We start from the raw sequence: 47,856 nt of genomic DNA on the forward strand, positions 1-47,856 counted from the left end.
TGGTGAGGAGATTCCGGACGCGGGTTGGGTGTCAGGCGGCGCGGTAGGCGGGGTTCCAGGCGAGGCAGGCGCGCTCGAGCCGGCGGGTGGCGAGGTCGGCGACCTTGCCGAGCAGCGCGTAGATCAGGATCGCCAGCACCACGACGTCGACCAGCATGAACTCGCGCGCCTGCATCGCCATGTAGCCGAGCCCGGAGGAGGCCGAGATCGTCTCGGCGACGATGAGCGTCAGCCACATGATGCCGAGCGCGTAGCGCAGGCCCACGAAGACCGACGGCAGGGCGCCGGGCAGCACCACGCGCCAGAAGAGCTCGGGCCGCGACATGCCGTAGATCCGTCCCATCTCGACCAGCTGCGGATCGACCGAGCGGATGCCGTGCAGGGTGTTGGCGTAGATTGGGAAGAACACGCCGAGCGCCACCAGGAAGAGCTTGGCCTCCTCGCCGATGCCGAACCACAGGATGACGAGCGGGATCAGCGACAGGTGTGGGATGTTGCGGATCATCTGCACGGTGGTGTCGGTGAGGCTGTCGGAGAGGCGCGACAGCCCGTTGGCGAGACCGAGGGCAAAGCCGATGCCGCCGCCGATGAGGAAGCCGCTCGCCGCCCGCAGGAAGCTGACGCCGAGATTGGTCCAGAGCTCGCCGGTCTCGGCCAGCCGCCAGCCGGCCGCCGCCACGTCGAGGGGAGCCGGCATCAGCCGGGTCGAGACCAGCCCGGCCGAGCCTGCGGCCTGCCAGCCGACGAGGATCAGGGCCGGGAGCAGCCAGGGGGCGAGGCGGCGCGCCGCGGCCGCGGGGGAGGGGAGGGCGGGAGCAGGCATGACGGGTCAGCCGTTCTGGGGGACGGGGGCACGCAGCGCGTCGGCGATCCGGATCGGCCGCGGGATCAGGCCGAGGGCGTGGAAGCGGTCGGCGACGCGCTGCTGCTCGGCGATGGCGCTCGGGGTCATCGGGCCGATGACGTAATCGGTGCGGTCCACCGCCCGGCGGGTCGCGGCGAGCGGCACGCCGGTACCCTTGGACAGGAGGGCGGCCACCTCGCCGCGGTTGGCCTCGCACCAGCGTGCCACGCCGGACAGCGCCTCGAGCGCCGCGTCGAGCACCGGGGCGCGCTCGGTCGCGACGGTCCTGTGGGCGAGGAAGAAGTTGTTGGGCTTGGCGATGTCGGTGGCGAGCGCCAGCACCCGGGTCGTCGGCTGCATCTCCGCGATGGCGAAGTACGGGTCCCAGATCGTCCAGGCATCGACGCTGCCGCGGGCGAAGGCGGCGGCCGCATCGGCCGGGGCGAGCGTCACCGGCTCGATGTCGCGGTAGGTCAGCCCCGCCTTCTCCAGCGCCGCGATGGTGAGGTTGTGGGAGCTCGACGCCTTGGCGAAGGCGACGCGCCTGCCCCTCAGGTCCGCCAGGGTGCGGAGGGGCGAATCCTTCTGCACCAGCACCGCCGCGCCCGAGCCCGCGGCCTCCTGGGCCGCCACGTAGACGAGGGGCGACCCGGCGGCCTGCGCGAAGACCGGCGGCGCGTCCCCGGTCTGGCCGAGGTCGATGGCCCCGAGGCTGATCGCCTCGAGGAGCGGCGGGCCGAACGAGAACTCGACCCAGGTCACCCCGACGCCGAGGGGCTTCAGCCGCGCCTCGATCGCCCCCTGCTGCTTGGCGACGACCAGGATGCCGTTCTTCTGGTAGCCGATGCGCAGGGTGTCGGCGCCGGCGGCCGAGGCCGGCGAGGGAGCCGGCAGGGCGACGCCGGCGAGCGCCGCCGCCAGCAGCGTGCGACGGTCGATCACCGGGCGCCTCCGGCGACGCGGGCGAGGGGGGCGGCCTCGGCGGCGCGGGCGCCGACGAGCGCCGCGAGCTGGCCGCCGGCCTCCGCCACCCGCTGGCGGATCACCAGGGAGTCGAGGCCGCCGTCGCGAAAGTCGGGATCGGAGGCGTAGACCGCCGTCGGGACGGTCAGCGCGGTGAAGAAGCCGAAGAGCGGGCGCAGGGAATGCTCGACCACCAGCGCGTGGCGCGGCCCGCCGCCGGTGGCGGCGAGGGCCACCGGCTTGCCGGCGAGCGCCTCGGGCGGGACGAGGTCGAACAGGTGCTTGAACAGGCCCGTATAGGCGCCCTTGTAGACGGGGGTGCCGACCACGAGGGCGTCGGCCTCCTCCACTGCCTCGACGATGCGCCGGGCCGGCAGCGAGAGCTGGTCGCGGGAGAAGGCTCCCCCGAGGCCCGGGCCGGCATCGACGAGGTCGAAGATCCGCACGTCGACCGGCACCCGCACGGCGGCCTCGGCGGCGATCGCCTCGACCAGGGTGCGGGTCTTCGAGGGCCGCTGGATGTTGGCGGAGAAGCCGACGAGGCGCAGGCGCGTCATGGAGGTCCATCCGATGCTCGAGGAGGGCGGCACGGCCGGGGCGTCCAGCCCCCGTGCAGATGCCGCTACGATGCCGCCGATCCCAAGATCAGTCAACGAAATGGAATTTCAAATGAATGTATTGATGGAGTGATTATTGCCACGGCGACGAGATGATGGAGAAGATACGGTTTTTCGGGGCTCGAAATCTGGAACGATGCCGCCGGGCAACGGGCCCGGCCGGCCCCATCGACCGGACGGGGGCGCCGGGCCGGGCGGATCCCGAGCGGCGTTCGCGTCCATGAGGTCGGGTCCTTTGGACTCGCCGGGACCGCGTGCCGGAGCCGGCCCGGCCGTCACGCATCGATCGTCGCATCGGGATTAAATCCGAACTGTGAACGTGCAGGCCAGTCGAGAGCCGCTATATGGGAGTGTCAGCCGGCAAAAAGAATACCGGAGGATGCAAAAATACTCCATCACGACACGGGGCGCGATGATCGACATCGGCGCGTCATTGGGGTAATCGACCGCCTGCGCTGACAGATCGTTTCAGCACTTGCCAGATCACCTTGCCAGGGGCCCCCGACGATGTTCAACATGTTCAAGTCGCAGACCTCGCTCGACCTCACGCCGCGGACCTGCCTCGCGGTGTCGCTGATCTACTGCATGGGCTCGGACGGCGAGATCGACCCGGAGGAGGTCGGCCACCTGATGTCCGTGCTCGGCCGCCACACGACGCGCCAGCACCTCGAATCCGCCGTCCGCTACGCCCGCGCCACCCAGCCGGCGCAGTTCCTGGCCGACGCGACGCCCCGCCTGCGCCCGGACCAGCGGCTCTGCATCGTCCTCAACATGATCGACAGCGCCATGGCGGACGGCGAAGCCGAGCCGGGCGAGCAGCGCCTCATCATGCAGTTCGCCGAGGCCTTCGGCCTGTCGGAGCAGGAGCTGACCCCGTACTTCAAGGCCTTGGTGGCGAAGAACGACCGGGCGGTGCTGGACCGGTAGCGAAGCCGGAGCGGGGGTGAGGGGGTCTTGCCGGGCGAGACTTTTACCTGAAACACCCCCTCACCCCGTGGGCTCGCCGTGTCCCTAACGAGGAGAACACGGCCCTCTCCCCGCCCGCGGCAGGTCTGTCCGGGAAAAAGAATGGCGCGTCTCCCCTCTCCCGTGTGGGAGAGGGGCCGGGGGTGAGGGTGACACGCTGCCGAGTAAAGCGCTGACCGTTCCGCTGCCAGCACGACACTCAGCGTTTCATACTGAAGCGTGTCACCCTCGCGCGATCTTCGATCGCCCCTACCCCTCTCCCACACGGGAGAGGGGATCCCGCGCTTGATTTCAAAAGGTATTTTTCCCCCGGATAGCCCTGCCGCCCGCGAGGAGAAGAGGGACACGTACGCCCTGCCGGGCCAGTCCGAGTCGGGGACGAAAGCCTGCCGCCGCGCATTCCTCACACCACCGGGTTCACCAGCTCCTCCCCCCGCCGCAGCCGCCCGAGATTCTCGATGAGCAGGCCGATCACCCGGCCCTCGTAGAGGCTCGTCTCCCCGGCGCTGTGGGGCGTGACGATCACGTTCGGCATCCGCCAGAACGGCGCGTCGGCCGGCAGCGGCTCATCGTGAAAACAGTCGAGGCCGGCGCCGGCGATCCGGCGCTCGGTCAGTGCGCGGGCGAGCGCGTCCTGGTCGACCACCCGGCCGCGAGCGACGTTAATGAGCAGCGCGCCCGGCTTCATCGCCGCCAGCGCCGCCGCGTCGATGAGGTTCTCGGTCTCCGGCGTCAGCGGGCAGGCGAGCGCCACCACGTCGGCCTCCTTCAAAGCCTCGTGCAGCCGGTCCGGAGAAAAGACCGCCTCGACCGGGTCGCCGGCCTCCCGCGGGCGCCGGCGTAGGCCGATCACCCGCATGTCGAAGGCCCGGCCCAGCCGGGCGATGTGGGTGCCGATGCGCCCGAGCCCGATCACCAGCAGCGTCCGGCCGCCGAGCTCCTGCTCGCGCCGGGCCGGATCGGCGATCATCGGCCGCCAAGTCGCGGCGGCCTGGTTGCGCAGGGCTTCCGGCAGGCGGCGGGTGAGGCCCAGCATCAGCGCGAGCGCGTGCTCGGCCACCGCGCGCTCGTTGCCGCCCTGCGCGCTGGCGAGGCGGATGCCGCGCTCACGCAGGGCGTCCTTCGGGAACTGGTCGGTGCCGGCGCTGACCGACTGGATGAAGCGCAAGCGCGGCGCCCGCTCCAGGAGGCCGTGCCGCCACAGGCCCGAGACCACCAGTACCTCGGCCCGCGCCACCGCCTCTTCCAGCGCGGCGACGTCGCGCACCTCGACGAAGGGCCCGGGCGCGCCCGCCGCCCGGTAGGCATCGCCGAGGCGATAGGCGGCATGGGCGAGGACGATCGGGCTGGCGGGGACGGTCATCGGCGGGCGGCTCGCGATCTCGCTGGGAAGGCCCGGAGTTCACACCGGGGCCGGATCCGAGGCAAGGCATGACGCCACGCATGAAAAAGGCCCGCCCCCGCTTGCGCGGGGACGGGCCTCACGGCTCGCGAGAGTGGACTCCCGAACGGGGCGGAACGGGAGCCCGGCTCGATCAGCGGCCGTAGACGTACGGGGCGGCCGGGGCGTAGCCCGGGGGCACCTCGCGAACGAGCACGCCGCGATCGTCGCGCGGGTAGACGACGACGCTGCCGGTGCTGTCGACGGACGGGACGCCGCCCGGGGCACCGTAGGCACGCTCGATACCGCCGAGCGGGCCGCCGGCCTGCGAGCCAGAACGGTTGTAGGGCGAGCCGCCCTGGGCGAAGGCGGGGGCGGCGGCGACGGTCAGCAGGGCAGCCGCGAGGGCAAGGCGGGTCTTCATCTCAGTACCTGTCAGTCGAAGGGGACCGCTAAGCGGTTTCGCAGCGTCAACCATCGTGCCGGCAAAAGGTTCGCTGCGACATGTGCGCTGCCGCACGCGGCCGCATCTGGGCGGTCCGGCCACCCGGATTAGTTTGGAGCCCGTCTAGCCTGGAGGCCGACGCATGAGCTTCGACATCGTCCTGACGGTGAACGGCACGCGGCGCACGATCCCGATCCCCGACCCGCGCGTCACCCTGCTCGACCTGCTGCGCGAGGGCCTGCATCTCACTGGCGCCAAGAAGGGCTGCGACCGCGGCCAGTGCGGCGCCTGCACGGTGCTGGTCGACGGCCGGCGGATCAATTCCTGCCTGGCGCTGGCGGTCAGCCTCGACGGGGCCGACATCCTGACCATCGAGGGACTGGCCGAGGGCGACCGCCTGCACCCGGTGCAGGAGGCCTTCATCGCCCATGACGGGTTCCAGTGCGGCTTCTGCACCCCGGGCCAGATCATGAGCGCGGTCGGGCTGATCCGCGAGGCCCAGGCCGGCGACGACCCCGAGCGGGTGCGCGAGGCGATGAGCGGCAACCTGTGCCGCTGCGGCGCCTATGCGGGCATCACCGAGGCGGTGCTGGAGGCCCAGCAGGCCCTGAGCCAGAACGCCCCCACCACCCGGCAGGGAGAGGCGGCATGATCCCGTTCGAGTACGTCCGCGCCACCGACGTGGCCGGGGCGGTCGCGGCCGGGGCCGCGCCCGGTGCGGCCTATCTCGCCGCCGGCACCAACCTCCTCGACCTGATGAAGGGCGGCGTTGCCCGTCCGACCCGCCTCGTCGACATCACCCGGCTGCCCGGCCTCGCCGCCGTGGAGCGGCGGGACGACGGCGGCTTGCGCATCGGCGCGCTCGCCCGCAACAGCGACCTCGCGCACGATCCCGCCTTCGCCGAGGCCTATCCCGCGGTGGCCGAGGCCCTGCTCTCCGGCGCCTCGGCGCAGCTGCGCAACGCCGCGACGGCAGCCGGCAACGTGATGCAGCGCACCCGCTGCGCCTACTTCACCGACCCGGGCAGCGCCTGCAACAAGCGCCGGCCCGGCAGCGGCTGCGACGCCATCGGCGGCGAGACCCGGCTCCACGCGGTCCTCGGCTGGAGCGAGGCCTGCATCGCCACCCACCCGTCGGATTTCTGCGTGCCCCTCGTCGCCCTCGACGCGGGCGTCGAGATCGCCGGGCCCGCCGGCACCCGCCTGGTGCCGCTCGAATCCTTCCACCGCCTGCCCGGCACCACGCCGGAGCGCGAGACGGTGCTGGAGCCCGGCGAGCTGATCACCGCGCTCGTCCTGCCGCCGGAGGCCGCCGCCTTCGCCGGCCACAGCCGCTACCTCAAGGTCCGCGACCGCACCTCCTACGCCTTCGCGGTGGTCTCGGCGGCGGCGGCCCTGCGGCTCGAGGACGGCCGCATCGCCGAGGCGCGGCTGGCCCTCGGCGGCGTCGCCCTCAAGCCCTGGCGGTCCAGGGACGCGGAAGGCCTGCTTACCGGCCGCGCGCCCGACGCGGCCGCCTTCCGGGAGGCGGCGGACGCCGCGCTGGCCGGGGCAAGACCCTCCGGCGACAACGCCTTCAAGATCGAACTCGCCCGCCGCCTCGCGGTGCGGGCGCTGACCGCCGCCGCCGCCGGCACGCCCGCGCGCCTGCCCGCGCTGCCGGGTTCCGTCCTCGCCCCCGCCCCGGAGGCCGCGCATGTCTGAGACCGCTCTTCGCCCGATCCGCCACGGCTCGAATCTCGGCCAGCCCCTCACCCGCCGGGACGGCATCCTGAAGGTGACGGGCGCGGCTCCCTACGCCGCCGACCGCCACCCGCCCGGGATGCTCCACGCCGTGATGGCGGTGAGCCGCATCGCCCGCGGCCGGGTCACCCGCCTCGACGTCGCGGCGGCGCAGGGCCATCCCGGCGTCGTCGCCGTGATGACGCCGCAGAACAAGCCGGCGCTGGCCCAGCACCCCGACGAGAAGCACGACGGCTTCACCTTCCGGCTCGACCTCCTCCAGGACGACCGGGTGCGCTATGCCAACCAGCCGGTCGCGGTGGTGATCGCCGAGACCCTGGAGGCCGCCACCGAGGGCGCCGCCCTGCTCGATCCGGCCTACGAGGTCGAGACGCCCGCGGTCGGCCTCGACGGGGCGGAGCCCTACACGCCGGAGGCGATCGGCGTCGGCGACCCGGCCGACATGGAGACCGGCGACGTCGCGGCCGGCCTTGTCGCGGCGGCGCGCACCGTCGCGGCGACCTACGAGACGCCCGCCCAGTACCACAACGCGATGGAGCCCCACGCCGTCGTCGCCACCTGGGACGGCGACCGGCTCGACCTCGACATGCCCTCGCAGGGGCTGGCGATGGCGCAAGCGCGCATCGCCGGCCTGTTCGGCATCCCGCCCGCGAACATCCACATCCGCAGCCCGTTCCTCGGCGGCGGCTTCGGCTCGAAGGGGATGATCGCCGGCCCCCAGGTGCTCGGCATCATGGCGGCCCGCCTCGTCGGCCGGCCGGTGAAGCTCGTGATGAGCCGCCCCCAGATGTTCGGCCCGGTCGGCCACCGCGCCCCGACCCGCCAGACCCTGCGCCTCGGCGCGGCGGAGGATGGGGCACTGACCGCCCTCGATCACGAGACACTCACGGCGACGAGCACCTTCGACGACTTCGTCGAGCCGAGCGGCGGCGTCTCGCACACGCTCTACGCCGCCCCGGCGCTCGCCACCCGCCACCGGGCCGTGCGGCTCGATACCGGCACGCCGCTCTTCATGCGCGCGCCCGGCGAGGCTTCGGGCAGCGCGGCGCTGGAGGCCGCGATCGACGAGATGGCCGAGGCCTGCGGCATGGACCCGCTGGACTTCCGCCTGCGCAACTACGCCGAGACCGAGCCGGCCTCCGGCAAGCCCTTTTCCTCGAAGGCGCTGCGGGCGTGCTACGCCCAGGGCGCGGCGGCGTTCGGATGGAGCGAGCGCCCGCTGGCGCCGCGGCAGATGCGCAATGCCGACGGGCTGCTGGTCGGCTGGGGGGTGGGTACCGCCACCTTCCCGGCGCTGATGTTCCAGGCCGAGGCGCGGGCGGTGCTAAGGGCCACCGGCGCGGCCTCGGTGGCGATCGGCGCCATCGACATGGGGCAGGGGGCCTGGACCGCGCTCGCCCAGATCGCCGCGGAAGAGCTCGGCCTTCCCATCGACGCGATCGACTTCCGCATCGGCTCCTCGGACCTCCCGAACGGCGGCATCGCCGGCGGCTCGGCCCACACCGCCACCGCCGGTACGGCGATCAAGGCGGCGGCAACGGATGCGATCGCGCAGCTGACGGCGCTCGCGACGCAGGACCAGCGCTCGCCCCTCTACGGCGCCGGCAATGCCGGGGTGATCGCCCGCGCCGGCCGCCTGGTGCGGCGCGACGACGAGACCCGGTCCGAGAGCTTCGCCGACATCCTGACCCGGGCCGGCAAGGACGCCGTGGAAGGCAAGGGCGCGGCCGGGCCCGACGCGGCGCGGGAGCACTACGCCATGCACGCCCACGGCGCGGTCTTCGCCGAGGTGACGGTCGACCCCGATCTCGGCCAGATCCGGGCGACGCGCCTCGTCGGCGCCTTCGCGGCCGGGCGGATCATCAACCCGCGGCTGGTGCGCAGCCAGTATTACGGCGGGATGATCTGGGGCGTCTCCTTCGCCCTGCACGAGCAGGCGGTGATGGACCCCCGCACCGGCCGGCCGATGAACGCCAACTTCGCCGAGTACCACGTGCCGGTGAACGCCGACGTGCCCTCGCTCGAGGCGATCCTGGTCGAGGAGGAGGATCCCCACGTCAACCCGCTCGGCATCAAGGGGGTGGGCGAGATCGGCGTGACGGGGAGTGCCGGGGCGATCGTCAACGCGATCTGGCACGCGACCGGCAAGCGGGTGAGGACGCTGCCGGTGACGCTGGACAAGCTGCTGTAGGGCCTCGTTCGGCGGAGCGGGGTCCGGTTCGTCGAAAGAAGACGCGATCGGGCGCCGCTCCGGGGAACCGGCGGCGTCCGGCTGCGGCGGCGTTTACGCGCTGGCGGCCAGCACCCGCTCGGCCGCCGCTCCCAGCACCCGCACGCCGAGCGCCAGGTCCTCCTCCCGGGTGTCCTCGCTCCAGTGATGGCTGATGCCGCCGATCGAGGGCACGAACAGCATCGCGGCGGGCATCACCTTGGCGACGTTCTGGGCGTCGTGGCCGGCCCCCGAAGGCATCGCCTGCCAGCCCCCCGGGCACAGGACCTCGGCCGCGTCCGAGAGCGCGTCCATCAGTCCGGGATCGCACAGGGCCGGGCTGTTGCGGGAGATCTCCTCCAGGGTCGCCGTGCAGCGCTCGCGCCGGTTGCTCTTGCGGATCAGCGCCCGCAGCGTCGCCTCCATCCGTTCCAGCACCGGCACGGACACGTCGCGGAACTGGAAGAGAATCTCGGCCCGGCCCGGGATGATGCTCGGGGCGCCGGGATCGAGGGTGATGCGCCCGGTGGTCCAGGTGCTGCGCTCGCCGCAGATCCGTGGAAACGCCTCGTCGATGGCCGAGAGCAGGCGCACGGCGGTGAGCCCCGCGTCGCGCCGCTCCGCCATCGTGGTGCCGCCGGCATGGTCCTGCGCGCCCTCGATCACGATCCGGAACTGCCAGATCGCCACGATGCCGGTGACGACGCCGAGGCGCTGGCCCGCCGCTTCGAGCTGGGTGCCCTGCTCGATGTGCATCTCGAGGAAGCCGCGGTAGCGCCCGGCCTCCAGCTGCATCCGCGGCAACCCGGCGAGGCCGGCCGCCTGCAGCGCCTCGCGCAGGGGCGTGCCGTCGGTGCTGTTGCGGCTTTCGTCGATCGCCGCCTCGGTGACCTCGCCGATGGCGGAGCGGCTGCCGAGGAAGCCGATGTCGAAATGCCCCTCCTCGTCGGCGAAGGCGCAGACGTCGACCGGCAGCCCGGCCCGGGCGAGCGCGATCCCCGCCACGACGCCGAGCGCCCCGTCGAGCCAGCCGGCCTCGTTCTGGCTCTCGATGTGGCTGCCGACGAGGAGATGCGGCCCCGCGCCGGGATGGCGCCCGAGCACGGTGCCGACCCCGTCGATGGTGGGGGCGAGCCCGCATTCCTCCAGCCGTCGCATCAGCCAGCGCCGGGATTCCATGTCCTGCGGCGAGTAGGTCGGACGGTGCACGCCGGTGCGGAAGCGGCCGATCGCCCGCAAAGCGTGGAGGTCCTCGAGAAAGGCCCGGGTGTCGATCTCCGCCATGGTCCTCGTCGTCCTCGCCGGGGCTCGCGCCGCGCCGAAGGGAACGACGCGGCGCGGGATGGGGCACGATCCGTACCACGGGAGTGTTCAAGATATAACAAACTGGGATCTGACCTGCCCGCCTCGCGTGCCTGCAGGCTGGATGAACGGGCCGGAGCGGTGCGGTTCAGCCGCCCGCCGCCACGACCGGGGCGGGGCGATCATTCGGGGTACGCACAGGAAGGTACTTTCAGGATGAGCAAGCCATTCGGTCTGGCGGCGGCCGCCCTCGTGCTCGCCGCCCTCTCGATCGCACCGGCCTCGGCGCACGGCCGTCACCACGACCGCCATCATGGCCGTCACCCTCATGGCTATCACCCTCATGGGCATCATCATGGGCACGAGGACCGGCATGGGCGTCACGGCTGGGGCGGATGGCACGGGGATCGATACGGGGGCGGTCCGCGGATCTACGTCGACCGGCGTCCCGTCGTCGTGCGGGGTGGGGGCCGGCCCGTCTTCGTCGACCGGCGCCCGATCTATGATCGGCGCCCGATCCTGGTCGACAGCGGGCCGCGCCGCGTCGTGGCGGCGGGAGGCTACCCGGTCTACGTGCCCCGCCCCGGCGACGGCTGCTCGACCCGGCAGCGGGTCGGCCTGACGGAGTGGGGGATGCGCAAGGTCGTGACTACCCGGACCTGCATCGTTCCGTAAAAGTCCCGCCGCATGAATCGAGGCGGAACCAAGGCTCGACCGCACGGACCTTGGTACCGGGCCCTGATCCGGAACCGCGCGACCGCGGACCGGATTTATCCCCGGCAACGCGGCGGCGACGCCACCGCGCGGCTCTCGCCCTCCCGGGCGTTTCCTCCCTGGACTTCGGGCCGCCCGACGAGGGCGGCCTTTTTTCGTCGGCGAGGATCGCTCGGGCGCCGCCCTCAGGCCGTCGCCCACTCGTCCTTGGCCTCGGCGGTGGTGCGGTTGAGGCGCACCTGCCCATCCTCGACGCTGGCGATGGAATCGACGTGGATGAAGTGGTGGTGGCCGCCGGCCTCCGGATCGGTCTTCGTCAGCTTGATCCGCTGCCCGTCGAGATGATCGATCGTGCCGACATGGCCGCCGTCGGAGCCGACGACGGGCATGTGCTCCTTGATGCCGCTGGTCTCGATCATCGCGTGCTCCCGTGCTGGTGCGGCGATCAACGAGGATACAGGGGGTGAGTTCCAAGCGCTCCGGGAGGCCCTGCGGACCCCCGAAGCGGGGTGGGATCAGGCCCCCGGCGCCACGACCTTGCCGTCCTCGCGGCGCCACAGCTTGAGCGGGTTGCCGGTGCGCAGGGCCGCCGGCAACAGGGCCTCGGGCATGTCCTGGTAGCTCACCGGGCGCAGGAAGCGGTGGATCGCCAGGCTGCCGACCGAGGTGGTGCGCCCGTCCGAGGTCGCCGGATACGGCCCGCCATGCACCATGGCGTGGCCGACCTCGACGCCGGTGCCGAAGCCGTTGACCAGGATGCGCCCGACCCGGCGCTCCAGCACCGGCAGGAGCGCGCGAGCCGCCTCGAAGTCGGCCTCGTCGAGATGCACGGCAGCGGTCAGCTGGCCCTCCAGCCGCTCCAGCACCGCGCGGATCGTCGCGAGGTCGGGGCAGTGCACGACGAGCGAGGCGGCGCCGAAGACCTCCTCGGCGAGGTTGTGGTCGGCGAGGAAGGCTTGCGCGGTCGTGGCGAAGAGCGCCGCCTGGCCCTGGTTCGTGCCGCCGGCGAGCCCGCGCGCCAGGGTGGTGACGGCGGGGTTGGCCTCGAGCGCCGCGACGCCGGCGCAATAGGCCTTGTGGATGCCGGGCGTCAGCATCGTGGCGGCCTGGATCTCGGCCAGGGCGGCGGAGGCCGCGTCCAGGAAGCCGTCGAGGCCCGGGCCCTCGACCGCCAGGATCAGGCCCGGATTGGTGCAGAACTGGCCCGAGCCGAGGGTGAGCGAGCCGGCGAAGGCGCGGCCGATGTCGCGGCCGCGGGCCTCCAGCGCTGCCGGCAGCAGGACGACCGGGTTGATGCTGCTCATCTCGGCATAGACCGGGATCGGGACGGGGCGGGCGGCGGCAGCTTGCATCAGCGCCAGGCCGCCGCGGCGCGAGCCGGTGAAGCCCACCGCCGCGATGCGCGGATCGGCCACCAGCGCCTGGCCGACCGAGATGCCGGCATCGAGCAGCAGCGAGAACACGCCCTCGGGCAGGCCGCATTGCTTCACCGCCGCCTGCACGGCGCGGCCGACGAGTTCGGAGGTCCCGGGATGGGCCGGGTGGGCCTTGGCCACCACCGGGCAGCCGGCGGCGAGCGCGGACGCCGTGTCGCCGCCCGCCACCGAGAAGGCGAGGGGGAAGTTCGAGGCGCCGAACACCGCGACCGGGCCGACGGCGATCTGGCGCAGGCGCAGGTCGGGGCGCGGCAAGGGCTTGCGCTCGGGTTGCGCCGGGTCGACCCGGGCCTCCAGGAAGCCGCCGTCGCGCACGACCCCGGCGAACATCTTGAGCTGGCCGACGGTGCGGCCGCGCTCGCCCTCCAGCCGGGCGCGGGGCAGGCCGCTCTCGGCCATGCAGCGCACGATCAGCTCGTCGCCGAGGGCGAGGATCGCCTCGGCCACCGCTTCCAGGAAGCGGGCACGGTCCTCCAGCGCGGTCTCGCGGTAGGGGTCGAAGGCCTCGGCCGCGAGGGCGCAGGCCCGGTCCACGTCGGCCGGCGTCGCCGCCGCGAAGGCCGGCTCCAGGCTGTTTCCGGTGGCGGCCTCGACCGCCCGGAAGGTCTCGCCCTCGCCGCGGCGGGTGGCGCCGCCGATCAGGTTCTCTCCGGTGATCCGCATGGGGTCGCGTCCTCTCCTGTGATGCGCGACCGCCCGGGCGGTCGGCCCGGGCGGTCGGCATCGTGTCGTTGGTGGGGCTTATGCCCCGGGGCGTGGGGAGGATCCACCGGGGCGGGGCGCGAAAGTCCGGGCCGTCCCCGCTGCGACCGTCTGTCCGGGGCGCTTGCCGTGACGCCCCGCGGACCGATCTGCCCACGACCGGCGTCAGGTCCGAGGCCGGGACGAAGGACCCGATGCAGATTCATCTCGACGCCGTCGGGGGCGTGGCCGGCGACATGGTCGCGGCGGCGCTCCTCGACGCCTTTCCGGAGCACGAGGCGGGCGTGCGCGAGAGCGTGGCGCGGGCGAGCCGCGGCCGCACCGCCTGCACGCTCCTCGCCCATGGCGACGGCGTGCTCCAGGGCCGCCGCTTCGCCGTCACCGGCCCCGAGGGCGAGGCGCCCGACCGCCCGGCGGACGACCGCGGCCATCACCACCACGATCACCATCATCACGGCGACCACGCCGCCCATCACCACCACGATCATGACCGTCACCACCATCACGGCGGCGGCCACGCGCACCGGCACTGGTCCGCGATCCGCCGCGACCTGGAGGCGAGCGGGCTGCCGCCCGCGATGCTCGCCCACACGCTGGCGATCTTCGGGCATCTCGCCGAGGCCGAGGCGCGGGTGCACGGCATCCCGGTCGCGGACGTGGCGTTCCACGAGGTCGGCGCCTGGGATTCGATCGCCGACATCGTGGCGGCGGCGCACCTGATCGATGCGATCGGTGCCACCCGCTGGTCGGTCTCGGCCCTGCCCCTCGGCTCGGGGCGGGTGATGACCCAGCACGGGCCGCTGCCGGTCCCGGCGCCCGCGACCGCCTTGCTGCTCGAAGGCTTCCTCACCCTCGACGACGGCGTGCCGGGCGAGCGGGTGACGCCGACCGGCGCGGCGATCCTGCGCCATCTCTGCGGCGACCAGCCCAAGAAGAGCGGGCCGCGCCGGCTCCTGCGCAGCGGCCTCGGCTTCGGCACCAGGGTGATGCCGGGCCTGAGCAACGTGCTGCGGGTGCTGGCCTTCGAGGAGCAGGGCGAGACCGGCTCTCCCGGTCACCGTGAGCTCGGCATCATCGAGTTCGAGGTCGACGACCAGTCGGCCGAGGACCTCGCCATGGGGCTCGACCGGCTGCGGGCGCACGACAAGATCTTCGACGTCGTGCAGATGCCGGTCTTCGGCAAGAAGGGCCGGATGATGACCCATGTCCGGGCGCTCGCCCGGGCCGACGCGATCGAGGAGGCGATCGAGGCCTGCTTTCGCGAGACCACCACGATCGGGCTGCGCCACCACACCGTCTCGGGGGCGGCGCTGACGCGGCGCCTCGACACCGTCGAGGTCGCCGGCCGGCCGGTCCGGGTGAAGAGCGTCGCACGGCCGGGCGGGCGGACCGCCAAGGCGGAATCCGACGACGCCCTGGCGACCGAGGGCCACGCCGCCCGCCAGGCCCTGCGCCGCGAGGCCGAGCGCCTGGCCCTCGCACTGCCGGAGGAGCAGCGATGAGCGCCCCCCTCGACTCCGTCCTCGCCGGGCTCGGGCCGGTCGCCGTCGCGGTGAGCGGCGGGGTCGACAGCCTGACGCTGGCGACGATCGCGCATCGCACCAGCCTTGAGCCGCCCTTGATGGTGCACGCCGTCTCCCCGGCCGTGCCCGGCGAGGCGACCGCGCGGGTGCGGGCGGAGGCCGCCCGCGAGGGCTGGAACTTGCGGGTGATCGAGGCCGGCGAGTTCGCCGATCCGGCCTACCGCGAGAATCCGGTCAACCGCTGCTTCTTCTGCAAGACCAACCTCTACGGGGCGATCCGGCAGGTGACCGGGCGCCAGATCGTGTCCGGCGCCAATCTCGACGACCTCGGCGAGTACCGCCCGGGCCTCGACGCCGCCCGCGAGCACGGGGTGCGCCACCCCTTCGTCGAGGCGGGGTTCAGCAAGGCGATGGTGCGGGGGCTCGCCCGCGACCTGGGCCTCGGCGCGGTGGCGGAACTGCCCTCGGCGCCCTGCCTGTCGAGCCGGGTGGAGACCGGCATCCGGATCGAGCCCGAGACCCTGGCTTTCATCCACGCCGTCGAGCGGCTGGTCGGCGAGGATTTGACGGCGACGGGTGCCCAGAGCGGTCCCAGGAGCGCGGTGCGCTGCCGGGTGCGGGCCGCCGGTATCGTGGTCGAGCTCGATCCCCACAGCCTCGCCGGCCTGCCGGATACGAGGCGGGTCGATCTCGGCCGCCGCATCGCGGCGTGCGCGCCGGCCCGGCTCGCCGACGCGCCGGTCTCCTTCGCGCCCTACCGCACCGGCAGCGCCTTCTTGACGGGGGGGGCGGCCCAATGAGCCTGTCCGACGAATTCACCCTCGACTTCGCCCGACCCGAGCGCATCGGCCTCGAGGAGGCGGTGTTCGCCGCCGGCAAGTCGCCGGCGCAGATCGACGCCATCCTGGCGGCGGCCGACGAGCGGGGCGCGCGCTTCCTCGTCACCCGCCTCGACCCGGAGCGCTTCGCGGCCCTCCGGTACAGGGACCGGCTCGATTACTGCGCGGTCTCGCGCACGGCGTTCTTCGGCGCGGCGCGTCCGGTCGAGGGGCCCGCCCGCATCGCCATCGTGGCGGCCGGCACCTCGGACGTGCCGGTGGCCCGCGAGGCCGAGCGGACGCTGGCCTATCAGGGCCACGCCACCACGCTGATCGCCGATGTCGGCGTCGCCGGCCTGTGGCGGCTGACCCGGCGGGTCGAGGAGATCCGGGCCCATCCGATCGTCATCTGCGCCGCCGGCATGGATGCGGCGCTCCCCAGCGTGCTCGGCGGCCTCGTCGCCGGCGCGGTGATCGCGGTGCCGACCTCGGTCGGCTACGGCGTCGCGCAGGGCGGGCGCGCCGCCCTCGACGCGGTGCTGGCGAGCTGCGCGCCCGGCATCGCGGTCGTCAACATCGACAACGGCTACGGCGCGGCCTGCGCGGCGCTCCGCCTGCTCCACGCGGCAAACCGCCTGACGGAGTCGTCCCGATGAATCCCGCTCAAGGAGAATCGCCATGGAACGTCGCAGCTTCCTGCAGGGTGCGGCCCTCGGAGCCGGTCTCGCGGTCTCCGGCTCCGCGGGGGCGGCCGTGAACGCCCCGCCCGCCCCGCTGCCCAACACGCGGCCCAACGACCCCGCCGACCTGCCGTTCGTCACCGATCCCGGCGAGCGCCGGGGCGAGATGCTCTACCGGCCCTTCGGCCGCACGGGCGAGAAGATCTCGGCGATCGGCATGGGCGGCTTCCACCTCGGCAAGTCCGCGGTGACCGATGCCGAGGCGACGCGGCTGATCCACGAGGGTGTCGACCGCGGCATCACCTTCATGGACAATTGCTGGGACTACAACGAGGGCCGCTCGGAGGAGCGGATGGGCATCGCCCTCGAGCAGGACGGCTATCGCAACAAGGTCTTCCTGATGTCCAAGATGGACGGGCGGACCAAGCAGGAGGCCATGAAGCAGATCGACCAGTCGCTGCGCCGCCTGCGCACCGACCGGATCGACCTCGTCCAGCACCACGAGATCCTGCGCTACGACGATCCCGACCGGGTCTTCGCCGAAGGCGGCGCCATGGAGGCGTTCCAGGAAGCCAAGAAGGCCGGCAAGCTGCGCTATATCGGCTTCACCGGCCACAAGGACCCGCGCATCCACCTGCAGATGCTCGAAGTGGCGGCCGAGCGCGGCTTCCACTTCGATTCGGTGCAGATGCCGCTCAACGTGATGGACGCGCATTTCCGCAGCTTCGGCCACCTCGTGCTGCCCTACCTCGTCCAGAACGGCATCGCGGCGCTCGCCATGAAGACCTTCGGCGACGGGGTGATCCTGAAGAGCGACGCGCCGATCAAGCCGATCGAGTACCTGCACTTCTCGCTCAACCTGCAGACTTCGGTGGTCATCACCGGCATCCAGAACCAGCGCGACCTCGACCAGGCCTTCGAGGCGGTGAAGACCTTCACGCCGATGGACAAGGCGACGGTGGCGGAACTGCTCACCCGCAGCCGCCCCTACGCGCTGGAGGGCAAGTACGAGCTGTTCAAGACGAGCGCCACTTTCGACGGCACCGCCAAGAACGCCGCCTGGCTCGGCGAGGACGTGCCGGGGGTGAAGAAGCTGGCGCCCACCATGGAGTGAGGGCGGCGTTTTAAGACACAACCATGACGGCTGCCGGCGCGTTGACCCTACGTCTTCCCGCCGGCACGACCCAGTCGTCAAGGATGGCCGCCCCCATGAACGAACCGTCGACCCCGCACCGCAACCCGTCCGCCGAACTCCACACGATGAACGAGCGGCTGGCCGCCTGGGCCGCCTGCGCCACCGAGGACAGCCCGGCGCTGATCGAGCGCTTCGAGGCGATGGGCTACGCGGTGCGCGGCAAGACCCGCGAGGAGGTGGAGGCGGTGTTGCGCTGCCCGCCGGAGCGGGCGGTACGGGGGTGAACGAGGATTGTCTTCGCGCTCGCCGCGTGACTACGTGACCGTCTGCCGTCCTGCATCGCACTGCGTAAAGACAGCGCCGCGTCGCCTGCCAGGTGGACGGGCCCTGCCTCGGCCACGGCGGCGGAGCGCTCTGCGCGATCGGCCGCCTTCGCGACGCAGGGCGGGAGGTTCACGAGGGATGCGGAGGCGACCAGCCCTGCACTAACCATCCGGGCGAGGATCGGCGTCATCGGGCCTCCGGGAAGCTCACGCCGGTGAGGCGCTCGGACATCTCCCACAGCCGCGCGGCCGCCGCCTCGTCCAGCGCCTGGGCGGGGATCCGCGCGGGGCCGGGCGCGCCGCGGGTCTCGCCGAGGCGGATCGGGCCGTAATACCCACCCGCTTTCGCCGCCGGCGCGGCCGCGGCGTAGAGGGTCGGCAGCGCGCCCTGCGCGACGGGCTGGAACAGGAACCACAGGAGGCTCCGCGCCAGCCCGCCGACGCTGCGGGCGCCGGCGCCGTTCGGCAGCAGATCGGTGCGGGCGATGCCCGGATGGGCGGCGAGGCTGGCAAGGCCCCATCCCCCGGCATCGCTGCGGCGCTGGAGCTCGAGGGCGAACATCAGGCAGGCGAGCTTCGACTGGCTGTAGACCGCCATCGGCCGGTAGGCGCGCTCCGCCTGGATGTCGTCGAAGGCGATGCGCCCGCTGCGGGCCGCGACGCTCGACAGCGAGACGACCCGCGGGGCGCCGGCCCGGCTCAGCAGCGGCAGCAGGCGCGCGGCGAGGGCGAAGTGGCCGAGATGGTTGGTGGCGAATTGCAGCTCGTGGCCGTCGGCGGAGACCTGCCGCGTCGGCGGGGCCATCACGGCGGCGTTGTTGATCAGGAGGTCGATCCGGTCGCGGCTTCCCGCCATCCGCTCGGCGAAGGCGGCGACCGAGGCGAGGCTCGCGAGGTCGAGGGCCTCGAACGCGACCCGCGCCTCCGGCACCGCCTGCCGGATGCGGGCGAGCGCCGCCGCGCCCTTGTCCGGGTTGCGCCCGGCGACGATCACCTCCGCCCCGGCGCCGGCGAGGGCCAGGGCGTCCTCGAGGCCGAGGCCCCCGGTCCCGGTGACGATCGCGGTGCGTCCCGCCTGGGACGGCAGATCGGCCAGCGTCCAGCCCGACATGGTCGCGACTCCCTTTCACCGAGTGCATGATCGCACTCAGTGCAAATTTATTACTGCACCGGGTGCAACTTCTCAAGGGGGAAGCGCCGTGCGAGAAGGCCGCATGGAGAGCGAGTCTGGACAGCCCGTGAGCCTGCGCGCGCGCAAGCGCCAGGAGACGCTGCGGCGGATCGCCGAGACCGGCCTGCGGCTGTTCGGCGAGCGCGGCTACGAGGCGACGACGCTCGACGCCATCGCGGAGGCCTCCGGCATCTCGCGTCGGACGTTCTTCTCCTACTTCCGGTCGAAGGAAGAGATCCTGCTGGACTGGCAGATGCGGGGTTTCGGCGCGCAGCTGCGCGAGGCGGTGCTGGCCCAGCCCGACGCGGCGCCGGTCGACGTCGTCCGGGGCGCCATGCTGCACCTCGTGGCGGGCATCCGAACCCAGGAATTCATCAGCATCGACCGGGTGCTGCGCGCGAACGAGACCTTGCAGGCGCGCAAGCAGGCGACCTACGGCCTGCACGAGCGGGCCTTGCACGAGGCTCTCGTCGAGCGCTGGCCGGACCCCGCCCGCAGCCAGGCCTTGCGCCTCGTCGCGATGGTCTCCCTCGGCGCGATGCGGCTGGCGATCGAGGCCTGGATCCAGGCCGGCGGCGACCGGAGCGCCGCCCCGTTCCTGGAGGAGGCCTTCGCGCAGATCAGGATAGAGGTCTGCGGACACTCCGGAACGAGCAGACAGCTATCCGCATCGTGATGCTCTGGCCTTCAGTTCACCCCACCCGCAACCCCGCGGCGATCTCCCGGATCGCGTCCCACGCCGTCATCACGTCCGCCCGCGTCGTATTGGTCTGGCCGACCTGGAAGCGGAGGACGAAGCGATCCCCGTGCCGGGTCTGGGTCAGGTAGGTGCGACCGTCGTCGTTGATCCGTTCCAGAAGGCGGGCGTTCAGCGCGTCGAGGTCGTCCGCACCGTCACCGGTGCCCGCACCGGCACCGGTGCTCGCACCGGCACCGGTGCTTGCACCGGCAGGGGCGTAGCGGAAGCTGAACAGCGAGAGGACCGGCGCCGAGGTCAGCTCGAAATCCGGGTCGGCGTCGATGATCCCGGCGAGCTCCCGCGCCCAGGCGACGTGGGCGCGGATCATCTCCCGCAGCGTCTCGACGCCGTAGGAGCGGATCACGAACCACAGCTTCAGGGCCCGGAAGCGGCGCCCCAGCGGGATCGACCACTCGTTGTAGTCGACGACGCCGTCGCGCCCGAGCGTGCGCAGGTAGGCGGGGCGCAGGCCCAGCGTGTCGGTCAGCGCCTTCGGGTCGCGGACGAAATGGGCCGAGCAGTCGAAATGGGTGAACAGCCACTTGTGCGGGTTGAACACCAGGCTGTCGGCGAGCTCGGCGCCGCGCATCAGGTCGCGGAACTCGGGACAGATCATCGCGCTGCCGGCCCAGGCGGCATCGACGTGGAGGAACACCCCGTGCCGCTGTGCCACCGCGGCGACCGCCTCGATCGGGTCGCAGGCGCCGATGCCGGTGCCGCCCAGGCACGCGACGATGGCGGCCGGCACCCGCCCGGCCTCCCGGTCGGCCCGGATCGCCGCGTCGAGGGCGTCCGGGTCCATGCCGTGGAGCGGGCCGGTCACGGGGATCCGCACCAGGTTGGCGTCGCCGATGCCGGCGATGCGCACCGCCTTGTCGACGGAGGAATGGACCTGCTGCGAGGCGTAGACCCGCAGGGTCGGCCCGCCCGCGAGGCCGGTCGCGTTGCCGGTGAAGCCGAGCGCCCGCTCGCGCGCGGTGAGGAGGGCGGCGAGCGTCGCGCCCGAGGCCGAATCCTGGATCACGCCGGAAAAGTCCTGGGGCAGGCCGATCATCTGGCGCAGCCAGTCCATCACCCGGGTCTCGAGCTCGGTCGCGGCCGGCGAGGTCTGCCAGAGCATACATTGCGCGGCGAGCGCCGCGGTGACGAACTCCGCCACCAGGGAGGGCGGGCTGGCATTGGCCGGGAAATAGGCGAAGAAGCGCGGGTGCTGCCAATGGGTCATGCCCGGCATCACCACCCGGTCGAGATCGGAAAAGATCCGCTCCATCGGCTCGCCCGCGGCGGGCGGGGTCTCGGGCAGCTGACGGAGGATCTCGCCGGGGGCCACCTGCGCCCGCACCGGCCGCTCGCCGACGCCTTCGAGGTAATCCACCGACCAGTCGGCAGCCCGGTGCGCCCAGGCCCGAAACGTCTCGTCGTCCATCGCGTCCGCGCTCCTCCCGACGGCCCGGTCTTCCGGTGCCCGGACGGGGGTCTAGCAGGTTTCGAGGAGCGCGCCTCCCCGCGCCGGGGTCGGGGCCGGCAATCGAGGCCGGGCGCGCGCCAGCAGGCTTTTCCCGGCGAACAGTCCATCGCGCGGGCGATCCACTTGAGCGCCCCACCGAAACATGCCACGCTCAATCAAGCGGGACATATTTGCGGTTTCTTAACCAATTTTAGGTTGTAATGATCGAGTATCGAATCATTTCAGCGTGGCGTTACAGGACGAAAGCACCAATTTGTCGAGGACGGATTGGATTGTCGCCATCTGTTTCGGGACTTCTTAACACGTCGTGTTAGTTCATGGGGCGGGAACGAGAGGAGCGGGATGTTCGGCAGACCCACACAGGCGAGACCATCCGGCACGCTGACCCAGCGCCATGCCCGCATGAACCGCGACGGGGCGGACCAGGACACCTGCCTGATCTCTCTCGGCGATCAGCCGGTCTCGCTGCTGGTGCGCCTCGAGCCCGTCACCGCCGCGCCGGAGCACTGCCACAAGTGGCGCGTGGCCGAGACCTACGGGCCCTGCCGGGGCTTCACCCGCGCGCCGCTCTTCGATACCCCGGACGCGGTGATCGACTGGATCGCCCACCGCCTGCCCGACCCGACCCCGCGGCCCTGGCTGGACGCGCACCTGCTGCCCTGAGGCCCGCCCGCCCGGCCGCGGACGCATCGCCGGGCGCCGTCATCCCGCCGCCATGGTCCGCCGGGTAAGCTCCCGGGTCGCATGACAGGGAGCGCCGAGGGGACCCGATGACGCAGCCGTCGCTGAACCGTTCGCAGCAGGCCGAGGCGGCCGAGGATGCCGGCTCCAACCCGAGCCCGAACCCGACCCTCGGCGAGGTCGTGGCCCGGCGCTTCGACCGGCGCGAGATCCTGCGCGGGGGCCTGGCCGCGAGCCTAGCCGTCTCGGCGATCTCGGCGACGCTCGCGCCACGGGCCGTCGCGGCGGCGGGCCCCGAAACCTTCCCGTTCCGCGAGCTGCCGGCCGGCGCCGACGAGCGCCACCATGTGGCGGAGGGCCACGACGCCGAGGTGCTGATCCGCTGGGGCGATCCGGTCCTGCCGGGCGCTCCGGCCTTCGACCCGCACAGGCAGAGCGCCGCCGCGCAGGCGCAGCAATTCGGCTACAACAACGACTTCCTGGGCTTCTTCCCGCTGCCCGGCGCGAGCGACCCGGCCGGCCACGGCCTCCTCGTCGTCAACCACGAATACACCAACGAGGAGCTGATGTTCCCCGGCCTCGGCCGCCAGGACGGCAAGGTCGCCTTCGCGGGCATGAACCGCGACCTCGTCGACATTGAGATGGCGGCCCATGGCGGCTCGGTGATCGAGGTCATACGCGAGGACGGGCGCTGGCGGGTGGTGCCGGAATCCCGTTACGCCCGCCGCATCACCGCGATGACCCCGATGCGGATCGCCGGCCCGGCCGCCGGCTCGGCCCGCCTGCGCACGGGCGCCGACCCGGACGGCACCCAAGTGCTGGGCATGCTCAACAACTGCGCCGGCGGCGTGACCCCGTGGGGCACCTGGCTGACCTGCGAGGAGAACGTCAACTACTACTTCCAGGGCCGCCTGGCCGAGGGTTCGCCGGAAGCCCGCAACCACAAGCGCCTCGGCATGCCGGGCAACCTCTACGGCTGGGCCCGCTTCCACGAGCGCTTCGACTTGGGGAAAGAGCCCAACGAGCCGAACCGCTTCGGCTGGGTGGTCGAGATCGACCCGTTCGATCCGACGAGCGTGCCGGTGAAGCGCACCGCCATGGGCCGCTTCAAGCACGAGGGCGCGGCGGGCGCGATGGCGCGCGACGGCCGCTACGTCGTGTTCCAGGGCGACGACGAGCGCTTCGACTACGTCTACCGCTTCGTCACGAAGGACCCGGTCAACACCGCCGACCGGGCGGCCAACCGCGACATCCTCGACCACGGCACGCTGTCGGTCGCCCGCTTCGACGCCGATGGCCGCGGGACCTGGCTGCCGATCGTGTTCGGGCAGGGACCGCTGACGCCGGAGAACGGGTTTCGCGACCAGGCCGACGTGCTGGTCGAGACCCGCCGGGCCGCCGACCTCTTGGGCGCCACCAAGATGGACCGGCCGGAGGACGTCGAGGCCAACGCCAGGACCGGCAAGGTCTACGTGATGCTGACCAACAACACGCGTCGCAAGGCCGACCAGGTCGATGCGGCGAACCCGCGGCCCGACAACCGCTTCGGCCACATCGTCGAGCTCTCGCCCGAGGGCGGCGACTTCGCGGCCGGCGCCTTCGCCTGGGAGGTGCTGGTGCGCTGCGGCGACCCGTCGGTCGCGGCGGTCGGCGCCACCTTCTCGTCGGCGACGACGAAGGACGGCTGGTTCGGCATGCCGGACAATTGCGCGGTCGACGGAGCGGGCCGCCTCTGGGTCGCCACGGACGGCAACTCGCCGTCGAAGACCGGCCGGGCCGACGGCATCTGGGCGATGGAGACGGAAGGGGCCCGCCGCGGCACCGCCAAGCACTTCTTCCAGGTGCCGATGGGGGCCGAGATGTGCGGCCCCTACTTCACCCCCGACGACACCACCTTCTTCGTCGCCGTGCAGCATCCCGGCGAGGCCGACGAGGAGGACCCCAGCGCCGTGCCCGCCACCTTCGAGAACCCGGCGACCCGCTGGCCGGACTTCGACCCCGCCCTGCCACCGCGCCCGGCGGTGGTGGCGATCACGAAGCGGGGCGGGGGGAAGGTGGGGGCGTAGACGCCCCTCGGGCCCGCTCCACGCGAGACGAAGGGCGGCGGCCTGGGGCATAAGGTGGCGATGACCACCGTCCACGACTTCGTCCCCGCCGCCCCGGACGGCACGCCCCACCCGCTGGCGCAGTACCGCGGGAAGGTGCTGCTCGTCGCCAACACCGCGTCGGCCTGCGGCTTCACCCCGCATTATGCCGGGCTGGAGGCGCTGTGGCGGCGCCACCGCGATGCCGGCCTCGTGGTGCTGGGCTTTCCCTGCAACCAGTTCGGCGCCCAGGAGCCGGGCGATGCGGCGGAGATCGCCCGGTTCTGCACGACGACCTACGACGTGACCTTCCCGCTCTTTGCCAAGGTCGCGGTGAACGGGCCCGGGGCCGAGCCGCTCTTCGCCCACCTGAAGCAGGAGAAGCCCGGGCTTCTCGGCACCCGGGCGATCAAGTGGAACTTCACCAAGTTCCTGGTCGGGCGCGACGGCCGGGTGATCGCCCGCTTCGCCCCCCGGGTGACGCCGCAGGCCCTGGAGGCGGCCGTGGTGGAAGCGCTGGCGGCGCGGGCGTGAGGCCATCATCCGGCCAAAATGGCCGAGCTAGACCTTCGGGGGTAACGACAGCCCGTCGCGTGCCGGACCCGGGCTCCCGAGGCCCGCCCAGGATCCCCCGAGGACTCCCATGCCGCTTTCCCGCCGTACCCTGATCGCCGCCTCCCTGGCGGCGCTCCCCGCCCTCGCCCCGGAGGCGCGGGCGCAGGCCGACGGCCAGTGGCGCGCAATCACCGGCGACAACGGCCAGCCGCTGCCCAACACCCGCCTGCCGGGCGAGCTCGTCTCCGAGATCGGGCGGCTGCGCGGCGTGACCTGGATCGGGCCGCGCGAGGCCTCGGTCACCCTCTTCGAGTTCTTCGACTACAACTGCCCCTGGTGCCGGGCGGCGGCGCGCGACCTCGACGACCTCGTCAGGGCCAATCCGGACCTGCGCATCGGGCTGATCAACAACCCGATCCTGTCGGTGCAGTCGGCCCAGGCCGCCAAGGTGGCGCTGGCCGTGCAGCGGGCCGGCGGCTCGGCGGCGACCGCGGGGCTCTACGCCGCGCTCCTCGGGCCCGGCACCGCCGGGCGGATCGACGGGACGCGGGCGCTCGAGGCGGCGGCCCGCCTCGGCCACGACCGGGCGGCGATCGAGCAGGCGGCGGATTCCGACGAGGTGCGCGAGGCCCTGAAGAGCCAGATGCGGCTCGCCGCGAATCTCGGCCTGCACGCCACCCCGTCCTACGTCGTCGGCACCGCGGCCTTGCTCGGCTATCCGGGACCGAAGAGCCTCGCCCGGATGCTCGCGGCGGTGGCCGAGTGCGACGAGATCGCCTGCGGGAGCTGACTCCCGGACCGGCGCGGCCCGAAATTTTTCGGAAACCATCACGAAACCTTGCCCGTCCGCCCCGGTGCCGGCGCGACCTCGCACGACGCGGCACCGGCGGGTTTTCGCGCGCGCCATCCGACCAACGTCGAAGGCGCGCCCCGGGTGATGCCCGCGATGACGCGCGGAAGGGCCCCGGACCGGATTAAATCCAGGGCCCGCCTCGCGATTGGCGCACGCCCGCGCTCGCCTTGCGCCCCCCGAAAACCCATGCTAGGCCGGCGCCGCGCCGGGGGAGGGGGCAGTCTTCTCGCGCCGGAGCCTTTCCCATCATCGACGGGCCGCGCGCCGCCGCCGCTCCTTTTCAGGCCGGCGCGATGCGGCCGGACCCGTCGGGCCAGGACATGAAGAGAGAGCGCTGGTGGCTCAGAACGCATCGGAATCGGGTTCTCCCCTGGCGGGCGCCGCCGGGCGGTACGCCTCGGCGTTGTTCGAGCTCGCCCGCGACGAGCGGGCCGTCGACGCGGTGGCGGAGGGGCTCGACCGGTTCGACGCCCTGCTGACCGAGAGTGCCGACCTGCGGCGCCTGGTGCGCAGCCCGGCCTTCTCGGCCGAGGACCAGGTCAAGGCGATCGAGGCGGTGGTGGCCAAGGCCGGCATCCAGGGGCTGGCCGCCAACTTCATCCGCCTGTCGGCCGCCAACCGCCGGCTCTTCGCCCTCCCCGACATGATCCGCGCCTACCGTGAGCTGGTGCGCGAGTCGAAGGGCATCGTCCGTGCCGAGGTGCGGCTGGCCGAGCAGCCCTCCGACGCGGTGCTCCAGGACATCAAGGCGTCCCTGAAGGACGTCGCGAAGGCCGAGGTCGACCTCGACCTGCGCATCGACCCGAGCCTGATCGGCGGCATCGTCGTCAAGCTCGGCTCGCGCATGGTCGACGCCTCCCTGCGCACCAAGCTCAACAGCATTCGCCTGGCGATGCAGGGCGCCCGCTAAGGGCCCCGCCGCACCCGCCGACTTAAGAACAACGCCCGATACGAACGAACGAGGGAAGGTCCAGATGGACATCCGTGCCGCCGAGATCTCCGCCATCCTGAAGGAGCAGATCAAGAACTTCGGCCAGGAGGCCGAGGTCACCGAGGTCGGTCAGGTCCTGTCGGTCGGCGACGGCATCGCCCGCGTCTACGGCCTCGACAACGTCCAGGCCGGCGAGATGGTCGAGTTCGAGTCGGGCGTGCGCGGCATGGCCCTGAACCTCGAGCAGGACAACGTCGGCGTCGTGATCTTCGGCTCCGACCGCGAGATCAAGGAAGGCCAGACCGTCAAGCGCACCGGCGCCATCGTGGACGTGCCGGTCGGCAAGGGCCTGCTCGGCCGCGTCGTCGACGCGCTCGGCAACCCGATCGACGGCAAGGGCCCGATCGTCGCCGAGAAGCGCAGCCGGGTCGACGTGAAGGCCCCGGGCATCATTCCGCGCAAGTCGGTGCACGAGCCGATGGCGACCGGCCTCAAGGCGATCGACGCCCTGATTCCGATCGGCCGCGGCCAGCGCGAACTGATCATCGGCGACCGCCAGACCGGCAAGACCGCCGTCGCGCTCGACACCATCCTGAACCAGAAGCCGGCTCATGCCGGCACCGACGAGAAGGCCAAGCTGTACTGCGTCTACGTCGCGGTCGGCCAGAAGCGCTCCACCGTCGCGCAGTTCGTGAAGGTGCTCGAGGATAACGGCGCGATGGAATACTCCATCGTCATCGCCGCCACCGCCTCGGACGCCGCCCCGATGCAGTTCCTGGCGCCCTTCGCCGGCTGCGCCATGGGCGAGTACTTCCGCGACAACGGCATGCACGCCGTGATCGTGTACGACGACCTGTCGAAGCAGGCCGTGGCCTACCGCCAGATGTCGCTGCTGCTGCGCCGCCCGCCGGGCCGCGAGGCGTACCCGGGCGACGTGTTCTATCTGCACTCCCGCCTGCTCGAGCGCGCCGCCAAGATGGGCGACGCCGCCGGCAACGGCTCGCTGACCGCGCTCCCGGTCATCGAGACCCAGGCCAACGACGTCTCGGCCTACATCCCGACCAACGTGATCTCGATCACCGACGGCCAGATCTTCCTCGAGACCGACCTGTTCTACCAGGGCGTGCGCCCGGCGGTGAACGTCGGCCTCTCGGTGTCGCGCGTCGGCTCCGCCGCCCAGACCAAGGCGATGAAGTCGGTCGCCGGCAAGATCAAGGGCGAGCTGGCGCAGTACCGCGAGATGGCGGCCTTCGCCCAGTTCGGCTCGGACCTCGACGCCTCGACCCAGAAGCTGCTCAACCGCGGCGCCCGCCTGACCGAGCTCCTGAAGCAGCCGCAATTCTCGCCGCTGAAGATGGAAGAGCAGGTCGCGGTGATCTACGCCGGCGTCAACGGCTACCTCGACACGATCCCGGTCAACCGGGTCCGCGCCTTCGAGGACGGCCTGCTCTCGACCCTGCGCACCCGCCATGCCGACCTGCTCGACACGATCCGCTCCTCCAAGGAGCTGTCGGCCGACAGCGGCGCCAAGCTCAAGGGCGTGGTCGAGTCCTTCGCCAAGTCCTTCCAGTAAGCCCCCGGCTCGACACCAAAGGACCCTCCGATGGCGAGTCTGAAGGACCTGCGCAATCGCATCACCTCGGTGAAGGCGACCCAGAAGATCACCAAGGCGATGCAGATGGTCGCCGCCGCCAAGCTGCGCCGCGCGCAGATGGCGGCGGAGAGCGCGCGGCCCTACGCCGAGCGCATGGCGCAGGTGCTCGGCAACCTCGCCTCCAACCTGACCCCCGGGGCGGAGACGCCCCGGCTGCTCTCCGGCACCGGCCAGGACCGCACCCACCTGCTCCTCGTCTGCACGGCGGAGCGGGGCCTGTGCGGCGCGTTCAACTCCTCGATCTCGCGGCTCGCCCGTGACCATGCCCGGCGCCTGATGGCGCAGGGCAAGACGGTCAAGATCATCTGCGTCGGTAAGAAGGGCTACGACGTCCTGCGTCGCGAGTTCCGCGACCAGATCGTCGAGCTGATCGAGCTGCGCGGCGTGCGCCAGCTCGGCTTCGAGAACGCCGAAGGCATCGCCCGCAACCTGCTCGGCCGCTACGACGCGGGCGAGTTCGACGTCGCGACCCTGTTCTACTCGCGCTTTCGCTCGGTGATCGCCCAGATCCCGACGGCGCAGCAGATCATCCCGGCCGACATCGCCCCGACGGACGCCGCTCCCGCGGTCTCCTCCGACGCGGTCTACGAGTACGAGCCCGGCGAGGGCGAGATCCTCGCCGCCCTTCTCCCGAAGAACCTCACCGTTCAGATCCTTCGGGCGCTCCTGGAAAACGCCGCCTCCGAGCAGGGCGCGCGCATGGGCGCCATGGACAGCGCCACGCGCAACGCCGGCGAGATGATCAAGAAGCAGACCTTGATCTACAACCGGACGCGCCAGGCGATGATCACCAAGGAGCTGATCGAGATCATCTCGGGCGCCGAGGCGCTCTGACCGCACGCAATCAGGGATTAGCATCATGGCGAACACTGCCACCCCCGTCGCCGGCTCGACCAACACCGGCCGCATCACCCAGGTCATCGGCGCCGTCGTCGACGTGCAGTTTCAGGGTCACCTGCCCGAGATCCTGAACGCCCTCGAGACCAAGAACAACGGCAACCGCCTCGTCCTCGAGGTCGCCATGCAGCTCGGCGAGAACACCGTGCGCTGCATCGCCATGGACACCTCCGAGGGCCTGGTCCGCGGCCAGGAGGTCACCGACACCGGCTCGCCGATCCGCGTGCCCGTCGGCGCCAACACGCTCGGCCGCATCATGAACGTCATCGGCGAGCCGATCGACGAGGCCGGCGAGATCAAGACCGAGTCGCTCCGCGCCATCCACCAGCCGGCCCCGTCCTACGCCGAGCAGTCGACCGAGGCCCAGATCCTCGTCACCGGCATCAAGGTGGTGGACCTGCTCGCCCCCTACGCCAAGGGCGGCAAGATCGGCCTGTTCGGCGGCGCCGGCGTCGGCAAGACCGTGCTCATCATGGAGCTCATCAACAACATCGCGAAGGCCCACTCGGGCTACTCGGTGTTCGCGGGCGTCGGCGAGCGGACCCGCGAGGGCAACGACCTCTACCACGAGATGATCGAGTCCAAGGTGAACATGGACCCCAAGGAGCACGGCTCCGCGGAAGGCTCCAAGTGCGCCCTGGTCTACGGCCAGATGAACGAGCCCCCGGGCGCCCGCGCCCGCGTCGCGCTGACCGGCCTCACCGTCGCCGAGCACTTCCGCGACGAGGGCCAGGACGTGCTGTTCTTCGTCGACAACATCTTCCGCTTCACTCAGGCGGGCTCCGAGGTGTCGGCGCTGCTCGGCCGCATCCCGTCGGCGGTGGGCTACCAGCCGACGCTCGCCACCGACATGGGCGCCCTGCAGGAGCGCATCACCACCACCACCAAGGGCTCGATCACCTCGGTGCAGGCGATCTACGTGCCGGCCGACGACCTGACCGACCCGGCGCCCGCCGCCTCGTTCGCCCACCTCGACGCCACGACCGTGCTGTCGCGCTCGATCGCCGAGAAGGGCATCTACCCGGCGGTGGACCCGCTCGACTCGACCTCGCGCATGCTGTCGCCGGCGATCCTCGGCGAGGAGCACTACACCGTCGCCCGCCGCGTCCAGCAGGTGCTGCAGCGCTACAAGGCGCTCCAGGACATCATCGCGATCCTGGGCATGGACGAGCTGTCCGAGGAGGACAAGCTCACGGTGGCCCGCGCCCGCAAGATCGAGCGCTTCCTGAGCCAGCCGTTCCACGTCGCCGAGATCTTCACCGGTTCGCCGGGCAAGCTCGTGGCGCTCGAGGACACCATCAAGGGCTTCAAGGGCCTGGTGGACGGCGAGTACGACAACCTCCCCGAGGCCGCCTTCTACATGGTCGGCTCGATCGAGGAGGCCAAGGAGAAGGCCCAGCGCCTCGCCGCCGCGGCCTGATTAGGCAGCGACAAGACGGGCCCGGCTAAACGCCGGGCCCTTTCGCGTGCGTCTGACGAAACCGGAAACGACCTGACCCCATGGCCACCTTCCAGTTCGACCTCGTCGGCCCCGAGCGGATCCTGTATTCCGGCGCGGTCGATGCCGTGCAGCTTCCGGGTTCCGAGGGCGAGATGACGGTGCTGCCCGGGCATGCGCCCGTGCTCACCACCCTCAAGACCGGCATGCTGGTGATCACCGAGAGCCCGCAGAAGGGCAAGCGGGTGCTGGTGCGCGGGGGCTTCGCCGAGATCAACGCGACCTCGCTCACCGTGATCGCCGAGCGCGCCACCCCGCTCGAGGAGCTGACGCCGGCGATCATCGACGCCGACATCGCGGCGGCCGAGCTCCTCTACGACGCCACCGACGATTACGACCGCAAGATCGAGATCGAAGGCCAGATCGCGCAGCTGCGCGAGGCCAAGGTGGCGCTGAGCTTCTGATCCTCGCGCGACCCGGCGACGAGCGACCGTTCCCCGGAGGGCGGCGGAGCCTCACGGCTCCGCCGCCCTTATCGCGTTCAGGGCTTGGCCGCGGCGAGGCCCGTGGCGGCGACCGGGATCGGCGACAGGTGGATCCACGGCACCCGGCCGGGCGCGAAGGCGTCGCGGGCGCTCCTGCGCCACAGCGGCGGGGCGTGGTCGCCGACGAGCAGGATCTCGGTCCCGGGATGGGCCACCGTCAGGCGGGCGACCGCCTCGAACACGTCCTGCCACACCTCCACCATGGCGCAGACCTCCCGGTCGGAAAACCGGCTCTCCGGCGTGCCGCAATGCTGGCGCGGCGTGCCCGTGCCGGGCGCCACCGGCACGTGCGAGGACAGGGTAAGCCAGTAGACGAAGGCGGGGCCCGGGGCCGCCATCTCGGCCGCCACCGCCTGCGCCACGTCGGTGTCGCAGGCGCCCGGGAAGGGGCCGCCGCAGGGATGGGGAAAGCGGGGCTCCAGCGCCTCGGCGAAGAGGCTGCGCTGGAAGCCGGCCTGCGGGTACCAGCGTGCCCGGTGGTAGAAGCCGGCATGGAAGCCGTGCAGCGAGACCGTGCGGTAGTCGCGGGCCGTGAACCGCTCGGGCAGGCAGGCCGGGGCGTCGCGCAGGAAGGCCTCGTCGTAGGTGCGGTAGGTGCCGCACAATTCCCGCATCTCGCCCGACGCGGTCGCGCCGAAGAAGGCCGTGGTGCCGGTCGCGACGGTGTAGAGCCGGCGCAGGTCCGGAGCCTCGAACGGCGCGGCGAGGATCGCCCGCTGGGCCGGGTCGCGCAGGAGGCCCAGGCTCTCGACCACCACCATCAGGACGCGGCGGGGTGGGTGCGCCTGATCGGGCAGGGCGTCGAAGCCGGAGGCGAGGCTCGCCGATTCGAACGGATGGCCGAGGCTCGCCAGCGCGCCGAAATCGTAGGCCGTGGTGCCGTTGGCGAGCCCGTCGCCGATCATCAGCGCGGCTGCCGCCGCGGCGAAGACCGCGCGGCTGCCCCGGCGCATCGCCGGCCCCGCCCGCACCAGGAACGCCAGGTAGGCGAGGGTGACGGAGGCCGCGGTCACCGCGCCGGCCGCGTAGGCCGGGGTCGCGAGGAGCGAAGCCAGGACGTCCGGGTCGAGCGCCCGCCAGGTCGCCTCGAAGCCGAGGAAGAACATCCGGCCGACGACCTCGACGACGTCGAACAGGACCGTCGCGAGGCCGAGCAGCGCCAGGATCCAGCCGCGCATCCGCCCGCCCAGCAGGGCGATCGCCGCGTAGAGCGCGATGGCGCTGGTCCGTGCCGGCACCCCGGCGACGGTGCTGGCGGCCAGGGCCAGGATGTTCGGGAGCAGAAGACCGCCGGCGAGCAGCAGCAGATCCGATCGGCCCAGCCGCAACCTCTTCGGGAGTCTTCGGACGAACGGGAGCATGGCCAACCACGGCAAGAGGTCGTTGTCGCGAGGACACGACCATCCCTAGCCCGGACTTGGTTAAGCTCGTCCTCAGAACCGGCGGGATTTCACGATTGACCGAAGGTTATCCGCAGTGATCCGGGGCGGGTCGGCCCGGATCTTTGGATCGTCTGCTAATGATTGGCGCACGATCGATTCGTTGCGGCACCCGCCCTGGGACACTGCGACGGGGTCACGCCTCGTCGCGCAGCACCCGGCGGATGATCTTGCCGGTGGTGGTGAGCGGCAGGCTCGCCCGGAAGGCGATCTCGCGGGGGTATTCGTGCGCGGACAGGCGGGTGCGCACGAAGGACTGGATCTCGGCCGCCAGCGCGTCCGACGCGGCGTGGCCGGGGCGCAGCACCACGAAGGCCTTGACGATCTCGGTGCGCACCGGATCGGGCTTGCCGACCGCCGCGGCGAGCGCCACCGCCGGGTGGCGCAGGAGGCAATCCTCGACCTCGCCGGGGCCGATCCGGTAGCCCGACGAGGTGATGACGTCGTCGTCGCGCCCGACGAAGTGGAGGTAGCCGTCCGCATCCATCCGGCCCTGGTCGCCGGTGGTCATCCAGTCCCCGAGGAACTTGCGCTCCGTCGCCTCCGGGTCGTTCCAGTAGCGCAGGAACATCACCGGGTCGGGCCGGGCGACGGCGATCTGGCCGATCTCGTCGACCGCCGCCGGCCGTCCGTCCGGGCGGATCACCGCGACCCGGTGGCCCGGCACCGGCCGGCCTGTGGAGCCCGCCCGCGCCACGCCGAGGCCCGAGCAGGAGGCCAGCACCAGGTTGCACTCGGTCTGGCCGTAGGCCTCGTTGATGGTGATCCCGAGCGACCGCTCCGCCCAATGGAAGGTCTCCGGTCCCAGCATCTCGCCGGCCGAGGCCAGGGTGCGAAGGGCGCGCAGGTCGAAGCGCCGGCGCGGCTCCTCGACGATGCGCAGCATCCGGAGTGCGGTGGGCGGCACGAAGGCGTTGGCGACCGCGAGGTCGGCCATCAGCCGAAAAGCCTCCTCGGGATCGAATTTTTCCGCCTTGCGCGCCACCACGGCGACGCCGTGATGCAGGCTCGGCAGGAGCGCGTTGAGCAGCCCGCCGGCCCAGGCCCAGTCGGCCGGGGTCCACATCCGGTCGCCGGGCTTCGGCATGAAGTCGTGCATCATCGAGAAGCCCGGCAGGTGGCCGAGCAGCACCCGGTGGCCGTGCAGCGCGCCCTTCGGCGGGCCGGTGGTGCCGGAGGTGTAGATCATCAGGGCCGGGTCGTCGGCCCGGGTGTCGACGGGCGCGAAATCGGGCGAGGCTGCCGCCAGCAGATCGGCGTAGCCGAGCGCCCCGTCGCCGGCCCCGTCGGTCGAGATCACCAGGGCGAGGCCGGGCAGGGCGTCGCGCAGGGTCGCCAGCTTGGCGAGCCCGCCCGCATGGGTCACCGCCGCGGTCGCGCCGGCATCCGACAGGCGGTGCAGCAGACCCTCCGGCCCGAACACCACGGCGAGCGGCAGCGCGACGGCGCCGAGCTTGTAGATCGCCAGGTGCGCCACCACCACGGCGGGGGATTGCGGCAGCAGCACCGCCACCCGGTCGCCGGCCCGGACGCCGTGGGCCCGCAAGCCGTTGGCCAGGCGGTTCGAGGCCTCGGCGAGGGCGGCGTAGCTCCAGGTCTCGACCCGGCCGGCCGGGTCGACGTCGAGGATCGCCGTGCGCGCCGGGTCGGCGGCGGCCCAGCGGTCGCAGACGTCGACCGCGATGTTGTAGCGCTCCGGGATCCGCCAGCGGAACCCGGAGACGAAACCCTCGTACGAGGTGGGGCTCACGCCTCGCGCGGCGGGAACCCGCCCTCGAAGACGAAGTCGGCGAGGGGGTGGCGGCCGTTCGGGGTCTCGCGGGCGCGGGTCTCCTCCGGCAGGGTCGCCGGATCCGCCTTGCGGCCGACCGCGAAGGCGGCCTCGACCCGGTGGTGCGGCGGCAGGTTCAGCGCGGCCGGCGCCCGCTCGTGGTCGAAGCCGGTCATGCCGTGGGCGTGCCAGCCCATCGTCACCGCCTGGAGCTGGAACAGCGCCGAGGCCGTGCCGGCATCGAAGGAGGCGCTGTAGGAGGGCTTGAGGCCGTCCGGGGTGTTCATCATCCCGTTCGAGGCCAGGAACACCAGCGCACCGGCATTCTTCACCCAGCCCTGGTTGAACGGCACCAGGAGCCCGAACAGCGTCTCCCAGGCCGGGGTGTCGCGAAGCGCGTAGGCGAAGCGCCAGGGCTGCGAGTTGTAGCCCGAGGGAGCCCAGCGCGCCGCCTCGATCATCGTCATCAGGTCGGCCCGGGGCACGGCCTCGCCGGTGAAGGCGCGGGGCGACCAGCGCTCGAGGAAGAGCGCGTCGATCGGGTGATCGGCGGTACGGGAATTGGCGGATGTGGTCACGGGCGGAAGGATCTCCGTGGAACTCGCGCCGTCCTGCCAGCAAGCGCGACGGTTGTCACGGCCCGCCGCCCCGGACTTCCGGGGGACCCGACCCGCGGAAACCTCATACCTCCGGCGGTGTTGTCCCCCACATGCCGGATCGGCCGCGACAGGAGACTTCCATGGACAAGACGGATCGGGCGCGGCCCAGCTTGCGCGACTTCGACCCCTATACCGACCGCAACGGCCAGGACATGGGGCAGGACTCCCCCCTCGACGTCGGCGTGCCGCCGCGCACGCAAGCCGACATGGCCCACGACCCGATGGGCCAGGCCCGGGACGCCCGCGTCGCCTCCGACTTCAACCGCCTCGACGCGATCGGCGCGACCGACGGCAGCCAGGCGACCGAGGACGAGACCCCGCCCGAGAACCTGCGCCGGATCAGCGACCCCTCGACCGGCGGGGCTGCCGCCCAGAGTCCCGCCGCGAAGGAAGCCATCGACCGGGCGACCGCCGCGGTCGGCAAGGACGAGGGGGAGTGAGGCGATGACGCGAAAGCCCGACGACGTGGTGGGCAGCCGGGGCGAACCCGCCGTCGGCGGTGGCCACCAGACCCCCGAGCAGGCGGCGATCACCCGGCAGGGCGGGGCCGGCCGCGACGAGGCCGAACTGAAGAAGGACTGGTCCTCCGCCGGCACCCCCGGCCGGCCGCCGGTCTCGGTCGGCGGCAGCTCCGGCGGCCATTCCGACCAGATCGCCGCGCAGGGGCCCCACGAAGGCCAGAAGGTGGCGGACGGCGGGTCCCGGACCGAGAGGACCGGCGGCAAGACCGATGGGTGAGGAGAGCGAGATGGCCGAGCGAAAGGACGAATCGACCGATCGGGACAAGGCGCGCCGGGACAAGATCACGGCCGACGACCTGAAGGGCGTCGCGGCGGTGCCGCAGGACGGCGACGGAGAGAGCGAGGCCAACACCTCCGGCGCCAATGCGGGCGACCGGCAGAAGGTCGAGGCCGACCCGGGGACGGGCTGAGCCGTCGGGAAGGTCGGGAATCTGTATCCTCTCCCCCGCCAGCGCAGGGCTGTCCGGGGAAAAATACCTTTTAAAATCAAGCGTGGGATCCCCTCTCCCGTGTGGGAGAGGGGTAGGGGCGATCGAAGATCGCGCAGGGTGCTACGGTTCCTCAGAATACTGAACCGTCCCGCTGCCTGCTGCCAGCACGACGCTTCGAGCCTGATACTGAAGCGTGTCACCCTCACCCCCGGCCCCTCTCCCACACGGGAGAGGGGAGACGCGCCATTCTTTTCGCCGGACAGCCCTGCCGCTCGCGGGAAGGGGTGAAGCCCCGGGCCCGCCTCTCAAGGATCTTCGACCTGCCCGAACCAACCTGTTCCGCGTGATTGCTTGCGGCGACGGCTCCGCGGGCGCAAACCGGGGCCGTGACCGACTCCGTCCTCTCCCCCTCCGCCCCTTCCGCCCCCTCCGAGCTCACGCCGGGACGGAGGAAACGCGCGACGGCCGCGATCCTCGCCGGCGTCGCGCTCGCCACCCTCGACACCGCGATCGCCAACACCGCGCTGCCGACGATCGCGGCCGATCTCGGCGTCGATCCGGCGGATTCGGTCTGGATCGTCAACGCCTACCAGCTCGCCGTGGTGGCCACGCTCCTGCCGATCGCGGCGCTCGGCGAGATCGTCGGGCAGAGGCGGGTCTACCTCGTGGGCCTGGCGCTGTTCACGGTCGCCTCGCTCGTCTGCGCGCTCGCCTGGTCGCTGCCGGCGCTGGTCGCCGCCCGGGTGCTCCAGGGCGTCGGCGCCAGCGCCCTGATGGCCGTCAACGTCGCGCTGATCCGCTTCGTCACCCCGCCCCACCAGCTCGGGCGGGGGATGGGCCTCAACGCCTTCGTGGTGGGTGTCGGCTTCGCCCTCGGGCCGACGGCGGCCTCGCTGATCCTGCTCGTGGCGTCCTGGCCGTGGCTCTTCGCCGTCAACCTGCCGATCGGGCTCGCCGCCCTGGCGCTCGCCCGGCGCGCCCTGCCGGAGACCGGGCGCTCGGGCCACACCTTCGACGGGATCGCCGCGCTCCTCAACGCCGCGACCTTCGCGCTCCTCGTCCTCGGCCTCGGCGAGGCCGCCCATGCCGGGCCGCTCTGGCGCGTGCTCGCCGAGTTCGCCGGGGCGCTCGCCTGCGGCGCCCTGCTCCTGCGCCGACAGGCCGGCCACCCGGCCCCGATGCTCGCCGTCGACCTGTTTCGCCGTCCGCTCTTCGCGCTGTCGGCCGCGACCTCGGTCTGCTCGTTCGCCGCGCAGGGCCTCGCCTTCGTGTCGCTGCCGTTCCTGTTCCAGCACGCGCTGGGGCATTCGCAGGTCGAGACCGGCTTCCTGATGACGCCCTGGCCCCTGGTGGTCGCCCTGATGGCGCCGGTCGCCGGGCGCCTGTCGGACCGCTACCCGCCGGGTCTCCTCGGCGGGATCGGCCTCGCGCTCCTCGCCGTCGGCATGGCCTCGCTGGCGCTGCTGCCGGCCGCGCCGGACGTCTGGGGCATCGCCTGGCGGATGGCCCTGTGCGGGGCCGGCTTCGGCTTCTTCCAGGCGCCGAACCTGCGCGCCATCATGACGAGTGCGCCGGCCGCGCGCTCCGGCGGCGCCAGCGGCATCGTCGCCACCTCGCGGCTCGTGGGCCAGACCACCGGGGCGGCCCTGGTGGCGGCCTGCTTCGCGCTCGCCGCCGCGCACGGACCCGTCCTCGCGCTCGGCCTCGGCGCCGCCTTCGCGGGTATCGCCAGCCTGGTCAGCCTGTCGCGCCTGGCGGTCGAGCGGGGGTGACGCCCGGGCGGGGGCTGCCTACCCCCGCGCCAGCACCTTGCCGGGGTTCATCAGCCCCTGCGGGTCGAGCGCCGCCTTGATCCGGCGCGCCAGCGCCATCTCGTCCGGGTGGCGGTGGCGGGCGAGTTCGGCGACGCGGTACTGGCCGATGCCGTGCTCGGCCGAGATGCTGCCGCCGTAGCGGTGCACCACCCCGTGGACGAGGCCGTTGATCGCCTCCGAGGCGTGCTCCGGCCCGATCAGGACGTTGTAGTGGATGTTGCCGTCGCCCATGTGGCCGAAGGCGTTGACGCGGGTGCCGGGCGCGCCGGCCTCCAGGACCCGGCCGGCCTCGTCGAGGAAGGCGGGGATCGCGGTGATCGGCACCGAGACGTCGTGCTTGACGCTCTTGCCCGCGCGCGCCTCGCACTCGGTGACGTGCTCGCGCAGGGCCCAGAGGTCGGCGGCCTGGCGGCCGGATTCGGCCAGCACGCCGTCCAGCGCATCCTCGCGCTCGAGCGCGGTGCCGAGCACGCCCTCCATCGCCTCGCGCAGGCCCGAGAGCGACGAGGCCGCCTCGATCAGCACGCTCCAGCCCGCCGCGCCGACCGGGCTCCTGAGGCCGGCATGCGTCTCGACGAGCTCGAGCGATGTGCCGGAGATCAGCTCGAAGGCCTGGATGCTGTCGCCGATCTCCTCCTGGGCCAGGGTGAACAGCCGCAGCGCCGCCGCCGGATCGGGCACGGCGAGCAGCGCCGTCGCGGTGTGGCGCGGCTTGGGCACCAGGCGCAGGACCGCCGCCGTGACGATGCCGAGGGTGCCTTCCGTGCCGATGAAGAGTTGCTTCCAGTCGTAGCCGGCATTGTCCTTGCGCAGGGCCCGGAGGCCGTCGACGATGCTGCCGTCGGCGAGCACCACCTCGAGGCCGAGGACGAGGCCGCGGGTCATGCCGTAGCGCACCACGTTGATGCCGCCGGCATTGGTGGCGACGACCCCGCCGACCAGCGCAGAGCCCTCCGCCGCGAAGCTCACCGGCAGCAGCCGGCCGGCGGCCTCGGCGGCGTCCTGCGCCAGCTTGAGGACGCAGCCGGCCTCCGCCGTCAGCGTCAGGCCGACCGGATCGACCCCCCGGATCGCGTTCATGCGGGCGAGCGACAGCACCACCTGCTTGGCGGAGCCGTCCGGCACCGCGCCGCCGGCGAGCCCGGTATTGCCGCCCTGCGGCACCAGGGCGGCCCCGGCCTCGGCGCAGAGACGCACCACGTCGGCGACCTCGGCGGTGGAGGCAGGGCGCACCACGCAGGCCGGCCGGCCCGGAAACAGGCGCCGCCAGTCGATGGCGAAGGGCGCCATGTCGGCCTCCTCGGTGAGGAGGCCGACGGGGCCGAGGCGTGCCCCGAGGCGGTCGATCAGGGACTGGGTCATCGAACGATCTCCGGCGCGCGGCCGGCCAGGAAAGAAGGAGCCGCTGGCCTCGCCCGGATGATGCGCGCGGTCAAGGCCCGGAACGGCGGGCGATGACGCACGGGCGCCGGGTCTTGCACCCGTCGAAGGCGCCGCAACGCACGGTTCCACGCGGCGTCCGAGCAGGGCACATGTGCAGAAAAGTCTTTTGTCGCATATGGAGGAATATCGTATTGATTCCTGTTTTGTTAGATTATACTGTATGATCTCATATATATAAAAATCTTCTTGCGGCTCAGGAAAATCACAGGACGATCAAAATGGCTGAAAGAAGCGTGATTTTGGTTCTCCCTGCGCAGGAATCGTTGAGAAGTCCGGCCATTGAAATGATGATGACGGGTCGTGGTCGTATCACGCGCCGCATCGAAGGAATTCCGAAGCGGACGGAGCTAGACACTACCTTCGCGCCGGTTCCGCTCGGGCAAATCGGCTTCACGGCAAGTCTCGCAATGGCGTCGCCGGCTGCGGCACCCCGCTTTGCGGTTCGCGCCGTCATGGACGAAACCGGGGACCCCGTGACGAGCACGGCGGACGGCGCTCAGGTGTTCTCCGACCCGACGATCAGCCACTTCCTCGCGCCTGGCTGCGCCGCCGGGCCGATCGGCGACCGGAGCCATGTGGCGTCGCTGCTCGGTGTCGCCGGCCTGGCGGCCAAGAATCTCGACGGTGCGGGGGTCGCGATGGCGGTCATGGATACCGGCATCAACCTCGCCCACCTGCGGTCGCGGGGGCTCAACCCGACGCTCGACGCGACGCTGACGTGGTCCCCGGGGACCGGCATGCCGGGCCAGTACGCCGTCGAACATGGAACGATGTGCGCCTACGATGCCCTTCTCGCCGCTCCGCGGGCGACGTTGCTCGACTTTCCGATCCTGCTGTCCACGACCCCGGGGGGAAGCCCGACGGCGGGCCTGCTGAGCGATGCCCTGCAGGCTTACGCCACGCTCGTCGCCGTCATGCGGCGCTCCGCGGAGGACCGACCGTTCCAGCATCTCGTCGTCACGAATTCCTGGGGGCTCTACGATCCGAACTGGGATTTCCCGGTCGGACATCCGGGCCGCTACATCGACAATCCGAACCATCCCTTCAACATCGTGGTCGGTACCCTCAGCCGGACCGGGGCGGATATCCTGTTCGCGGCGGGCAATTGCGGTGCGGAATGTCCGGATGGCCGCTGTGGCGGCGTGAAGCACACCATCATGGGAGCGAACGCGCATCCGGACGTCATGACCATCGCCGGTGTCACGACCAAGCGGCAGCGCGTCGGATATTCGTCTCAAGGTCCCGGGATACCCGGCATGGCCCACACCAAGCCCGATCTGTCGTGCTATACACACTTCCTCGGTTCGGAAGCGTTCGGCACCGGCACGCCGGATACCGGAACGTCCGCCGCCTGTCCGGTCGCGGCCGGCGCCGTGGCGGCCATTCGAACAAAGGTGCCGCATACCACGTTGAGGTCACGGGACCTGGCCCGCGAGCTGCGCGCCGATGCAACCCGGCGCGGCGCCTCGGGCGGCTGGAACCGCAACACCGGGTACGGTATCCTTGAACCCTTGAAGACCGCCACGCGCCTCGGGTTGTGACGGCGAGGAGGCCACATGGGCGAGAGCCACGCTTCCAACACCATCCTGATGACCGTGCAGGCGGGGCCGCAGGCCCCGACTCTGCAGGAAGCCGCACGGATTCTGGGCGTGACGAAGAGCGATGTCGACGCGTCGTTCGGTGTCGTCCCCATCGACGAGGAGCGCGGTCTGTTCGCCGTCAAGGTCGGGGCCGCGAGCGTCGCTTCCCGCCCGGCGTCGGATGCCGTGCGCGGCCCGTTCTCGAATCCGAAGATCGCGACCTTCGGCCGTATGAAGTAGGCGTCAGCACCCCGGCGCGCGCATCCGCAGGAAATCCGCCATCAGGGCGAGCTGCCCCTCCAGCATCGGCAGGCCCGGATGGGTGCGGCACCCCCGCGCGGCGGCTGCTGCGAGGAGCGGGGTCTTCGCCGGCTGCATGATGATCTCGGCGACGAGCTGACCGGGCCCGAGACCGGTGGGGTCCAGCGGCAGGGGATCGTCCGGCCGCAGGCCGAGCGAGGTCGCGTTGACCACGAGGTCGTGACCGGCCGGATCGGCGGCGCTCGCGAGCGGCAGGTCGGGATGGAGCCGGCGCAGTCGCGCGAACAGGTCTTCGACCCGCGCGGGCGTGCGGTTGTGCACGGTGAGGCGGCTCACCCCGGCCTCGGCGAGCGCGAACGCGATGGCGTTGGCCGCGCCCCCCGCTCCGGCCAGGTAGGCGCTCGCTCCCCGCGGGTCGTGGCCCGCCGCCCGCAGGCCCGCGACGAAGCCGGCGCCGTCCAGGATCTCGCCGATGAGGCGGCCGTCGGGCTCGCGCCGCACCGCGTTGACGGCGCCGACGAGCCGGGCCGCGTCGCTCACCGCGTCGAGGAGCGGCACGATCGCGGTCTTGTGCGGCACCGTGATGATGGCGCCGCCGAAGCTCTGCGTCGCCCGCAAGCCCGCCACCACCGTGGGAAGGTCGGCCGCCGCGACGTGGAGCGGCACCATCACCCCGTCGACCCCGCGCTCGGCCATGAGGCGGTTGAGCCCTTGCGGCGCCTTCACCTGGGCGATCGGGTCGGCGAGGATCGCGAAGACGCGGGTGCGGCCGGTGATCTCTGTCACGGTGTCTCTCCTCCGAAGCGCTCGGTGCGGATCGTGGCCGCCGGGACCCCGGCATCGACCAGGAGGTCGGAGACCGCGGAGACGAAGGGATTGCTCCCGCACACGAAGGTGTGGGCCGGGGCCCCGAGGTCGGCGAGCGCTTCGTCGATCCGGGCGGCGTCGATCCGCCGGCCGCCGGGCTCCCGGGTCAGCGCCAGCCGCAGCTCGAATTCCGGCTCCCCGGCGTCGCGGCGGATCAGCTCGTCGCGGGCGATCACGTCCGCGGCGGTGCGGGCGGAGTAGAGCAGCAGGGCCGGCACGTCGGGCGCGGCCTCCGCCCGGTGGCGCAGCATGGCGAGCAGCGGCACCACCCCGGAGCCGCCGCCGACCAGCAGCAGCGGCCCGCCCTGCCCCGGCTCCCACACGAAGGCGCCGCCGATCGGCCCGCGCAGCTCGATCGCGTCGCCGGGTTCGGCCACGTCGGAGAAGAAGCCCGAGACCTCGCCGTCGTCCAGGCGTTCGATCAGCAGGTCGATCGCCTCGGGGCGCGTCGGCGAGGAGGCGATGGAGTAGCTGCGCTGGGCCTGGTAGCCGTCCGGCGCGGTGAGCCGCACGTCGACGTGCTGGCCGGCCCGGAACGGCCGGTCCCAGCCGACCGCCAGGGTGAGGCGCCGGACCCGCGGCGTCTCGGCGGCGGCGGCGACGATCCGGGATTCCTGCCAGATCAAGGCCATCGCGGAGCCTCATGGCGCGAAGGCCCTGCCTCGAAGACGGGGAGGGCTACGATCGAGGATGTCGTCCCACCCGCGACCTCATCCCGAGGTGTCGGTCGATCGACGATCGACTGACCTCGAAGGAGCCTTCCAGACATCACGGCGACGGCTGGAGCCCTCCTTCGAGGCCCACTGCGTGGGCACCTCAGGATGAGGTCGTGGACGGGACGGAGGGAGTCGCTCAAGGCGTGCGGGAGCCTCAATCGCCGGTGAAGCGCTGCTCGCGCCAGGGATCGCCGACCATGTGGTAGCCGCGCAGCTCCCAGAACCCGGCCTCGTCCTTTTGCGTGAAGCGCAGGCCCTTCACCCACTTGGCGCTCTTCCAGAAGTACAGGTGCGGCACCAGCAGGCGGGCGGGCCCGCCGTGGTCGGGCGTGATCGGCTCGCCGGCGTAGCGCGTCGCCACCATGGCCTTGCCCTCCGTCAGGTCGGCGACCGGCACGTTGGTGGTGTAGTCGTCGTAGCCCTCCGCCAGCAGGTAGGCGGTCGGCGCCGCGATTCCGGCCGCCGCCAGCAGGTCGTCGATCGTCACGCCCTCCCAGGCGGTGTCGAACTTCGACCACTTGGTGACGCAGTGGATGTCGCCCTTCCAGCGGGTGCGCGGCAGGGCCTCGAACTCGGCCCAGGTCCAGCTCTTGAGGGGCTTCGATCCCTCCCGCAGGGTGAAGCTCCAGCGGGCCGGATCGATGCGCGGCGTCGGGCCGAGCTGGAGAACCGGGAAATCCTCGGTCAGGTACTGGCCCGGCGGCAGGCGCTCGGCCTCCGGCCGCGGCGGGCGGCGTCCCGTGAACCCTCGCGTCACCATCGCGTGCCTCCTGTCCTGCCCGGCCCTCGACGGCCGGGATCAGGCGGCCTCACCATCGATGATCCGCCCGATGGCGTCGAGGAGGGAGGTATCCTCTCCGGCCATCCTGTCCATCCCGGCCATGCGGGCGATCACGGTGGCGGCGACCCGCTCCTCCACGGTGCCCTCCGCGTAGGCGAACAGGATCGCGGCGCGCTCGCCGTCGCGGTGGCAGCGGCCCTCGATCTGACTGAGCTGGATCGCGCTGTGGCGCATGTCGTGGACGATCAGGCTGCGCGGGCGCTCGCCGCCGGGCAGCTCGTTGCGGTGGAGCGAGATCGATTCGGTGACCGTGAACACCACCGCGTCGAGCTCGCCGCGCTGGAAGGCGACCCGCGTCGCCTCGTTGGCCTCCGACGTTCGCGTGCCGTCGATGGCGCCGGCGCGCCAGCCGCGGCCGGTGAAGGCCTCGACCAGGGCCGCCCCGGTCTCCAGGAACGCCACCGAGACCGCCACCTGCTCGCCGGCCTGCAGCAGGTCCTCGGCGAGGTCGACCGTGCCGGCGACCCGGATCAGGCTCGCCTTCTGGCGGAAGCGCAGGTCCGCCGCCCAGCCGGCGGCGCGCCGGTTCGAGCCGCCGGAGAGGCCCCATTCGCGGCGGAACTCGCGCCAGGTCGCGTCGTAGAGCCGCTGGTCGGCGGGCGACAGGGCGGTGGGGGCGAGGTCCCGCTGCACCTCCGGCCAGCCGGCGATGTCGGCCGGGCGGCGGCGCAGCCCGATCGCGTCCGGGCCGCGATAGAGCAGGCGCGCCATCGTCTCCTGGTCGCGGGCGTTCGGCTCCCACGACCAGTTCTGCCAGCGCCCCTTGGCCCGGCCGATCTTCAGGTGCTGCATCAGGACGCGGAAATCGGCGGTGGTTTCCACCGGGCGGCCGACGGCGTGGCCGAGCAGCGCGCCGAGATAGGACAGCTCGTGCGGCGCCTGGCCGGCGGTGGCGCTGGCATAGACCGTGAAGGCGGCGGCCTCCGCCATGCGGCGGCAGGCCTGGCCCTGCTGCGAGGTCGGGTTGCGCAGGCGGTGGGCCTCGTCGAACACCACCAGCGGCCAGACGCGCTTGGGCCGGCCGAGCTTGGCGAGCTCGTTGTTCTTCGCCCGCACCGAGCGGCGGCCGCTCGCGGCCGGCAGCGCCAGCAGGGACTTGGTGCGCTCGTAGTTGAGGAGCGTCACGTCCTTGTCGGCGAGACCCGAATCCCGGATCGTGCGGCGCCATTGCGGCATCGCGCCCTTCGGGCAGACGATCAGCACCGCCCGCTCGGGCATCGCCGCGATCGCGCCCCAGACCGACAGGGTCTTGCCGAGCCCGGTCATGTCGCCGAGGAGGAAGCCCGGCCGCCCTTCGGCCCGCGCCGCCAGGATGGCGCGGATCGCCTCGGCCTGGTGCGGGCGGGGGACCAGGCGGGGGGCGTCGGATTCGGGTGTCATGGCGCCCCTATGCCGGGGGGCGGGGCCGGGCTCAAGCCTCGCCCGGGTGCGACGCCTTTTTCGCGCCCACCCCGCGCATCGGCGCCGCCGACGCGGTATCGCGGTGGAACGCCACGACGGAGGAACCGCACGATGAGCCGCCGCATCGCCCTGATGGGCCTCGGCCAGATGGGCCGCCCGATCGCCCGCCACCTCGCCGCGAAGGGGGAAGGCGCCGACACGGTGGTGGCGATCGATTCCGACCCGGCGCGGGTCGCCGGGCTCGAGGCGCCCGGGCTCGTCGCCACGACCGACCGGGCGGCGGCGACCGGCGCCGACGTGCTGCTGCTCTGCCTGCCCGACGGCGACGTGGTCGAGGCGGTGCTGCTCGGGCCGGACGGGCTCGCGGCGCGCCTCGCGCCCGGCGCCCTGGTCATCGACCTCAGCACCATCGCGCATGCCCAGGCGGTCTCGATCGGCCGGGCGCTCGCGGATCGCGGCCTGCGCTTCCTCGACGCGCCGGTCTCGGGCGCGCCGGCCGGCGCGGAGGCCGCGACCCTCACGGTGATGTGCGGCGGCACGCCGGAGGATTTCGCCGCGGCCGAGCCGCTGCTCGCCCGGATCGGCACGCAGGTGCTGCACATGGGCCCCCTCGGCAGCGGCCAGCTCACCAAGACCGTCAACAACGTCATCTACGACATCAACATCGCGGCCCTGGCCGAGGTGCTGCCGATGGCGGTGGCGATGGGCCTCGACCCGGCGCGGCTCGCGACCGTGGTCACCACCGGCACCAGCCGCAGCTACGCCTCGCAATACTTCGTGCCGCGGATCCTGCAGGGCGCGTTCGACGAGGGCTACCCGCTGGCCAAGGCCTACAAAGACCTCGTCAGCGCCGCCGCGGTCGGGGCGGAGGGCGGCTTCCCGCTGCCGGTGACGGCCGCCGCCACCGCGACCTACCAGATGGCTCTGCGCCACGGCCACGGCGCGCGCGACAAGGGCGCGATGATCCTGCCGTTCGAGGCGATGCTCGGCGTCGCGGTCCGGACGCCGCCGGAATAGGGACGTCCGCTGCCGGTCCTGCTACGCGTTGCGGGGCCGGCCGCCCCTGCGCTAGAGAGCTTCACGATCGCGTTGCAATCGCGAAGCTCTCTAAGTCTTTGTTTTGTCGCATTTTCTCCGACGAACCGGTTTCCACTTCGTCGGAAAATGCTCTAAGCCGGCCTCGACCCCGCGCAGGAGCCCATTGCCCATGCAGACCTTCGATTCGGACGGCGTGCCGATCGCCTATGTCGACGTCGCCCCCAAGGAGGGTACGGGCAAGGACGGTGCGGGCGATCCGATCCTGCTGATCCACGGCTTCGCGTCGAACCACGCGGTCAACTGGGTCAACACTTCCTGGGTGCGCAGCCTGACCGGGGCCGGGCGGCGGGTGATCGCCCTCGACAACCGCGGCCACGGCCGCAGCGGCAAGCTCTACGAGCCGGAGGCCTACGGCTCCGACCTGATGGCCGAGGATGCCCGCCGGCTCCTCGACCACCTCGGGATCCCCCGCGCCGACGTGATGGGCTACTCGATGGGGGCGCGGATCACCGCCTTCCTGGCGCTCGCCCACCCGGACCGCGTCCGCTCGGCCCTGCTCGGGGGCCTGGGCATCCACCTCGTCGAGGGGAAGGGGCTGCCCCCCGGCATCTCGGAGGCGATGGAGGCCCCCTCCCGCGACGCTGTCACCGACCCGACGGCGCGGATGTTCCGGGTCTTCGCCGAATCGACCGGGAGCGACCTGCCCGCGCTCGCCGCCTGCATGCGCGGCTCGCGCCAGACCCTGTCGCGGGCGGAGGTGGCGCAGATCGAGGTGCCGGTGCTGGTCGCGGTCGGCACCACCGACACCGTGGCGGGCTCGGGCCCGGCGCTCGCCGCCCTGATCCCGGAGGCGAAGGCCCTCGACATCCCCGACCGCGACCACAACCTCGCCGTCGGCGACAAGGTGCACAAGGCCGGCGTGCTGGCGTTCCTCGACAGCCGGCCCTGACCGGGCCTCGACCGGGATGACCCCGGCCGATCCGGGGCAATCCCGATCCCCCCGTCACGGCCGCTTCGTCACCACGCCCGGGCCCAACCCGGCCCCGCCGACCGAAATGCCCGAAGTCGGGCAAATGCCCGGAGTCGGGCTCGGGGCGGGTCAGGCTGCCGCCCGGCCCATCGGCGCGAGGTCCCGCACCTCGTCCACCGGGCAGGGCCGGCCGAACAGGTAGCCCTGCAGCTCGTCGCAGCCCGCCTCGCGCAGGATCGCGGCCTGCTCCTCGGTCTCGACGCCCTCGGCCAGCACGATCATGCCGAAGGTCTTGCCGAGGCCGACCGCGGCCCGCACGATCTCGCTGCTGCCGGTCTCGTGGCCGAGGTTGCGCACGAAGGACTGGTCGATCTTGATCTTGTCGAACGGGAAGCGGCGCAGGTAGCTCAGGGACGAGTACCCGGTGCCGAAATCGTCCATCGCGGTGCTGACCCCGAGCGCCCGCAAGCGGTGCAGGATGGCGAGCGTCGCGTCGTCGTCCTGCAGCAGCACCGATTCGGTGATCTCGAGCTCGAGCCGCTCGGCCGGCAGGCCGCTCGCCGCGAGGGTCTGCGCCACCTCCTCGACGAGGGCGTCGCCGACGAACTGCACCGGGGACAGGTTCACCGCCACCTTGAGGTGCGCCGGCCAGGCGGCGGCGTCGGTGCAGGCCCGGGCCAGCGCCCAGGCGCCGAGCCGGCGGATCTGCCCCGTCGCCTCGGCGATCGGGATGAACTCGCCCGGGCTGACGAAGCCCTCGCGCGGGTGGCGCCAGCGCAGCAGGGCCTCGTAGGCGCGCGGGCCCGACCCGTCGGCGGCGACGATCGGCTGGTAGTGGAGATCGAGCTGGCCCTCGGTCAGCGCGCTGCGCAGGTCGGCGCCGAGCTGGCGGCGGCGCTGCAGGTCGGCATCCATCGCCGGGTCGAAGACGCGCCAGCCGTTCCGCCAGGGGAATCGCTTCAGCTTTTTGTCTGGTCTGCGGGGGAGTGTCGGAGAAGGGCTTCGAGGTAGTCGGGATTGAGATTGGCGAGCTTTCTGCGGGCCTTGAGGCTGTGGCGGTCGTGGGGTGCGTGCACGAGGTTGATGGCCATGTGGCGCACGATCGCCATGTTCTGCGGGCCTGATCCAGTCCGCAGCCGCACGAGGTCGTCGTGGAAGACGACGTCGAGCACCCAGTGCAGGCGGTTTTCGATCTGCCAGTGCGCCCGCACTGCGGCCGCGAAGGTTTTGGCGTCGAGCCTCGCTGAAGAGAGATAGTAGCGGCGCTCGTGTTCGATCCGACCGGCG

At 72.1% G+C, this 47,856-nt stretch carries 48 protein-coding genes; 28 read left to right on the forward strand and 20 right to left on the reverse strand.

Going from position 1 to position 47,856, the window contains the following annotated elements:
- Positions 1-31: 31 nt before the first annotated feature.
- The 3 genes from BMX97_RS06375 to msuE are packed head-to-tail and all read right to left on the reverse strand — an operon-like array spanning position 32 to position 2,364.
- On the reverse strand, positions 32-823 hold the full coding sequence (locus tag BMX97_RS06375; protein WP_091746824.1) for an ABC transporter permease subunit: 792 nt from the start codon (positions 821-823) through the stop codon (positions 32-34).
- A 6-nt stretch (positions 824-829) separates the two neighbouring features.
- Positions 830-1,786 carry an aliphatic sulfonate ABC transporter substrate-binding protein gene (locus tag BMX97_RS06380; RefSeq protein ID WP_091746827.1) on the reverse strand — a complete coding sequence of 319 codons (957 nt, stop codon included), beginning with the start codon at positions 1,784-1,786 and terminating at the stop codon, positions 830-832.
- Positions 1,783-2,364 carry an FMN reductase gene (msuE, locus tag BMX97_RS06385; RefSeq protein WP_091746830.1) on the reverse strand — a complete coding sequence of 194 codons (582 nt, stop codon included), beginning with the start codon at positions 2,362-2,364 and terminating at the stop codon, positions 1,783-1,785. Before msuE ends, BMX97_RS06380 begins: the two co-directional genes overlap by 4 nt.
- A gap of 567 nt (positions 2,365-2,931) precedes the next feature.
- Here msuE and BMX97_RS06390 point away from each other — a divergent pair.
- Entirely contained in the window at positions 2,932-3,351 is a 420-nt protein-coding gene (locus BMX97_RS06390; RefSeq protein ID WP_091746833.1) for a tellurite resistance TerB family protein, read from the forward strand.
- 442 nt (positions 3,352-3,793) lie between these two features.
- Here BMX97_RS06390 and BMX97_RS06395 read toward each other — a convergent pair whose 3' ends face one another.
- Positions 3,794-4,753: a D-2-hydroxyacid dehydrogenase gene (locus tag BMX97_RS06395; protein WP_091746836.1), complete on the reverse strand. Its 960-nt coding sequence runs from the start codon at positions 4,751-4,753 to the stop codon at positions 3,794-3,796.
- Between the two features lie 172 nt (positions 4,754-4,925).
- On the reverse strand, positions 4,926-5,195 hold the full coding sequence (locus BMX97_RS06400) for a hypothetical protein (protein WP_060846919.1): 270 nt from the start codon (positions 5,193-5,195) through the stop codon (positions 4,926-4,928).
- 163 nt (positions 5,196-5,358) lie between these two features.
- Between BMX97_RS06400 and BMX97_RS06405 the strand changes: the two genes are divergently transcribed.
- Genes BMX97_RS06405 through BMX97_RS06415 form a run of 3 tightly spaced genes read left to right on the forward strand, consistent with a single transcriptional unit; the run spans position 5,359 to position 9,150 of the window.
- A complete protein-coding gene (locus BMX97_RS06405; RefSeq protein ID WP_091746839.1) occupies positions 5,359-5,868 on the forward strand; it encodes a (2Fe-2S)-binding protein in 510 nt (169 codons plus the stop codon).
- Positions 5,865-6,920, forward strand: a complete 1,056-nt coding sequence (locus BMX97_RS06410; RefSeq protein ID WP_091746842.1) for an FAD binding domain-containing protein — start codon at positions 5,865-5,867, stop codon at positions 6,918-6,920. Before BMX97_RS06405 ends, BMX97_RS06410 begins: the two co-directional genes overlap by 4 nt.
- Positions 6,913-9,150, forward strand: a complete 2,238-nt coding sequence (locus BMX97_RS06415) for a xanthine dehydrogenase family protein molybdopterin-binding subunit (RefSeq protein ID WP_091746845.1) — start codon at positions 6,913-6,915, stop codon at positions 9,148-9,150. Before BMX97_RS06410 ends, BMX97_RS06415 begins: the two co-directional genes overlap by 8 nt.
- A 93-nt stretch (positions 9,151-9,243) precedes the next feature.
- Here BMX97_RS06415 and BMX97_RS06420 read toward each other — a convergent pair whose 3' ends face one another.
- Positions 9,244-10,452: a Zn-dependent hydrolase gene (locus BMX97_RS06420; protein ID WP_091746848.1), complete on the reverse strand. Its 1,209-nt coding sequence runs from the start codon at positions 10,450-10,452 to the stop codon at positions 9,244-9,246.
- A 234-nt stretch (positions 10,453-10,686) separates the two neighbouring features.
- Here BMX97_RS06420 and BMX97_RS31945 point away from each other — a divergent pair, with 234 nt between their 5' ends.
- Positions 10,687-11,145: a hypothetical protein gene (locus tag BMX97_RS31945; protein WP_143074564.1), complete on the forward strand. Its 459-nt coding sequence runs from the start codon at positions 10,687-10,689 to the stop codon at positions 11,143-11,145.
- 224 nt (positions 11,146-11,369) lie between these two features.
- On the opposite strand, the gene BMX97_RS06435 is transcribed toward BMX97_RS31945, so the two are convergent.
- Positions 11,370-11,603: a DUF2171 domain-containing protein gene (locus BMX97_RS06435; RefSeq protein ID WP_091746858.1), complete on the reverse strand. Its 234-nt coding sequence runs from the start codon at positions 11,601-11,603 to the stop codon at positions 11,370-11,372.
- A gap of 96 nt (positions 11,604-11,699) precedes the next feature.
- Complete coding sequence (locus tag BMX97_RS06440) at positions 11,700-13,283, reverse strand: aldehyde dehydrogenase (NADP(+)) (RefSeq protein WP_091746861.1); 1,584 nt, start codon at positions 13,281-13,283, stop codon at positions 11,700-11,702.
- Between the two features lie 233 nt (positions 13,284-13,516).
- Here BMX97_RS06440 and BMX97_RS06445 point away from each other — a divergent pair, with 233 nt between their 5' ends.
- The 5 genes from BMX97_RS06445 to BMX97_RS06465 all read left to right on the forward strand — a co-directional run bounded on the left by BMX97_RS06445 (position 13,517) and on the right by BMX97_RS06465 (position 17,762).
- On the forward strand, positions 13,517-14,824 hold the full coding sequence (locus BMX97_RS06445) for a nickel pincer cofactor biosynthesis protein LarC (RefSeq protein ID WP_091746864.1): 1,308 nt from the start codon (positions 13,517-13,519) through the stop codon (positions 14,822-14,824).
- On the forward strand, positions 14,821-15,645 hold the full coding sequence (locus BMX97_RS06450; RefSeq protein ID WP_091746867.1) for an ATP-dependent sacrificial sulfur transferase LarE: 825 nt from the start codon (positions 14,821-14,823) through the stop codon (positions 15,643-15,645). The genes BMX97_RS06445 and BMX97_RS06450 overlap by 4 nt, the downstream gene beginning before the upstream one ends.
- On the forward strand, positions 15,642-16,319 hold the full coding sequence (gene larB / locus BMX97_RS06455; protein WP_091746870.1) for a nickel pincer cofactor biosynthesis protein LarB: 678 nt from the start codon (positions 15,642-15,644) through the stop codon (positions 16,317-16,319). The genes BMX97_RS06450 and larB overlap by 4 nt, the downstream gene beginning before the upstream one ends.
- A 22-nt stretch (positions 16,320-16,341) precedes the next feature.
- The gene (locus tag BMX97_RS06460) at positions 16,342-17,457 is read left to right on the forward strand and encodes an aldo/keto reductase (RefSeq protein WP_091746873.1); all 1,116 of its coding nucleotides are present in this window, start codon (positions 16,342-16,344) and stop codon (positions 17,455-17,457) included.
- A gap of 95 nt (positions 17,458-17,552) precedes the next feature.
- On the forward strand, positions 17,553-17,762 hold the full coding sequence (locus BMX97_RS06465) for a hypothetical protein (protein WP_091746876.1): 210 nt from the start codon (positions 17,553-17,555) through the stop codon (positions 17,760-17,762).
- 226 nt (positions 17,763-17,988) lie between these two features.
- Here BMX97_RS06465 and BMX97_RS06470 read toward each other — a convergent pair whose 3' ends face one another.
- Positions 17,989-18,912 carry an SDR family oxidoreductase gene (locus BMX97_RS06470; RefSeq protein ID WP_091746879.1) on the reverse strand — a complete coding sequence of 308 codons (924 nt, stop codon included), beginning with the start codon at positions 18,910-18,912 and terminating at the stop codon, positions 17,989-17,991.
- A 103-nt stretch (positions 18,913-19,015) separates the two neighbouring features.
- On the opposite strand from BMX97_RS06470, the gene BMX97_RS06475 reads away from it, so the two are divergent.
- On the forward strand, positions 19,016-19,648 hold the full coding sequence (locus tag BMX97_RS06475) for a TetR/AcrR family transcriptional regulator (protein ID WP_091746882.1): 633 nt from the start codon (positions 19,016-19,018) through the stop codon (positions 19,646-19,648).
- A 16-nt stretch (positions 19,649-19,664) separates the two neighbouring features.
- On the opposite strand, the gene BMX97_RS06480 is transcribed toward BMX97_RS06475, so the two are convergent.
- Complete coding sequence (locus BMX97_RS06480; protein WP_091746885.1) at positions 19,665-21,137, reverse strand: pyridoxal phosphate-dependent decarboxylase family protein; 1,473 nt, start codon at positions 21,135-21,137, stop codon at positions 19,665-19,667.
- Between the two features lie 384 nt (positions 21,138-21,521).
- Between BMX97_RS06480 and BMX97_RS06485 the strand changes: the two genes are divergently transcribed.
- The 9 genes from BMX97_RS06485 to atpC all read left to right on the forward strand — a co-directional run bounded on the left by BMX97_RS06485 (position 21,522) and on the right by atpC (position 30,736).
- Positions 21,522-21,842 (forward strand): hypothetical protein, encoded by a 321-nt coding sequence (locus BMX97_RS06485; protein ID WP_143074565.1) that lies wholly within the window; start codon positions 21,522-21,524, stop codon positions 21,840-21,842.
- A gap of 107 nt (positions 21,843-21,949) precedes the next feature.
- Positions 21,950-23,926 (forward strand): PhoX family protein, encoded by a 1,977-nt coding sequence (locus tag BMX97_RS06490; protein ID WP_091746890.1) that lies wholly within the window; start codon positions 21,950-21,952, stop codon positions 23,924-23,926.
- A gap of 60 nt (positions 23,927-23,986) precedes the next feature.
- The gene (locus BMX97_RS06495; protein WP_091746893.1) at positions 23,987-24,478 is read left to right on the forward strand and encodes a glutathione peroxidase; all 492 of its coding nucleotides are present in this window, start codon (positions 23,987-23,989) and stop codon (positions 24,476-24,478) included.
- Between the two features lie 109 nt (positions 24,479-24,587).
- Positions 24,588-25,289: a DsbA family protein gene (locus BMX97_RS06500; RefSeq protein WP_091746896.1), complete on the forward strand. Its 702-nt coding sequence runs from the start codon at positions 24,588-24,590 to the stop codon at positions 25,287-25,289.
- Between the two features lie 400 nt (positions 25,290-25,689).
- The gene (locus BMX97_RS06505; RefSeq protein WP_091746899.1) at positions 25,690-26,262 is read left to right on the forward strand and encodes a F0F1 ATP synthase subunit delta; all 573 of its coding nucleotides are present in this window, start codon (positions 25,690-25,692) and stop codon (positions 26,260-26,262) included.
- A gap of 64 nt (positions 26,263-26,326) precedes the next feature.
- Complete coding sequence (atpA, locus tag BMX97_RS06510) at positions 26,327-27,856, forward strand: F0F1 ATP synthase subunit alpha (protein ID WP_060846897.1); 1,530 nt, start codon at positions 26,327-26,329, stop codon at positions 27,854-27,856.
- Between the two features lie 30 nt (positions 27,857-27,886).
- Positions 27,887-28,771, forward strand: coding sequence for a F0F1 ATP synthase subunit gamma (locus tag BMX97_RS06515; RefSeq protein WP_091746902.1), 885 nt, complete (start codon positions 27,887-27,889; stop codon positions 28,769-28,771).
- Between the two features lie 25 nt (positions 28,772-28,796).
- The gene (gene atpD / locus BMX97_RS06520; RefSeq protein ID WP_091746907.1) at positions 28,797-30,254 is read left to right on the forward strand and encodes a F0F1 ATP synthase subunit beta; all 1,458 of its coding nucleotides are present in this window, start codon (positions 28,797-28,799) and stop codon (positions 30,252-30,254) included.
- An 80-nt stretch (positions 30,255-30,334) separates the two neighbouring features.
- Complete coding sequence (gene atpC / locus BMX97_RS06525; protein WP_060846894.1) at positions 30,335-30,736, forward strand: ATP synthase F1 subunit epsilon; 402 nt, start codon at positions 30,335-30,337, stop codon at positions 30,734-30,736.
- 77 nt (positions 30,737-30,813) lie between these two features.
- Here the strand turns inward: atpC and BMX97_RS06530 are convergent, their stop codons facing one another.
- From BMX97_RS06530 to BMX97_RS06540, 3 genes are all read right to left on the reverse strand, one after another.
- On the reverse strand, positions 30,814-32,145 hold the full coding sequence (locus BMX97_RS06530) for a sulfatase-like hydrolase/transferase (RefSeq protein ID WP_091746910.1): 1,332 nt from the start codon (positions 32,143-32,145) through the stop codon (positions 30,814-30,816).
- Positions 32,146-32,392: 247 nt separating this feature from the next.
- On the reverse strand, positions 32,393-34,006 hold the full coding sequence (locus BMX97_RS06535) for an AMP-binding protein (protein ID WP_091746913.1): 1,614 nt from the start codon (positions 34,004-34,006) through the stop codon (positions 32,393-32,395).
- On the reverse strand, positions 34,003-34,605 hold the full coding sequence (locus tag BMX97_RS06540) for a nitroreductase family protein (RefSeq protein WP_091746916.1): 603 nt from the start codon (positions 34,603-34,605) through the stop codon (positions 34,003-34,005). The genes BMX97_RS06535 and BMX97_RS06540 overlap by 4 nt, the downstream gene beginning before the upstream one ends.
- A 161-nt stretch (positions 34,606-34,766) precedes the next feature.
- Here BMX97_RS06540 and BMX97_RS06545 point away from each other — a divergent pair, with 161 nt between their 5' ends.
- The 4 genes from BMX97_RS06545 to BMX97_RS06560 all read left to right on the forward strand — a co-directional run bounded on the left by BMX97_RS06545 (position 34,767) and on the right by BMX97_RS06560 (position 37,410).
- Entirely contained in the window at positions 34,767-35,126 is a 360-nt protein-coding gene (locus tag BMX97_RS06545; protein WP_091746919.1) for a hypothetical protein, read from the forward strand.
- Between the two features lie 4 nt (positions 35,127-35,130).
- Positions 35,131-35,424 carry a hypothetical protein gene (locus BMX97_RS06550; RefSeq protein ID WP_091746921.1) on the forward strand — a complete coding sequence of 98 codons (294 nt, stop codon included), beginning with the start codon at positions 35,131-35,133 and terminating at the stop codon, positions 35,422-35,424.
- Between the two features lie 10 nt (positions 35,425-35,434).
- Positions 35,435-35,617 (forward strand): hypothetical protein, encoded by a 183-nt coding sequence (locus tag BMX97_RS06555; protein ID WP_091746924.1) that lies wholly within the window; start codon positions 35,435-35,437, stop codon positions 35,615-35,617.
- 407 nt (positions 35,618-36,024) lie between these two features.
- Positions 36,025-37,410 (forward strand): MFS transporter, encoded by a 1,386-nt coding sequence (locus BMX97_RS06560; protein ID WP_091746927.1) that lies wholly within the window; start codon positions 36,025-36,027, stop codon positions 37,408-37,410.
- A gap of 18 nt (positions 37,411-37,428) precedes the next feature.
- On the opposite strand, the gene BMX97_RS06565 is transcribed toward BMX97_RS06560, so the two are convergent.
- Positions 37,429-38,814, reverse strand: a complete 1,386-nt coding sequence (locus BMX97_RS06565) for an FAD-binding oxidoreductase (RefSeq protein ID WP_091746929.1) — start codon at positions 38,812-38,814, stop codon at positions 37,429-37,431.
- Between the two features lie 299 nt (positions 38,815-39,113).
- Between BMX97_RS06565 and BMX97_RS06570 the strand changes: the two genes are divergently transcribed.
- On the forward strand, positions 39,114-40,436 hold the full coding sequence (locus BMX97_RS06570; protein WP_091746932.1) for a S8/S53 family peptidase: 1,323 nt from the start codon (positions 39,114-39,116) through the stop codon (positions 40,434-40,436).
- Between the two features lie 15 nt (positions 40,437-40,451).
- Positions 40,452-40,715: a hypothetical protein gene (locus BMX97_RS06575; RefSeq protein ID WP_091746935.1), complete on the forward strand. Its 264-nt coding sequence runs from the start codon at positions 40,452-40,454 to the stop codon at positions 40,713-40,715.
- Positions 40,716-40,718: 3 nt separating this feature from the next.
- Here BMX97_RS06575 and BMX97_RS06580 read toward each other — a convergent pair whose 3' ends face one another.
- The 4 genes from BMX97_RS06580 to BMX97_RS06595 form a co-directional block, all read right to left on the reverse strand.
- Positions 40,719-41,522 carry a shikimate dehydrogenase family protein gene (locus BMX97_RS06580; RefSeq protein WP_091746938.1) on the reverse strand — a complete coding sequence of 268 codons (804 nt, stop codon included), beginning with the start codon at positions 41,520-41,522 and terminating at the stop codon, positions 40,719-40,721.
- Positions 41,519-42,235, reverse strand: a complete 717-nt coding sequence (locus BMX97_RS06585) for an FAD-binding oxidoreductase (protein ID WP_091746941.1) — start codon at positions 42,233-42,235, stop codon at positions 41,519-41,521. The genes BMX97_RS06580 and BMX97_RS06585 overlap by 4 nt, the downstream gene beginning before the upstream one ends.
- A 238-nt stretch (positions 42,236-42,473) precedes the next feature.
- Entirely contained in the window at positions 42,474-43,079 is a 606-nt protein-coding gene (locus BMX97_RS06590) for a sulfite oxidase-like oxidoreductase (protein WP_091746946.1), read from the reverse strand.
- A gap of 39 nt (positions 43,080-43,118) precedes the next feature.
- Positions 43,119-44,540, reverse strand: coding sequence for a DEAD/DEAH box helicase family protein (locus BMX97_RS06595; protein WP_091746948.1), 1,422 nt, complete (start codon positions 44,538-44,540; stop codon positions 43,119-43,121).
- A gap of 132 nt (positions 44,541-44,672) precedes the next feature.
- Between BMX97_RS06595 and BMX97_RS06600 the strand changes: the two genes are divergently transcribed.
- Both BMX97_RS06600 and BMX97_RS06605 read left to right on the forward strand, forming a co-directional pair.
- Complete coding sequence (locus tag BMX97_RS06600) at positions 44,673-45,578, forward strand: NAD(P)-dependent oxidoreductase (RefSeq protein ID WP_091746951.1); 906 nt, start codon at positions 44,673-44,675, stop codon at positions 45,576-45,578.
- A gap of 190 nt (positions 45,579-45,768) precedes the next feature.
- Entirely contained in the window at positions 45,769-46,548 is a 780-nt protein-coding gene (locus tag BMX97_RS06605) for an alpha/beta fold hydrolase (RefSeq protein ID WP_091746954.1), read from the forward strand.
- A gap of 150 nt (positions 46,549-46,698) precedes the next feature.
- Here BMX97_RS06605 and BMX97_RS06610 read toward each other — a convergent pair whose 3' ends face one another.
- Positions 46,699-47,484 carry a putative bifunctional diguanylate cyclase/phosphodiesterase gene (locus BMX97_RS06610; RefSeq protein ID WP_091746957.1) on the reverse strand — a complete coding sequence of 262 codons (786 nt, stop codon included), beginning with the start codon at positions 47,482-47,484 and terminating at the stop codon, positions 46,699-46,701.
- Between the two features lie 44 nt (positions 47,485-47,528).
- Positions 47,529-47,856 (reverse strand): ISAs1 family transposase (locus BMX97_RS06615; RefSeq protein WP_143074566.1); only part of this gene is annotated, 328 nt, incomplete at its 5' end.

The sequence above is a fragment of the Methylobacterium sp. ap11 genome, assembly GCF_900110515.1.
In the GTDB taxonomy this organism is placed as follows: Bacteria; Pseudomonadota; Alphaproteobacteria; order Rhizobiales; family Beijerinckiaceae; genus Methylobacterium; species Methylobacterium ajmalii.

Coding starts and splice junctions, on each gene's coding strand:
- BMX97_RS06375 (WP_091746824.1), bottom strand. CDS start 823: ATGCCTGCTCCCGCCCTCCCCTCCCCCGCGGCCGCGGCGCGCCGCCTC.
- msuE (WP_091746830.1), bottom strand. CDS start 2,364: ATGACGCGCCTGCGCCTCGTCGGCTTCTCCGCCAACATCCAGCGGCCC.
- BMX97_RS06390 (WP_091746833.1), top strand. CDS start 2,932: ATGTTCAACATGTTCAAGTCGCAGACCTCGCTCGACCTCACGCCGCGG.
- BMX97_RS06395 (WP_091746836.1), bottom strand. CDS start 4,753: ATGACCGTCCCCGCCAGCCCGATCGTCCTCGCCCATGCCGCCTATCGC.
- BMX97_RS06400 (WP_060846919.1), bottom strand. CDS start 5,195: ATGAAGACCCGCCTTGCCCTCGCGGCTGCCCTGCTGACCGTCGCCGCC.
- BMX97_RS06405 (WP_091746839.1), top strand. CDS start 5,359: ATGAGCTTCGACATCGTCCTGACGGTGAACGGCACGCGGCGCACGATC.
- BMX97_RS06410 (WP_091746842.1), top strand. CDS start 5,865: ATGATCCCGTTCGAGTACGTCCGCGCCACCGACGTGGCCGGGGCGGTC.
- BMX97_RS06415 (WP_091746845.1), top strand. CDS start 6,913: ATGTCTGAGACCGCTCTTCGCCCGATCCGCCACGGCTCGAATCTCGGC.
- BMX97_RS06420 (WP_091746848.1), bottom strand. CDS start 10,452: ATGGCGGAGATCGACACCCGGGCCTTTCTCGAGGACCTCCACGCTTTG.
- BMX97_RS31945 (WP_143074564.1), top strand. CDS start 10,687: ATGAGCAAGCCATTCGGTCTGGCGGCGGCCGCCCTCGTGCTCGCCGCC.
- BMX97_RS06435 (WP_091746858.1), bottom strand. CDS start 11,603: ATGATCGAGACCAGCGGCATCAAGGAGCACATGCCCGTCGTCGGCTCC.
- BMX97_RS06440 (WP_091746861.1), bottom strand. CDS start 13,283: ATGCGGATCACCGGAGAGAACCTGATCGGCGGCGCCACCCGCCGCGGC.
- BMX97_RS06445 (WP_091746864.1), top strand. CDS start 13,517: ATGCAGATTCATCTCGACGCCGTCGGGGGCGTGGCCGGCGACATGGTC.
- BMX97_RS06450 (WP_091746867.1), top strand. CDS start 14,821: ATGAGCGCCCCCCTCGACTCCGTCCTCGCCGGGCTCGGGCCGGTCGCC.
- larB (WP_091746870.1), top strand. CDS start 15,642: ATGAGCCTGTCCGACGAATTCACCCTCGACTTCGCCCGACCCGAGCGC.
- BMX97_RS06460 (WP_091746873.1), top strand. CDS start 16,342: ATGGAACGTCGCAGCTTCCTGCAGGGTGCGGCCCTCGGAGCCGGTCTC.
- BMX97_RS06465 (WP_091746876.1), top strand. CDS start 17,553: ATGAACGAACCGTCGACCCCGCACCGCAACCCGTCCGCCGAACTCCAC.
- BMX97_RS06470 (WP_091746879.1), bottom strand. CDS start 18,912: ATGTCGGGCTGGACGCTGGCCGATCTGCCGTCCCAGGCGGGACGCACC.
- BMX97_RS06475 (WP_091746882.1), top strand. CDS start 19,016: ATGGAGAGCGAGTCTGGACAGCCCGTGAGCCTGCGCGCGCGCAAGCGC.
- BMX97_RS06480 (WP_091746885.1), bottom strand. CDS start 21,137: ATGGACGACGAGACGTTTCGGGCCTGGGCGCACCGGGCTGCCGACTGG.
- BMX97_RS06485 (WP_143074565.1), top strand. CDS start 21,522: ATGTTCGGCAGACCCACACAGGCGAGACCATCCGGCACGCTGACCCAG.
- BMX97_RS06490 (WP_091746890.1), top strand. CDS start 21,950: ATGACGCAGCCGTCGCTGAACCGTTCGCAGCAGGCCGAGGCGGCCGAG.
- BMX97_RS06495 (WP_091746893.1), top strand. CDS start 23,987: ATGACCACCGTCCACGACTTCGTCCCCGCCGCCCCGGACGGCACGCCC.
- BMX97_RS06500 (WP_091746896.1), top strand. CDS start 24,588: ATGCCGCTTTCCCGCCGTACCCTGATCGCCGCCTCCCTGGCGGCGCTC.
- atpA (WP_060846897.1), top strand. CDS start 26,327: ATGGACATCCGTGCCGCCGAGATCTCCGCCATCCTGAAGGAGCAGATC.
- BMX97_RS06515 (WP_091746902.1), top strand. CDS start 27,887: ATGGCGAGTCTGAAGGACCTGCGCAATCGCATCACCTCGGTGAAGGCG.
- atpD (WP_091746907.1), top strand. CDS start 28,797: ATGGCGAACACTGCCACCCCCGTCGCCGGCTCGACCAACACCGGCCGC.
- atpC (WP_060846894.1), top strand. CDS start 30,335: ATGGCCACCTTCCAGTTCGACCTCGTCGGCCCCGAGCGGATCCTGTAT.
- BMX97_RS06545 (WP_091746919.1), top strand. CDS start 34,767: ATGGACAAGACGGATCGGGCGCGGCCCAGCTTGCGCGACTTCGACCCC.
- BMX97_RS06550 (WP_091746921.1), top strand. CDS start 35,131: ATGACGCGAAAGCCCGACGACGTGGTGGGCAGCCGGGGCGAACCCGCC.
- BMX97_RS06555 (WP_091746924.1), top strand. CDS start 35,435: ATGGCCGAGCGAAAGGACGAATCGACCGATCGGGACAAGGCGCGCCGG.
- BMX97_RS06565 (WP_091746929.1), bottom strand. CDS start 38,814: ATGACCCAGTCCCTGATCGACCGCCTCGGGGCACGCCTCGGCCCCGTC.
- BMX97_RS06570 (WP_091746932.1), top strand. CDS start 39,114: ATGGCTGAAAGAAGCGTGATTTTGGTTCTCCCTGCGCAGGAATCGTTG.
- BMX97_RS06575 (WP_091746935.1), top strand. CDS start 40,452: ATGGGCGAGAGCCACGCTTCCAACACCATCCTGATGACCGTGCAGGCG.
- BMX97_RS06585 (WP_091746941.1), bottom strand. CDS start 42,235: ATGGCCTTGATCTGGCAGGAATCCCGGATCGTCGCCGCCGCCGCCGAG.
- BMX97_RS06590 (WP_091746946.1), bottom strand. CDS start 43,079: ATGGTGACGCGAGGGTTCACGGGACGCCGCCCGCCGCGGCCGGAGGCC.
- BMX97_RS06595 (WP_091746948.1), bottom strand. CDS start 44,540: ATGACACCCGAATCCGACGCCCCCCGCCTGGTCCCCCGCCCGCACCAG.
- BMX97_RS06600 (WP_091746951.1), top strand. CDS start 44,673: ATGAGCCGCCGCATCGCCCTGATGGGCCTCGGCCAGATGGGCCGCCCG.
- BMX97_RS06605 (WP_091746954.1), top strand. CDS start 45,769: ATGCAGACCTTCGATTCGGACGGCGTGCCGATCGCCTATGTCGACGTC.
- BMX97_RS06610 (WP_091746957.1), bottom strand. CDS start 47,484: ATGGATGCCGACCTGCAGCGCCGCCGCCAGCTCGGCGCCGACCTGCGC.